The following is a 47043-nucleotide window of genomic DNA, read 5'->3' as shown; positions in this document are numbered from 1 at the left end:
GACACCGGCACCGACGGCATGGCCGGTGTGTTGGCCGCCATTGACTGTGCCGCCACCTCCATCGGCTTTCCCATTCGCAACATGCATACCATCTCGGAAACCGGCAACACCCAGGACGTGCTGGCCGCCGTACACGTGTTGACTCGTACCCTTCAGGCGCTGGATGCGCTGCCGGACCCGCACCGCGAGTTTCTCGACAACCACCCGCGGCTGGATCAGGCTCGGCCACTGTCGCACCAGGGCTCGGTAAAGCCCGACGAGGACAAGGAAGAGCGCGGTCAGGTCTCAAGTGGCCACCAGCAGAAACACCCCTCCTGAGGAGCGGGCGGCCAGTGTAACGGGTAGGCGGCTTACTCGTAGAGGAGCCGCCTAGCCAAGGCAGCGATCATCGAACAAGTGAGGATTGGATGGGCATTGAATCGAACGTTTTCCGGGCGGCGTTGCTGGCCGCGACAGTCAGCCTGCTGCTGGCAAGCTCGCCGCTGTGGGCGCATGCGCACGTCTCCACCACCCAGCCCGAGGCCGGGGCGATCCTGGAGCAGGCTCCGGAGCGGTTGGAGCTTCAGTTCGACTCTCCGATCCGTATCACCCAGTTCGATGTCACTGGACCGGAGGGTTTGGTGGAGCTGAGTGAAGACCCAATCGGCGCATCAGCGGAACGGCATGTGGCGGTGCCTGCCGACACCCTGGCCCCCGGTGATTACGAGGTCGTCTGGCGCGGGATCGCCGAGGACGGCCATGCCATGTCGGGGGGCTACCGCTTCGCCATCCAGGAATAGACAGCATGGCGTTGACCGCACTGGACCCCTGGACGGCCAGCCGCGTTCTGGCCTTGGCGGGGTTTTATACGGCGGCGCTGCTGGCAGTAGGCGGGGTACTGTTTCGCTTCGCCTTTGCCGCCCTGCCGTCTCGCGACACTCTCGTGATCAACCGCAGTATCTGCATTGCCGCCTGGTGCGCTGTCGGCATGTTGCTGTTGCTATGGCTATTGCAAGCCGCCTACCTGGGTGGCGGCAACTGGGCATCGGCCTTCAATCCGGTGCTGCTGGGCATCGTCGGAGAAAGCGCCCAGGGTGAACGGCTGCGCCTGGCACTGGTAGGGCTGGTGGTGCTGCCCATATTCGCATGGAGAGACGTGCCTCGTGTCATTCGCCATGGGTCCGGCTTGCTCGGCATCCTCCTGGTATTGGTGGCCTTTTCTCGAGTCGGTCATACCCGCGGGGCACCCTGGCAGAGCGCGTTGCTCATACTGCACCTGGGCCTTGCTGCCTTCTGGGCCGCGGCGCTGCTGCCTCTTTATCGTATGGCCAGGAATAGTGCTTCATGCGAAGCGCAGCAGCTCCTGCAGCGCTTCGGACGCTTCGGTCTGATGCTGGTGCCGCTGCTGCTCATTGCCGGGGGGAGCTTGGCCATGTGGCTAATGGGTGGCCGGCCGAGTGCGTTGCTGACCACCCCTTACGGTCAGCTGCTTTCGCTGAAACTGGCTCTGGTAGTGGGGCTGCTGCTGCTTGGTGCGGCCAATCGCTGGTGGCTGGTACCAGCCGTCGCCAGGGGGGAGGCGGAGGCTTCCCGGCGGCTGATGCGAAGCATCGCCGTTGAAGCCTGTCTGATGGTAATGATCGTGCTGGTCGCCGCCACTCTGCTGACCACGTCCTCGCCGGTGCGGTAGGCTATCGCTTCACGCGCCGAGTGTACCGATCCGCCATGACCCATGACGCCAGTTTGCCTGCCCGCTCCCGCCGCCTGCTCGAAGCCGCTCCGGAAGACGCGCTTCCGTTGACCTACCAGCAGCTTGCCGAGGCGCTGGGGCTCACACCGCCGCGCACCATCCAGCGCGTGGCTCAGGCGCTCGAAACGCTGATGCGTGAGGATGCCGAGCAGGATCGGCCCCTCATTGCCGCTCTGGTAGTCAGCCGACGCGATGGCCTGCCGGCACGGGGCTTCTTTGAACTGGCGGTGGGGCTGGGCCGTTTCCCTGACGACCCGGCCCGGCATGCCGAGGCGTACCGCCTGGAATTCGAGCGTGCGCTGGCCGAGCGGCGTCGTGCCGGTGAGTAGAGCGCGGGCCGGCCGGTCAGTGGGGTTACTGCTGCCGCCGTAGTGGGTCGAGCAAAGCGCTCAACCCGTTGTGGTCGATTTCGTGCATCAGGTGGAGCAACTCACCGATCTCGCCGGCCGGGAAGCCTTCACGGGCGAACCAGTTGAGGTAGGGCCCTGGCAGGTCGGCGATCAGCCAGCCTTCGTACTTGCCGAACGGCATCCGTCGACTTACCAACTTTTCCAGATCTTCTGGCTGCACGTCCGCTCTCCTCTCGTTGCGCTGCCGGCTATCCCACCAGCATTCCCGCTATCGGGCAAGTCGCTCCGCTCGTTCAGGGAACAACACACGGTTACCGACCCGGCATTGAATTGTCGAGCAGGCGGGCTAGTTTCAAAACAATCGGCTTGCCATTCACCCAAGGAAGGGAGACTCCGTATGAATCCGGATCGTCCTCACGACCCCACCCGCCGCAAGTTCGTCGGCGGCCTGGCCACCGGTGTGGCCGCCGCCGTTGCCGCACCCGCTTTCGCCCAGCAGAACGGCGGCCAGGCCTCGGCCCAAGGCAGCCCTGCAGATAGCCCTCTCACGCAGAAGCAGGACCCTCGGGAGCAATTTCCCAGGCCGCCGTTCCCCGAGCAGCCCCAGGAGTGGCCGGGTCTGGCCAGTGAGATGGACCCGCGGCCCGACCACGGCGAGGAGAGCTATCGCGGCAGCGGCCGCCTCGCGGGGCGCAAGGCGTTGATCACCGGCGGCGATTCAGGCATCGGCCGGGCCGCGGCCATTGCCTACGCCCGTGAAGGGGCCGATGTGGCCATCAACTACCTGGAAGTGGAGGAGCCCGACGCCCGCGAGGTGATCGAACTGATCGAGGCGGAAGGGCGCACCGCGGTTGCCATCCCCGGCGACATTCGCGACGAGGCGTTCTGCAGTGAGCTGGTGGAAACCGCGGTGGAGCGGCTCGGCGGGCTCGACATTCTGGTCAACAACGCCGCTCGTCAGCAGTGGGCGGAGTCGATCCTGGACGTCAGCACCGAGATCTTCGACGACACCATGAAGACCAACCTGTACGCGATGTTCTGGATCACCAAGGCGGCCCTGCCGCACATGGAGGAAGGGGCTTCGATCATCAACGTCGCTTCCATGGTGGCCGAAGATCCGCCCAAGATCCTGCTCGAGTACAACATGACCAAGGCTGCCATCGTCAACTTCTCGAAGACACTGTCCAAGCAGGTGGCCGACCGTGGCATTCGCGTCAATTCGATCTCGCCCGGCCCGTTCTGGACCCCGCTGCAGCCCAGCGGCGGCCAGCCACAGGAGGAGGTGGCCCGCTTTGGCGAGGACTCTCTGATGGGCCGCCCCGGACAACCGGTCGAGATCGCCGGAGTGTTCGTCCTGCTCGCCTCGCAGGAGTCCAGCTTTGCCACCGGCCAGGATTACGCCGCCACGGGGGGCGCATGACCGTATAACGAAAAGCGAAAGGCCCCGCTGCGCGGGGCCTTGAGTTTTGCCGTCATCGTGACGAGTGGTTCCAGTTCACATCTGAGAGAGCAGGTAGTTCGGCTTGCCCAGCATCTTGATCAGGCGCAGCTGCTGCTCAAGCCAGTAGGCATGGTCTTCTTCCGTGTCGGCCAGCAGTCCCAGCAGTACGTCACGGGTCTGGAAGTCGCGTTCCCGCTCGCACAGGGCAATGGCCTCCTTGAGCGCGTCGCCCACTTCGTATTCGAGCTGGAGATCGTTGGCGATCATTTCCTCGACATCGCTACCGATGCGCACCGGGGTGCGGGTATGGATGTCGGGCTTGCCTTCCAGGAACAGGATCCGCTCGATCAGCTGTTTGGCATGGCCCTTTTCGTCGTCGAATTCATGGGCTATGCGTTCGTAAAGCTTGGAGAGCCCCCAATCGGCGTACATCTCGGAATGGAGAAAATACTGGTCCATGGCGGCGAGCTCTGCCGCCAGCAGGCCGTTCAGGGCGTCGATGATGCTTTGGTTGCCTTTCATGCGTGTCCTTCCCTTGGCGCGAGTCGTACGAATGAGTCCATCCTAGGTTGAATCGCATGGACGGTCAAATTCCCTTACAATTCAGCAGTTTGATATTGCTTCCGTGTGCGATTCGCATTTGTCATTTGCTACCTTGTAATGAGTCGCCTCGAAGCAACACTGAGAATTGCCACCGGTAACGAACCGCGATGGGGACCTCCCATGCAAGCCAATCAACGCCCGATAGGCGTCATCAGCGATACGCATGGCCTGCTGCGCCCCGAGGCGCTGACCCTGCTTGAGGGTTGCGAACTCATTCTGCATCTTGGCGACGTGGGCGAGCGAGACGAGGACGTCTCCATCCTTGAGCGGCTGAGCGAACTGGCCCCCACCCTAACGGTGCGCGGCAACATAGATACCGCCCCTTGGGCCGAGCAGCTGCCGACAACCCGGGATATCGTCGTCAACGGGTGGCGCCTGCATCTCACTCACATCCTCAAGGAGTTCGACCCGGCCACACCCTGCGATGCGGTACTCCACGGCCACTCCCACAAGCCGCGAAACGAGTGGCAGGACGGCCGGCTGCTGTTCAACCCCGGTGCGGCCGGCAAGCGCCGCTTTCGATTGCCCATCACCCTGGGCAAGCTATGGGCCGACGAGCGCGGCCTGAGAGGCGCCATCCAGCATCTTCCGTTGTGAAGCCATCGCCATGAGGCCCGCTCAGTCGTTTGACTCGAACGTTACGGTGGACCGGCATCGAGGCTTACTCTCGCCTTGCCACCAGCAGGCCGATGCCGGCGCCCGCCAACAGGCTCGCGCAGGTGCGGTTGAAAAACCGGCGCATCGCGGGGCGCGAGAACCAGTGGCGCAGGAAGGCGCCGAAGCAGGCATAGCCGACGATGGCCACCCACTCGAGCACCAGAAACAGGGCGCCCAGAATCAGGAACTGGAAGGCCACGTTGCCGCTTGGCGTCACGAACTGAGGAAGGAACGCCGTGAAGATCAGAATGGCCTTGGGGTTGCCGGCGGCGAGCAGGAATTCCTGACGGCCCATACCCCAGAGGCCCATCGGGGCTGCTGCTACGCTCTCGTGGTCACTATCGACACCCCACAGTTGGTAGGCGAGCCAGAACAGGTAACCGGCACCCAGCACCTTGATGAGCAGGAACAGCTTCTCGGAGGTGTAGAGCACGGTAGCCAGGCCCGAGGCCGCGAGGACGATCATCACCACGAAAGCCGCCAGGCGACCGATACCGGCCAGGCAAGCCATGCGCACCCCATAACGTTTGGCGTTGCTCATGGAGAGCAGGTTATTGGGACCCGGTGCCATGTTCAAAGCGAAGCATGCCGGCACGAAGAACAGTAGGGTCAGTAAGTCCATCTGGGTTACCAGGGCGAAGTTATTCGGCTTTTCGTAGGCAGGATAGCGGATCTGCGGCCACATCTGACAGCACGCCTAAAAATGCAATGCGCGCTGGAATGAAAGATACTAAGCAGGATAACTATCGACAGGCATCGCGAGGCGATATGAATTCCACCATCGAACTGCTGAAATCCCATCGCTCGATTCGCAAATTCACCGACCGGAAGATCCCCCACGAACTGCTGGTCGAGCTGATTCGCGCCGGCCAGGCCGCGGCAACGTCCAACCACGTACAGGCCTACAGCGTCATTCACGTGAAGGACCCCGCCAATCGCGAACAGATCGCCGAGCTGGCAGGCGGACAGTCCTACGTGGCAACCGCCTCCGATTTTCTGGTGTTCTGTGCCGACATGAAGCGGGCCACCGAGGCGGCAGAACGCAGCGGTGCCGACGTCGTGCGCGGCATGACCGAACAGCTGGTGGTGGCCAGTGTGGACGCGGCCCTGATGGCCCAGAATGTCGTCATTGCCGCCGAGTCCGAAGGGCTGGGTATCTGCTACATCGGTGGAGTTCGCAATAACCCCCAGGAGATCAGCGACCTCTTGCGGCTGCCTGAACACGTCTACCCGGTGTTTGGCCTATGCCTCGGCTACCCGGCCCACGAGCCCGACGTCAAACCGCGCCTGCCGGTGGAAGCGATCCTCAAGGAGGACACCTACAGCGACGACAGTGAGTTGGTGGCCGCCTTCGACGACACCATGCAGGCCTACTATGGCCAGCGCAAAGGCGGCAATAAGGACACCAACTGGTCCAGAAACCTGACCCCGCTGTTTAGCACCAAGCTGCGTGCCCATATGCGCGAGTTTCTGACCAAGCGTGGCTTCGAGATGAAATGAGGTAGCCAAAGCCCAGCAGAGTGAAGCCGGTCAATCGACATCGGCCGAAAAGGCCACGTCGCGCTGTGCCTCGAGCATATGCAGCCGCTCTTCCAGTGCCTGCTTGACACCCGTATACGCCGAACTGCCGAGGGCCAGCCGCATGGGGGGCTGCGCCGCATCGGCGGCGGCGATCATGGCGTCCACCGTCCTGGCGGCATCGCCCTTTATCTCGAAGCTGCCTTCTGCCACGGCGCGCCTGACATCGCCCGCCGGCGTTGCGTCGTAGGCCTCCATCGGCGTCCCGCGCACGAGCCCGGTGGCGAAATCGGTCGCGGTGGGGCCCGGTTCGACAATGATGAAGTCGATCCCGAACGGAGCCACGTCCTGCGCCGTCGATTCGACGAAGCCCTCGATGCCCCACTTGGTGGCGTGATAGAGGGAAAAGTTGGGATAGGCCTTCTGGCCCCCTTCGGAGGAGACCTGCACGATTCGCCCGCCGCCTTGGTCGCGCAGGTAGGGCAGCGCCGTGCGAATCAGTTGAATCGAACCGGTGAGGTTGGTGGCAATCTGGTGATCGATCTGCTCATCGCTGAATTCTTCGGCGGCACCGAAGAGGCCATAGCCGGCATTGGATACCAGCACATCGATCTTGCCCATCTGGGCGAAAGCTTCCTTGACGACCGTGCGAATCCCCGGCACGTCGGTGAGGTCGAGTGACAGCACCAGGAGGCGCTTGCCATGGGCCTGCTGCAGGTCATTGAGCACGCCCTCCCTGCGCAGCGTGGCGACCACGCGGTCACCGCGTGACAACAGGCGCTCCGTCATCAGTCGGCCAAGGCCTGAGGAGGCTCCGGTAATCAACCATGTCTTGCTCATCGCTCTGTTCCTTCCTTCGGGTGGGTTGCCAGTGCATGTTGGTACTCCCGATTGGAAAGCAGAAGTCGTCTAGTATGGGATGAAGTCGTGAGAGGAATTCACCAATGACCAAGCCAACGCTGGCCGACCTGGAAGCCTTTGCGGTGGTGGCCGCCGAACGCAGCTTTCGGCGCGCAGCCGATGTGATCGGTGTCTCGCGCTCGGCGTTGAGCCATCGAATGCGGCATCTGGAAGAGCTGCTCGGCGTGCGGCTACTCCACCGCACCACTCGCAGCGTTTCTCTCACCGATGCCGGTGGCCGGTTTCTGGCACGTATCACACCGACCTTGAGTGAACTGAACGCCACGCTGGACACCCTCGCCGACGACCGCGGCGAACCCGGCGGCGTGTTGCGCATCAACGCGAGCAGGGCGGCGGCTCGCTTGCTGCTTGCCCATGTCGTGCCTGCTTATCTGCGCCGATATCCGGCGGTGGAGCTCGATATCGTCAGCGAAGGGCGTCTCGTCGATATCGTCGAGCAGGGTTTCGATGCTGGAGTACGGCTGGGTGAGATGGTGCCCCAAGACATGATTGCGGTGAAGTTGGGTGGTGCCATGCGCTTCCTGGCGGTGGCCTCGCCGGCTTACCTGCACCGCTTCGGCACCCCCGACGTACCCGACGACCTGCACAAGCACCGCTGCATACGTCAGCGTTTGCCCAGCGGCAAGCGCTACCGCTGGGAGTTTGAGCGGAGAGGGCAGGAAGTCGTCATTGAGGTTCCCGGCATGCTGACGCTGGATGATAACGATCTCATGGTCGAAGCGGCTGCCGACGGCCTCGGCATTGCCTACGTTCCCGAAATCGTGGCCAGCGACCGCCTCGCCTCGGGGCAGCTCGTGGCGCTGCTCGAAGCCTGGAGCCCGCCATACCCTGGCTTGATGCTCTATTACCCCGGGCATCGCCACGTGCCTGCAGCACTACGTGCCTTCATCGATCTGCTGAAGGCGTCAGATGTTCAGGCGGGCAAGCCCATGGCTCAGGTCACCGACAGCCGTTAGCCATCTCCGCAATAATGTCCAAGCTCCTCGCTTGGGCTGGGCCTAAGCTATGCCATAGTGGCGTTCAGGAGGTGTGGCATGGCCAAGCAATCGAGTCATTTCGACTACTACAAGAGCCGGCAGGTGCCCGGACTGACAGTGCTTCAGGCATCGCTGAGCGACTTCAGCTACGACCGCCATGCCCACGAGGAGTACGCCTTCGGCGTGACCCTCTCCGGACGGCAGGACTTCTTCAGCAGCGGGCAGTTCCACCGCAGCCCGCCCGGCAATGTCATTCAGTTCAACCCCGAGCAGGTGCACGATGGCCACCCAGGGGACGATAGCACGCTGGGTTACGTGATGATTTACGTGCCTTCCGCTCAGCTCGAGGCCTCGTTTGCCGATGCGGCAGGGTGCGAGCGTGCCGCTCAGTTCCAGGGTAGCGAGACTCTGCTGGCCGATCCTGAGCTGCGCCACGCCATTCTCGATCTTGCGCAGCTGTTGATCCACCAGCAGGGCACGCGCATCGATCAGGAGCACGCCCTGCACCGTATGGCGACGCGCCTGGTACAGCGCGCCGGCCAGTTCCAGCCCGGCGGAAGGGTGAGCCGTCCCGATGCGCTGCTGCTGCGCGCCAAGGAGTACGTCCTCGCGCACTTGGAGTCGGATCTCTCGCTGGATGAAATAAGCCAGGCCGCCCATCTCTCCAAGTACCACTTCCTGCGCCTTTTCCGGCAGCAGTTCGGCATCACGCCGCATCAGTACGTGCTGAGCTGCCGGATCAATGCCGCGCGCAGCGCCCTGGAGGCCGGCGTGGCGCCCACCGAGGTGGCCTTTCGCTACGGCTTTACCGATCTAAGCCATTTCAACCGCCGCTTCAAGCGCATCTACGGCAAGACGCCATACCAATACCAGCGCAGCATCACCTAGCGGCGCTGAACCCGGCCGCTCGGCCAAACACACTACGCACTACCTACCGGAGAATCTCCCATGGAGATCGTCGCCTATGCCCTGGGCGTCATGTACACGCCTGGGCCTGTGAATCTGCTCGGCCTGAACGCCGGACTCAACGGCCAGACCAAAACCTCGCTTGGCTTCTTCATCGGCGTGGGGCTAGCCATGCTCACGCTATTCCTCCTGTTCGGCTGGGCCGGGGCGGCCTGGGTGCGCGGCGACATGCTAGCCGTGGTGGGGGCGGTGGGCTGCGGGTACATCCTTTACCTGGCGATCAAGGTCGCCCGCTCGAGCATCGACCTGAGCAGAGTGCGCGAAGCGCCACGCGTGCTGCAGTTCCGCGACGGCCTGATCATGCAGCTATGCAACCCGAAAGCCATGCTTGCAACCCTGCCGATCGCCACCATCCAGTTCCCCGCGGCCGGCATTCACGGCGTGAGCCTGCTGTTCTGGTCGCTCGGGCTGGCAGTGCTGGCCTTCGGCGCCCCCGGCAGCTACGCCCTGATGGGCGCCGTGGTCGGCCATCGCCTCGAGAATCCGAGGCTACTGAAGGGCTTCAGCCTCGCCATGGCCACACTGCTGGTATGGGTAGCGATCACCATCGGCTACGAGCACGTCTGGCTGCCGCTGGTGTCGGGTGGGTTTTGAGGTTTGATGGACGTAAAGCAGGTCATGCACTAAGACTGAAACGAACCACCACATGGGGCTGGCCGCCAGACACCAAGGTATGGCTTGCCCTCCAGGCGCGCACGGGCTCCACCAAGGAGGCGCCATGACGCCAAAAAACATATGTCGCCGGATCGTGCGAAGCATCTCTTTCCTGCTTCTGACAAGCATGATGGTAATGGCATCGACGGTTTTTGCCGATACCGAAAAACCGGCTTTGGCCTTGGCTCAATTCGATTTTCAGGACACATCTGGCGAAGACGAAAATCTAAGCGCCGAGCATGCAGCAAGACTGAAATCGCTCAATGAGACGTTGCACAACGGCCTTGCCATGAACCGTGAGATCACGCTCGTCCGCCTGTCTTGCGAGGTGGAACCCTGTACGCACCGCGCCCCCGGCCTGGCCGTTCTATCAAGCCAGGCCATGGCTGCTGGTGCTCAATATCTGCTTATCGGTGAAGTTCACAAAGTGAGTACGCTGATTGGAAGGGTAAGGCTGGCGGTGCTGGATCTGAATGACAACAACGAGTTTGCCTGCGAGCAACTCTTGTCTTATCGCGGTGATAACGACGAAGCCTGGCAACGCATGGCTCAGTACACCTTGCGCCACATCGAAGAGAATTGCCTGCCTCTGCGCTGAGATCGCCATCGAACGCGACTAGGTACCCGCCCCATACTCATGGGTCGGCGTCAGGCATGTGAGTCCCGCACCCGCCTACGGCTGGGCATTGGCATCGTCATAGCTGGAGTTATTGCTGCTGCTCACGTCATAAATACATTTTCCCGCCACGAACGTCCGCTGCGGCTGTAGTTCGCTGTCGATGAGCGTCACATCGGCATCGAAGCCGATAGCTATACGTCCCTTGCAGGCGTGTAGGCCGAGTACCCGGGCCACGTTCGTGGTAATCAGACCCAAGGCCGATTCGAGAGGCAACACACTCTCATGAACGAGGCGCTGCCAATCCGCGATCAACGTCGTGTTCTTGGCTACCTTCATTCCCAGGTACGCCCCGTTGGCATCGAATTCCGGCAGACTGCCATTGCAATCGGAGCTCATGGTGATGCGCTCCGGTGGAACGCCGCGCTCCAGAAGCCGAGACACCGCATCGAAACTGGAAAGGCCGTCGCCGGCATCTTCGAAGGCGGTGACATCCACACTCGCCTCGAACGTCAACGCATAGTCCGCGGCTTCCTCGAGCAAGGCCGCATGGCGATTCACATGGGTGGGAATCACCTGGTCGGCGGGAATCTCGGTCTTGGATAGCAATCTGCGTAGCGGTTCCAGACCGCGTTTCCCATCACCCAGATGGAAATGGCAGATGCCTCGTTTGCCGGCCAGCATGGCGCCAACACGTGTATCGCTGACGATCCGTTCGATCTCATCCTGGCGTGGCTGGCTCGAGCGATGATCCGAAATGGCGATCTCCCCCAGGCCGATGACTTCGGGAATCCAGGCCAGGTCGCGCTGAATGTCGCCGGTCAGCGTGGGTGGCGGAACGCGATACGCACCGGTATACATGAAAGCGGATATGCCTTCGGTACGCAGTCCGCGTACCTTGGCCAGCAGGTCTGCCGGGGAGCGGCTGATACTGTCAGTGCCGAGCACCCCCACGATAGTGCCAATTCCCATCGCGGCGATTTCCCGGGCCGAAATTTCCGGGCAGCGGGTACCGCAACCGCCCTCGCCACCGCCCCCGGTGACATGCACGTGCTGGTCGATGAAGGCGGGCACGGCGGTAAGGCCATGGGCTTCAACCACCCGGATAGCCCAGCCCTTGGGGATGTCGAGGTCGTTTCCCAAGGCGATGATCTTTCCACCCGCCATCAGGATGTCAGTCGCCTCCAGGCGCTCGGGTGAAAAAATAGCGCCGACGCGCAGCAGGGTCATGAGCTCGGTATTACCGGCATCGCTTAGGGTCATGGTCGGGCACCCGCATCGCTATCCGCCATCGGGGTGTCCGGCAGGAACCGGCGCCCACGCAGCCGCTCGGTGGCACTTTCGATATCATCGATCAGTAGTACCAACAGGTCGCCCACCCTGGCTTCATCGAACGCTTTATCTACTGCGTGACGTTCATTCATGACCACCTCGACGCGGCAGGTGCCTGGCTCCGATTCCGCCCCAGCCCGCAGCAGGCTGACGGTTTCACCGTCGGGGCGGCCGCGGGGGGCTGTCTCGCAGAGCAGGACGAGGTCATGCATGCCGGCAAGTTGAGCTCCTAGGGCGTGCAGGTCCTCGTCGCGACGGTTACCCGGAGCGCTGGCCACGCAAATACGCCGCTGTGCGGGGATACGGCTTACGAGCTCGCTCAAGGCTTTGAGCGCCGGCACGTTATGGCCGTAGTCGATCAATACTTTTATATCGCCGGCGTCGATCAAGTTGGTGCGTCCCGGATTCTGTCCCGGGGTCGGGTGAAAGGTCTGCAGGCCCAATTGTATATCCGCAATGCTTAGCCCCAGGGCATAGGCCGCGGCGCTGGCCGCGAGGGCATTGGCAACATTGAAGCGGGCAAGGCCTTCGAAGGTAATAGGGGCGTCCACCACCGAAATGATGGAGGCTTCGACGTTTCCCTGGCGCATCACGATACACTCGTCATGAACCGTGAAGGCGACACCCTGAGCTTGCACATGCTGACGGAGAGGCTCTGAATCGGGCTCCAGAGAAAAGTAGATCACCTTCCCTCTAGCCCATTCCCTGCTCGCCAGCACGCGAGGGTCATCGGCATTGAGCACAGCCGTCCCTTCCTGGCGGACAGCGTCAATCACCACGGCCTTGCAGCGTGCCAGCTCATCCAGAGTATGGACGTCGTTTTCCCCGAGATGATCACTCTCAATATTCAGTAGCACGCCGACCTGGCATTCATCGAAACCCAGCCCGCGCCGCATGATGCCGCCGCGCGCGACCTCCAGCACGGCATATTCGACGGTAGGCTCGCGCAGTACGGTTGCTGCCGCCTGAGGCCCACTGTAATCACCCCGCATGATGATATGGTTGTCGATCTCGATGGCCCCTGTGCAGGCCATGCCGACACTGCGTCGCGCCTGGCGGAGCAAGTGCGAAATCAGGCGTACCGTGGTGGTTTTCCCGTTGGTACCGGTCACCGCAACGATGGGTATCCGGCCGGTGTCCTCGCTGTTCGGAAAAAGCATCTCGATGACGTGGTGACCCACATCCCGGCCCGTGCCATGGGTCGGTGAGATATGCATGCGAAACCCCGGCCCCGCGTTGACCTCAACCACCGCGGCAGACTGCTCCTCCAAGGGTATGGTCACCGTCTCGGCAAGCAGGTCGATGCCGATGATATCCAGTCCGACCAGGCGGGCGATGCGCTCTGCCGTGTACTTCACTTCAGGGTGCATATCCTCGGTGACATCCGTTGCAGTGCCCCCGGTGCTCAGGTTCGCCGTGGACTTCAGATAGATGACGACGTCTTTCGCGACGACGCTCTCCAAAGTGAGATTCTGCTGCGCTATCAGCCGATGCGACTGCTCGTCCAAGTTGATCTGTGTCAGGAGGTTTTCATGACCGATGCCGCGACGTGGGTCCTGGTTCTCCCTGTCGATCAGCGCCTGTAGCGTCGCCTCACCATCTCCCACCACATGGGCCGGGCGCCGCCTGGCGGCGGCGACAAGCTTGCCATCAATCACCAGCAGTCTGTGATCCTCGCCTTTGACGAAGCTCTCGACCAAGACCGTCGAGTTGTGGCGGGAGGCGATGGTGAACGCCTCACGCAGCGCCGGTTCGTCGCTGATATCCGTGCTGACACCGCGGCCGTGGTTGCCGATCAGCGGTTTGACGACAACCGGATAGCCGATATCGAGAGCGGCCTCGAGCGCTTCGTCTACCGAGTGACAAAGGCGCCCCTGCGGGACGGGAATGCCGGCCTCGCCGAGCACCTGCTTGGTCCAGTGCTTGTCATCGGCGATGCCGTGGCTGATCAGGCTCGTGCGGCAAGTCACCGTCGCCTGGATCCGTTGTTGACGGCAGCCGTGTCCCAATTGGACGTAACTGCTGTTCTCGTCGAGGCGCGCATAGGGAATTCCTCGGCGCTCGGCGGCATCCACTATCGACGCCGTGGATGGCCCCAGCATATGCGAGTCGCGTACGTTCTTGAGTCGGGTGACTACCGAGTCAATATCTATCTCGTCGCCATTGAAGAGTCGGACGACGATATCGACGGCTTCCACGCCGGCCGCCAGACCGCAGGCCTCATCCCGATAACGATAGATGACGTTATAGATACCGGTTTCGTAGGAGTCGACCGTCTTGCCGTAACCCACCGAAAAGCCGATCATATTCTGCAGTTCGATCGCGACATGTTCGACTACGTGGCCGGCCCAGGTGCCCCGTTCAAGGCGTTCCAGAAACCCCCCGGGCCGCCCGACCGAGCAGCGGTGCTCGTACAAGGTCGGCAGAAGTTCGGCGATGCGCTGTGTGATGCCGGGGACGGTATCGCTCGGCTTCGCTTCGAGCTCACCGATGTCCAGCCGCATGAAGATGGCCGGATAGCGGCTGTAGTAATTCGGCCCGCGCAGCGCTCGATGCTCGAGGATGTTCATTGCGCTTGGCTCTCCGCCAGGATTGCGTTGAGTTCGGCGGCGACGAGGTAGCGTCGTGCATCGATATCGTACCCATGGCCACTGACCATGGCATGCAGGATCATGTTCTCGACGGCAACCGGTTCGCCCATGGGGAGTTCCGCGATATTGGAGCTCGCCAGATCACGGCTATCGATGATGATGACGTGCCCCGGCCCGATGGTTTCCAGGATGCGGTTCGGGTGAACGATGACAGCGGTATCCTCACCGATGCCGACACCCAGTTGCTCCGGGTTGCTGGCACCCACTTCCATGAGGCGCGTGAATCGCCCCCGCTCGAGAAAGTGGCTATCGATGATGATGCCGCGAATGAAGCCCAGGCCGAAGGTCATGTTGACAGCCCCCTTGCGCAAGGCGTCTGCGGCCGCACCGTTGTAGATCATGGTGCTTGGCATGGCCGCAGCGCCGGCACTGGTTCCTGCCACGACGGCGCCGGCCCTAAAACGCTCGCGGATGGCTCGAAGGGCGGCCGAGCCACCAAACACATGGGTCAGGCGGAGCTGATCTCCGCCGGTGAAGAAAATCACGCCGCTTCGCTGAATAAGCCGGACATTGTCGGGATCGCAGGCTTGTCGGCGATCCTGTATGTCCAGCGCATGGACCTGGCTTGCGCCCAGGCGAGAAAAGGCCGCTTCGTAGCAAGGCAGGAGCTCTTCAGGAATGCGACTGGCCGTGGCGATGATGGCGACTTCGTCGCTGTCGTCGGGAGCAAGCTCGAAAACCCGTCGTAGGATAGAGAGTTCCGAGGTCTTGTCCTCGGCACCCCCGATAGCCACTAGGTGGCCCGAAACGATGGGGAGGTGTGACGCCATATGCCATTCGCCGCCCAGCGACGCTTTTGAGAAACGCTGAATCATTACCGATGCCGGCAATGGCGTAATGCTTAACCCGCATCTTCAGTTATAACAGTCGTAAACCACCCTAGCCAGTATTAAAGCGATCCCTCGTTATGACTAAAATCCTTCTGGCGAGCAGTTAATTTCGACTCTCTCGCGTATTGCCAAAGCGCGGCAACGATAAACCACTATGCTTCGATGATAGGCCTTCCCCAGCCCGGCCCCCTGGCCGGGACGGGCAAGCGCCATTTTCCTGCCTGCTACTCGTTAAGCGGCCAGGCCTGCGGCAGCCGAGCTTGCGCCAGGAGGCGATCATGAGCGTTCGGAATGTGTTTGTTGTCGGGCTGGATGAACCCAACCGTATACGGCTCGGGCATTTACGAGGGGCCAAGAATTATCGGTTTCATGGCGTGATCGACTCTGCGGAAGTCAATGATACCGAAATCTTTCCTATCGAAGACATGTTGTCCAGAGCCGAAACCCAGTTGAAAGAATTCAATGGGTCTATCGATGCTATCGTCGGGTACATGGATTTTCCCGTCTCGACCATGCTGCCGCTGCTCTGTCAGCGATTCGGTACGCGTTCCACCAGTCTCGAAAGTTTACTCAAATGTGAGCACAAGTATTGGAGTCGGCGCGTTCAGCAGGAGGTGATTGCCGATCATATTCCGCGCTTTACCGCCTTCGACCCCTTCGACGCCCAGGCATTGCAGCACATAGGGGAAGCGGGACTCTATTTTCCTTTCTTCGTCAAACCGATCAAGTCGTCCGGCTCGCGACTGGGCTTTCGCATAGAAAGCCCAGAAGACTTCGCCTATGCCGTGGCGCAGTTATGTGAAGGCATCGGGACGATTTCCGAGCCTTTCAATTACGTTCTTGAGCATGCCATTCTGCCTGACGACGTACGCGCGGTGGATGGCGGCCACTGCATGGCGGAAGAGATTATTGGTGGATGGCAATGTACGGTCGAGGGATATGTATTCCAAGGTGACGTCGTGCCTTATGCCATTGTCGATTCGATTCGCTACCCGCAAGTGCTGAGCTTTTTCTGTTATCGCTATCCGTCTCGTCTGCCTTCTTCCATTCAGACCAAGATGCACGAGCTGACTCGTCAAATCATGGCTCATATCGGCTACGACAATGCTGCCTTCAACGTCGAATACTTCTGGGACGAAGTGCAAGACCGCATCTGGCTGCTCGAGATCAATACGCGTATTGCGCAATCGCACTGCGACCTGTTCGAAAAGGTCGATGGGGTCAGCCATCAGCAAGTCACGGTCGACCTGGCCCTGGGGCGAGTGCCCGATATGCCTAGCCGCCAAGGGGCATTCAAGGTCGCAGGGAAATTCTTCTATCGGGTGTTCTTCGTCGACGCCACCGTCAGCCAAGTGCCCAGTGCCGCAGAGATCGAGGCATTGCATCAAGCCTTCCCCGGCACCTCGATCACGGTTCAGGTCGAGGTCGGTATGCGCTTGTCCTCCTTGCCAGAGCAAGACAGCTACAGCTACGCCCTGGCTTACGTGTGGATGGGCGCAGATGCCGAAGACGCGCTGGAAGAGAACTACCTACGTCTTGCCGAGCAGCTGCATTTCGCGTTCGAGGACATCGTCGGCTGACGGGCTCTTCGCGGCATGAATCGTGAGAAACCCCGTTACGGTAAAGGGAGCAGGTCATGCATATCGTCAGCGATTTTCCCCGCAACGTGCAGGAAGAGGAGGGCTGGATCACGCTGTCTGATGGCTGCCGGCTGGGCGTACGTATCTGGCGTCCGGTGGATGCCGAAAGCGATCCGGTGCCGGCTATCCTCGAGTACCTGCCATATCGCAAGCGAGACCTGACGGCGATACGCGATGCTCAGACCCATGCCTATTGGGCCGGCCACGGCTACGCCGGGGTGCGTGTGGACATCCGCGGCAGCGGCGAGTCGGAAGGGGTGCTGACCGACGAATACCTGCAACAGGAGCTCGACGATGGCGTCGAAATCCTTCACTGGCTGGGCCAGCAACCCTGGTGTACCGGCGCGGTAGGCATGATCGGCATCTCATGGGGCGGGTTCAACGGCCTGCAAATTGCGGCAATGCAGCCGCCCGAGCTGAAGGCCGTCATCACGATTTGCTCGACCGACGATCGCTACGCCGATGATGTCCATCACATGGGTGGCTGCCTGCTCGGCGACAACCTCTCGTGGGCCTCGACCATGTTCGATGCCAATACCTGCCCACCCGACCCGTTGCTGGTCGGCGAGCGCTGGCGGGAGATGTGGCAGGAGCGTCTCGAGGATAGCGGGCTGTGGCTGGCTACCTGGCTACAGCATCAGCGTCGCGACGACTATTGGAAGCATGGCTCGGTCTGCGAGGACTTCTCGCGCATTCGCTGTCCCGTCTATGCGGTTAGCGGCTGGGCAGACGGCTACTGCAACGCCGTGTTCCGCCTGCTCGCAGGACTCGAGGTGCCACGCAAGGGCCTGGTTGGCCCCTGGGCGCACAAGTATCCCCACCTTGGGGTTCCGGGCCCGGCCATCGGCTTCATGCAGGAATCCCTGCGCTGGTGGGACCAGTGGTTGAAGGGCAAGGATACGGGCATCATGGCCGAGCCGATGCTGCGCGTATGGATGCAGGAATCGGTTCCGCCGTCGGCCCGCTATGAGCTACGGCCGGGGCGCTGGGTTGCCGAACCGAGCTGGCCATCGCCGCGCATCGAACCGAAACACTTCCGCCTCACCAGCGGGCATGGCCTGCTGCCTGACCCGCAGGGCGGCGCAGCTTCCGTATCGGTAGAGGATTTTCCGCTTTCCGTGCGCTCGCCGCTGGCGGTAGGCCTGTATGCTGGCAAGTGGTGTTCCTACAATGCCCCGCCGGACCTGCCTCACGATCAGCGCGACGAGGACGGTGGCTCGTTGGTCTTCCAAACGGCACGCCTCGATCAAGAGATCGAGATTTGCGGACAACCCGTCGTCGAACTCGACATCCAAGCCGACCAACCGGTAGCGATGGTGGCGCTACGGCTCAGCGATATTGCCGATGACGACAAGGCGACGCGGATTACCTATGGCCTGCTGAACCTGACCCACCGTGACAGTGACGAATTTCCCGAGCCCCTGGAGCCCGGTAAGCGTTATCGGGTGCGGGTGCCGCTCAAACATATCGCGCAGAAGTTTCCCGTGGGCAACGCCATGCGGCTCTCGCTCTCCACCAGTTACTGGCCGTTGGCCTGGCCGTCGCCCGTTCCCGTCAAGCTGACAGTGCACCCTGCCGGCTGCCGGCTGATCTTGCCATGTCGCGAGCCCCAGCCTCAGGAAGAAGCGGCACTGAGCCCGTTCGAACTACCGGAGGGCGCGCCACCGCTGGCGGTTAGCGTGATACAGCCGAGCCACGAAGCGTGGTGCGTGATACGTGACCTGGCCAATGACAAGACCACACTCGAAGTCATCAATGACCAGGGCACCTTTCGTCTCGACGACATCGAGCTCGAGCTCTCGTCCCGGGTCGTCGAACGCTATACCTATTCCTACGGCAACTACGACAGCCTCAGCGGCTGGACCGAGTGGGAGCGCTGTTTCCGGCGTGGGGATTGGAAAGTACGCAGTGTCACCCGCACTTTGATGACCTCCGACGCATCAACCTTTCGTTTGCGAGCGACGCTGGATGCCTTTGAGGGCGCTACCCGGGTTTTTGCCAAGAGTTGGGACGAGGAGATCCCGCGCGACCTCGTGTGAGCGCAGCTGCCGCGCATACAAGGTGTATCGCTTGGCGCGTCAAGTGAGGGAACAGCGGCAGATACGGAACTGACCGGTTCCGATATAGGCCGAGGGCAGGGCATCGAACATGTCGCGGGCCGTGCGCACCAGGTGCGGTTGATCGTAGAAGCCCGCTTCCGCGGCCAGGGTTGAAAGGGTCATGCCTGGCTGCCAACGGGCCATGGCGCGGGTGATCTTCAGGTAGAGCAGGAAACGGCGCAGCGTCACCCCCGTTTGCTCGCGAAACAGGTGGGTGAGGCGCGACGTGGACAACCCGATACGTGCGGCCAGCGCCGCGGCATCCAGCTTTTCCGGTAGAGTTTCACGCAAATGGTGGCAGGTGTCCGCTATTCGCGGATCCAGCGGTAGCGGGGGCGCGCCGGTGGCGGCCAGCAACTGCGCCAGATTGCCTGAGAGCGCATGGCAATCGTCACTGCGGGCCAGCACCCGCGCCAGATCCTCGTCCAATGGCAGGTCCATCGAGGGGCGCCCCGCCAGGTTGCCTGCCAACCGCCGCCAGGCATCGCTGTCCGGGTCGAGTTGAGCCACCAGCATGGTGGTCTGGCCGGGATCCAGCGCCTGGGCCACATCCGGTGCCACTACTGCGGCCCGGGTGTGGCGGCGCTGGCCCTCCACCTCCAGCTCGAACGCTCCGTCCAGTCCCAGCAACAGCGATGCGCTGACGTGCCGGTGCGCCTTGTTGGCCGGCAGGCGGCCAAGCAGCATCCAGCGGTCATTCCACAGGTAGAGGGTTCCGCGCACCGGCAAGGTATCCGTCACAGACAATCCATGGCTATCGGGCAATAAACCCGAGGATAAGCCATTTCACCAACGGATACCGATACGGCAGGCTCAGTGCCCGGCCGGGCGCGGCACGCGCAGCCCGAGCTTGTGGGCCACTTCGAAGGTGACGAAGATCGGGCCGGTCAGCAGGAACACCAGGTCCTCGACGAAAGAAGGTTTCTTGCCCTCTACCTTGTGGCCCCACACCTGCACCGCCCACGACGCCACCCAGACGATCAGCGAGATCCAGAACAGCGACCATCCCGCATTCAAGATGGCGAGGATGCCCACTACGGAAAGGGCGAACCAGGCGACCATCATCAGGAAGACACCGAAGGAGAGACGCAGGTAGACCAACCCGGCAATCACCCCCAGCAGGGTAGCGCCGTTGACCCACTCCGCGGCCCCGCCCTCCAGTCCCAACCAACGGCCAATCGGCACCAGCCACAGCAGGCCCAGGGTGGAGAACAGGATGGCCGGCACACAGACGATATGCACCCACTGGTTCACCGGATGGCGATGGCTTTCGCCATAGTCGTCGAGAAATTTCTGCAGGCTACGCATGGTGGCGCCCTCGTTGTTATTGGGGGGTTCGGGGTCATGCCATGCTAGGCTCTTCAGAGGCACGCTGCCTTGTATGTAACCGCTACGAGTTCAAAGCGAGAAACTTCCTACATTCGAGTCGAAGTGATGACCGCCACCGAGCCCCGTATCACCCTTAACCCGCAAATTCACCGAGTGCAGGTAACGATCGGCGACACTCTGCTCGCCGACACCAGCCGCGCCCTGGAGTTACGCGAGCGCGGCCACCCGCCACGGCTCTATGTTCCCCGCGAAGACGTGCGAATGGAGCGGCTGACCCGCTCCGAGACCGTGACCCACTGCCCGTTCAAGGGCGATGCCGCCTACTTCTCGTTCGGTGGCCAGTCCGACGTTGCGTGGAGCTACGAAAGGCCGCTGGAAGGCATGGAGACGATTGCGGAATACCTGGCATTCGATGATGCCAAGGCCGTCGTGACCGAAAGCCGCTAGACGGTAGGCCGCGGCGGCCTGGGCTATGCTTCGACGACTCGCTACCCCGGCGCGCGCGAATCGGCGGCGACTCTCTCTTTCAGCAGCCACGAACCCAGCCCGGCGACGGCCAGCCCCAGGGCGGCGAACAGCAGGAAGGTGGTGCCATGGCCTTCGGCTCCGACCAGCCAGCCGGCCAGCGGGGAGCCGGCGACCTGGCCGACCGAGGTGGCGAGCAGTGGCAGTACCGGGCCGAAGGCGGGCGCTTCTTCCATGATCTCGATTCCCCTGACCAGATAAAACCCGGTCAGGGTCATGTACCCGGCGCCGAACAGGGCCGCAGACGCCAGAGCCAAAGGGAAATGACCGGGGGCGAGCGCCAGCAGAACCAGGCTGGCGGAGAGCACCACCAAGCCAGCGGCATGGCTCAACACCGACCCGAAGCGCGCAATGAGATCGCCGGCGCTGCCGCCTGTCAGCCCGCCGAGGCCGACCGCCAGCCACATCCAGGCGGTCTGGCTCGACGCCAATCCACCGGCGGCGATCGCCGCATCGGGAGCAAACACCCAGTAAGACGCACTCGCGCACCCCATGCCGGCGGCCAGGCCGCTCAACCGAGTGATGGCGTGCCACTGCTCACGGCTCACCGGCAGGGCCGCGAGGGAAGGCAGCGATGACTGGACAGGGCGGTCGTCCCGGGGCAGGAAAAGGAAGGCAGCCAGTGCGCCCAGGGCCGCCAAGGCGGCGAAGCCGGTATAGGCGCTGCGCCAGGCCTCCGCCCAGATCAGCACCGCGGGCATGGCCAGCGCGATGCCCACACTGGTGCCCGCATTGATGATGGCGTTGACCCGCCCACGCAGCCTGGATGGCACGACCCGAGACACCGCTTCCGCCATTGCCGGTGAGGAAAGGCCGGTACTGATACCGCAGATCAGCACGCCGACCGCAAGCAGCAGCGAGGAGGGTGCCAAGGCAATGGTGAGCAGCCCGAACCCGGCCAGGGCGGCCGCGGCAACGCCGGCACGGCGAACTCCGAGGCGCTGTGTCACCCAGGGGGCGGCGAGGATGGCAAAGACGAAGCTCAGGAACGGCAGGGCGCCGATCACGCCCGCCATGCTCGAAGAGATCGTTAGCTCGTCGCGCATTGAAGGCAGGAACAGGCCGAACACGAAGCGGGCCAGGCCGTAGGTGATGGCGATGACCCCGCTGCCGAGGGCGGCCATGCCAAGAGCGGAAAGGGGCCTCATGAGCTCACGCTCCGGGTCGCGGTGAGCAGGGCATCGACCACTGCTCGGGTGTCCGCCAGTGCCGTCTTCATGCCTAGCACGACTACCGTCGTATTGCTGCCCTCCAGCACCATGAAGAGGCGTCGCGCCAGCTCGGCGTGATGATCCAGGCCATCGCGTGCCACAGCGGCTTCGATGCGTGCCAGCAGGTCGCGCTTGGCGGAGATCGCCAGCGCATGGACTTCGGCGCTGTGCTCGGCAAACTCGCCCATCGCCTTGACCATGATGCAGCCATGCTGGCTGCTGTGCTCCAGCCAACGGCCATGGGCCTCGACCAGAGCGCGTGTCTCCTGGCCGGGCGGGGCGGCGGCGGTGGCCGCATCGAGACTGGCGACGAAGCGCTCATGGCGTGTCTGCAGCACCGCCGCGACCAGCGCCTCCTTGGAGGCGAAGTGGTTGTAGAGCGTCATGCGTACCACCCCGGCCGCCGCCACGATGCGGTCGATGCCGGTGGCATGAAAGCCCTGCTCATAGAAAAGGCGCTCGGCCGTGGCGAGCAGATGGTCGCGCTTGGAGGCGGGCATTCGACGGCGCTCCTGTATCTCGATATCTATATAGACCGATCTATCTAAACATGAATCTATCTAAGACCATGAAAGGGTGAGTGTCAAAAGCGTCATGAATAGGGCCGCCTGCGACGAGCAGCCGAACGATTTGGTCTTTTCCCCGGGTAGGTAGCCGCTAAACTGAGGCAAGCAGGGGACTGGCAGCGGCGTGGGCAGGATGGGGGCGAGCGATGAACTACGAGCAGGTGGTGAAGAACCTCTGGCGGCATGGCGATGGACGACGTACCGATCGAGCCGCGCGGCTGAACGAACTCATTCGCTATGCCACCCTGGCCCCTTCCGGGCACAACACCCAGTGCTGGCGCTTCAGCGTCTCGGATGATGCCATCGCCATCCTGCCGGATCTCACGCGACGCACTCCTTTCGTCGACCCGGACGACCACCACCTTTACGTCTCGCTGGGATGCGCCGCCGAAAACTTGAGCCTGGCCGCGCGGGCGTTCGGTATGTCAGGCGAGGTCAGGTTTCGCCCCGAAGGAGATGGGGAGGTACGGGTTACGCTGGCGCCCTGCCAGCCGGATGCCTCACCACTGTTCGAAGCCATCCCGTTGCGGCAATGCTCGCGAACCGACTATGACGGATCCCCCATTCCCGACGAGGCGTTGTACAGGCTGCAAGCCGCGGGGACCGGGCACGGAGTTTCCATCAGTCTCCTCACCGAGCGTGATGCGAGGGAGAAAGTGCTGGAGTTTGTGCTCGAGGCCAGTCGCCTGCAGATCGGCAACCGAGCCTTTCGCCAGGAGCTAGAGGCCTGGATACGCTTCGGTGAGCGAGAGGCCGTCGAAGCCGGGGATGGGCTTTTCGCTCGCTCCATGGGAAGCCCGGCGACCCCGCGCTGGCTGGGCCGATGGCTGTTCCGCGCCCTGTTTCGCCAAGGGGTCGAGAATGCCAAGCTGGCTCGCCAGGTGCGCAGTTCCTCCGGCATTGCCGTGTTCATCTCGGAGGCTGACGACAAGACTCACTGGGTCGAAGCCGGTCGCTGCTATCAGCGCTTTGCCCTTCAAGCGACGGTACTTGGCATCAGCAATGCCTTCATCAATCAACCGGTCGAGGAGGCTAGCGTGCGTCCAGCGTTCGCCAAGACCCTGGGCATCATCAGCGGGCGCCCCGACCTGGTGGTGCGGTTCGGGCGTGGTAAGGCGATGCCGCGCTCGTTGCGCCGCCCCATGGAGTCTGTGCTCGGCGCTCATGTTCCGTTAGGGTAGCCAAACAATTAAAGGGCCGTCTTCTTTCGAAAACGGCCCATCAGCGTGCGGCAACTTATCAATCAAGCCTTACTTATGCGATGCGCTAGCCGATGTCTTGCTCTTGTCGGCCTGCTGCTGGCTTTTCTGTTGAGTATCGTCAGCCTTTTCCTTACCTTTTTGCAAGCTGTCCGCTACTTGCTCCTTTCCCTTCTGCATGCTTTCTTCGAGCTGCTTGCGGCCCGACTGCATGCCCGCTGACGTTAGCTGCTGAGTTTCCTGTAAATATTCCTGACTCAAGGCGCGAATCTTTTCAGCGTCTTCCTTCATCTTCTCACTCAGCTCTCGAACGGCCTGCTGCTGCTGCTCGATCACCTGCCGAAAACTGTCGGAATCCTTGACTTCGAGCCAGGAGCGCGATTGCGCCAGGCTTGTGTCCGCAAAGGCGCGAACGGAGTCGAACTGAGCTGCGAACAGCTTTTCAAAGTAATCCGTGGTCAGGGCGCCATAGGCACGTACCGGCTCGACGATGGCTTCGTCGATTTTCTGGTTACCCTGTGCATTACTCTGGTTACTATTCGAATTGGAATTACTATCCGAATTAGCGTTGCTGTCCGATTTGGGGTTGCTGTCCGACTTGGTTTTTTCAGTGCTCATATGTTCTCTCCTTGTTTCCAATAAGCAAGAAAAATCGTCCAGGTGAAATACGTAATTCAGAAGGTGATTTCTCAACAAGCTGTTGTTAATTTCACCTGCCACGACATAATTAAAGAATAAACTCATCAGGAAATTATTTCCGTGCGGTAGCACACCCGCAGCCAACTTATTTGTCATGGAGGCTTAAATAAGCAATGGCAAGTCGTCCTGTCAGGTCGAACCGAAGGGCAGGCGATGCCGCGCTTGTTCGGACAAGCGCGGCATGACGCTGCAACGTTAGAATAGATTCACCCGCCGAACTTTTCGTTCTCGCCCAGGTTCGGTTTCGCGTCTTTCATGACGTTGGCCTTGGCGAATTCATACAGCTGGAACACCTTGCTCTCCTTGGCCTTCCAGTGCTCGCCCATGGTCACCTTGACCTCCAGCAGGGCGAGATCCGGGTCGTCCTTGCCTTCGGTGAACCAGGCCGCGACGAACGGGTTCCAGTACTTCTCGATCAGCTCACGGTCATCCGTCAGGTTGGCCTTGCCCGACAGCGACACGTACACGCCATTATCCTGATCGGAAAAGCTGAGGCAGACATCGTGGTCGCGGTTGGTTTCAGACACCTTTTCGGCACTGCGCCGCGTGTAGAACCACAGCGTACCGTCGTACTCCTTCTGCACCAGATGCATCGGCCGGGCGCGGGGCATCTCGTCGTCCAGCGTGACCAACATGCCGACTTGAATGTCCTTGATCATCTTCCATATCTTCTGCTTGTGCTCGGGGCTGGACATGGTTTCGACCTCCTGTCGAATCGTGGGGTTAGGGGTTCAGCCTAGCTACCCGAGGCAAGCCCGGCAAACAGCCTCGCTGGAGCAATGGGCCGAAGCGGCTGACAATATGGCTCAATAGGGCAAGCCGGCTCACATCGTTCTGGCTTTACTTCCAGCCCGGTCGCCTCCATATCCTCGTCAATGCCACCCACCCCGGAGCCCAGTCATGTCCGACTCCCTGCATCTGGCCTGCCCCCACTGCCTGGCTATCAACCGCGTTGCCACGGCCCGCCTGGCCGCCTCGCGCTGCGGCAAGTGCAAGCAGCCGATGTTCACCGGGGCGCCTTTGGAGCTTACCAGCGCCAACTACTCGGCCTTGGTCGAGCGCAGCGAGCTTCCGGTAGTGGTGGACTTCTGGGCCGGCTGGTGCGGACCCTGCAAGATGATGGCGCCGGTCTTCGCTCAGGCCGCCGCCGAGCTGGAGCCGCGCATCCGCTTCGCCAAGCTCGACACCGAGGCGGAGCCGGCCCTGGCCGGGCGCTTCGGCATTCGCAGCATTCCCACGCTGATCGTATTCAAGCAGGGGCGTGAGATCGCTCGCCAGGCCGGGCTGTTGCAGGCGGGGCAGCTCAAGCGCTGGCTCGAACCGCATCTCATCTAAGCCAGGCCAGTGCGGGGCCTTGGTTGACCCGTGAGCCGAATGAGATGACAATTCGGCTCATGTGGTGAGCCGAATAATTGGGTTGTTCGGCTCACCAGTCATGCAGGGTACCGCCATGAACGCTTCAACCACGACGCCAATCTGGATCTGGCAGCAGCCCGACTGGCCCGCTTTCCACTGGCGGGCCGCCGTGATCCAGCCTCGTCTTCAGGAAGCTTGGCGGTCTCTCGGCATGCTGCTGGGCAGGGTAGGTTCCCTCCCGGGCGACAACGATCCAGCAGTCATGCTGGATACGCTGCTGCAGAACATCATTACCTCCTCGGCCATCGAAGGAGAGCGCCTTAATGCCGCCTCGGTACGCTCCTCCCTGGCGCGACGCCTGGGTGTGGAGGGCGTGGCGACGGCTGTGTCATCGCGTTCGGAAGGCCTGGCCGACATGATGATGGATGCCATTGGCTCGCCGGATACGGCGCTGACCCGCGAGCGGCTCTTCCAGTGGCATCGCTGGCTTTTTCCCGATGCCGAGACATCGCTGGTCAAGCTGCGGGTAGGGGAGTGGCGGGGCGAGGAGCCGATGCAGGTCGTCTCCGGCCGTCTCGACAAGCCCAAGGTGCATTTCGAAGCCCCACCTCGCCAAGTGCTGGAGAACGAAATGGCTGCCTTCCTGGCGTGGTTCGACACGAGCCGCCACGACCCGACCCTGGACCCTCTACTGCGTGCCGGTATTGCCCACTTCTGGTTCATTACCCTGCACCCCTTCGAGGACGGTAACGGTCGCCTGGCCCGCGCCATTGCCGACCGGGCCTTGGCCCAGGCCGACCGACAAAGCATTCGACTCTATACCATGTCCGCCGCGATCCTGGCCGAGCGGCATGACTATTACCACGTGCTCGAAAACAGCCAGCGTGGCAAGACGGATCTCAGCGACTGGCTGGCCTGGTTTCTCGATATCCTGCTGCAAACCCTGGAAGACGCTCTCGCCGGCATCGAGCGTACCTTGGCCAAGACACGCTTCTGGCAGCGATTCTCCGCAGCCGGCCTGTTGCCGGAGCAGATCAAGGTACTCAATCGGTTGCTGGATCGGGGAGAGCGGGGCTTCGAGGGTGGCATCAGTGCTGCCCAGTATCAGAAGGTCGCCAAGGTCAGCAAGGCTACGGCGACCCGCCATCTTTCCGACCTGCTGGCCAAGGGTTGCCTGGAGAAACTGCCGGGGGGCGGGCGAAGCACGCGCTACCGGGTGGTGGGTTACGGCCCGCCGCCTGTCCCGTGAGCGGGCATAGACCTTTCAACCTACCGGAGAAAAACCATGATGGAGCGACTGACCCCATCGGCTGTATTGAAGAAGCTGCAGGACAACAACGGTGTGCCCTTTGCTGAGGTATTCCGACACGGCTCGCTCCAGGTCGAGATCTACAAGCCGGAAGACGTGGATCGCCAAATGCCGCATACCCGAGACGAGGTGTACGTCGTCATCTCCGGCTCGGGTCATTTTGTCAACGGAGACACCCGACAGCCCTTCGAGGCCGGTGAGGTGCTGTTCGTGCCGGCGGGCGTCGTCCACCGGTTCGAAGACTTCACCGATGACTTTGCCACCTGGGTGTTCTTCTATGGCCCGGAAGGTGGCGAAGCCGCCTCGGACACTCCCTGACCAGGCCGCCCATGAGTGTCAGTGATCCAACAGCCCCTCGGTGAGCGCCTCGCCAAGCCGGTCCACGGCGGCGGCCAGCTTCTCGTCGATGACGTGCAGGTATTCCGTCCAGTCGTCGACGTGGTTCAGCTCCGCTTTGCCGTCCGAAATGCCGCGCAGCACGATCAGCGGCACCTTGAAGCGCATGCAGGCGCGCAGGCAGGCGTAGCTCTCCATGTCCACCATTTCGGCGGCGATGGCGGCATAGGCTTCGCCCGAAACGATATTGGCGCCGGTGGAGAGCGTGGCCTCACGAACGCCGGGAATGCGCAGCGGTAGCGGAAGGATCGCCGGCAGGTCGAGAAAGGGCGTGGCGCCCTTCTCGAAGCCCAGCGGCGAGGCGTCCATGTCGCGGTAGGCGATGGAGCTCGCCTGATAGATCTCAGTCTGCTCGAACGAGCGGCTGCCGGCCGAACCCAGCGATACCACCAGATCCGGAAGGCGCCCCTGCTGGGCGAGTGCGGCAAGGGCGGCGGTGAGTTCCACCGCTGCCTCGACGGGGCCGACGCCGGTCATGAACGGTGCGAAACGCTGCTTGAGATGGGGGCCGTATTCGGCCTCGGCCGCCATCGCGAACAGCACCTTGCGGCCGCCCATTTCCGTCAGCGGCGGCGTACCCTGTACCGCGCTCATGTTTCGCTCGTGTTGCCGACCGTCTGGATGACCTCGAACCCTTCGAAGTTCGGCGGGCCCAGGTAGAGCCCCTCGCGCTTGCTCTGGCCGGCGTTGGCGTGCGCCTTGCGGAACGCCTCGGAGTGCGTCCAGGCCTCGAAGTCCTCGCGCGAGCGCCAGATGGTGTGCGAGGCGTAGAGCACGTGATCCTCCTTCTCGGGGCCGCGCAGCATGTGAAACTCGACGAAGCCGGTCAGTCCCTGCAGGTGGGTCTCCCGCTCTAGCCAGATCTGTTCGAACTCTTCCACTCGCTCGGGATTGACCCGAAAACGGTTCATGGCGATGAACACGATAATGCTCCTTGTGGTCGGCGGCTGATGGTCACCGAAAGACGATGACACCGACGCCGATAGGGGGCAAGCGTATGGATGAACCCGCGACCATCGGCTGACTCTGCGCTCACCCTGTGCCGGCCTTGTGCCGATCTTGTGCCGATCCTGTGAAAGTGGCGCGGAATCGCGAAACGGGTATGGTAAGCGAAAGCCACCGGGAGAAGAGGCCGATGCACAAGGGAAGCTGCCTATGTGGCAAGGTGGAATACGAGTACCGCGGCGAGATCGACGAAGTCTCCATGTGCCACTGCCAGCAGTGCCAAAAAGCCCAAGGTTCCGCCTTCGTCGCCGTATCGCCCATCCGCTCCGCCGACTTTCATATCACCCAGGGCGCGGAGTACCTGAAGGAGTACCGCGCCACGCCGGGCAAGGTACGCGTGTTCTGCGCCGAGTGCGGCAGCCCGCTCTACAGCGCCCGCGACGACCTGCCCGACGCCAAGCGGCTGCGGCTGGGCACCCTGGATACGCCGATAGCGCCCAGCAAGCGCTACCATGCCTGGGTGTCGTCCAAGGCCGCGTGGTTCGATCTTGCCGATGAGTTGCCCAAGTTTTCCGAAGCCGCGCCGAAGCGCTAGGGCATAGGGCATGGCTTTGGAGTACAGCGAAAACTCATGCTTGTGTTGAAGTAGCGAGCGTATGACCTGTGCTGCTGGGTGGCCGGGACGGGAGTAGTAGCCATGGGGTATCTTGCGTATGGCGCCGGAGGGATTTAGTTATTGTATTAAATGATAAATTATTTTCCTGAAGAAATCGTACTCATTAATTAAACTATGGGAATGCCTCATTCAAGGTGTCAATCAAGATTCGTTGGCATCACTTTACCGATGCCATTACAAGTCCTGCCAGTGGACCCGGTTACGTCCCGCCTCCTTGGCCGCGTAGAGCCCCAGATCGGCGCGCTTGATGGCGGGCTTCAGCGAGGGCTCCTCGGCGAGGACCTGGGTCACGCCCAGTGAGGCGGTATAAGACAACCAGCCGCCCTCGATGACGTCGCGACCGACGTTCACCGGTGTGGCTGCCAGCATCTGGCGCAGTCGTTCTGCCACTTGCATTGCCTGGGACCTGGAGGTGGCGGGAAGCAGAATGGCAAACTCCTCGCCGCCCATCCGACACAGCACGTCGCCCTCCCTCAGCGACTCCTTGGCTGTATTGGCAAAGGCCTGAAGGGTGCTATCCCCCACATCATGGCCATATTCGTCGTTGATCCGCTTGAAGTGGTCCAGGTCGATGGCGATCAGGCTGAGCGGCTCGCCGCTGCGCTTGGCGCGCGCCATTTCTATCACCGCCTGGTCGTACAGGTAGCGTCGGTTGCCGAGCCCAGTGAGCGGATCGGTGCATGCACGTTTGGCCAATTCTTGCCGTGTTGCCTTCAGCTCGCGTATCAATTCGGCCTGTGCACGGTGAGCCTGCATCAGTTCCATGTGCGCCATTACCTGATTGGCGAGGGCCTGCAGGGCGAAAAGTTGGCGCTCCGTCAACACACGGGGCCGATAGTCGAGTACGCACAGTGTCCCAAGCGGATAGCCTTCTCCGCTTTCCAAGAGTGCGCCAGCATAGAAGCGCAGATGCGGCTCGCCGATCACCAAGGGGTTATTGGCGAAACGCGGATCCTGGATAGTGTCGTGCACAATGAATAGTCCCCGCTGCAGGATGGCATGCGCACAGAGAGAAATATCCAGTGGGGTTTCGCGCACACCAAGCCCCTTCTCCGACTTGAACCACTGCCGATCGGAGTCAATGAAATTGATGACGGCGATGGGGGTTTCGCAGATGAGTGATATCACCTCGACGATATCATCAAACGCCGACTCCTTTGGCGTATCGAGGATCTGGTACTCGGCCAGCGCCCGCAAACGCTTCGCTTCATATTCGGCTGAGCAAAAATTGGTATCGTCAGTCATTGGCGGGAAGTCGTTCCGGTAAGGCCATTAGGTCCTCCAGTGGCATGGGTCGGGCGAATAGAAAGCCCTGCAGCAGATTGCAGTCGCGACGGATCAGGTCCTGCTGCTGTTCTCGCTCCTCAACGCCTTCGGCGACCACCACCAGATCCATGTGATGGGCCATGGTGATGATACCCTGGACTATGGCGGCATTACTGCGGCTGGTAAGGATATTCTGGATAAAGGCGCGGTCCAGTTTGATTTTATGGATGGGCAGATCGCGCAGGTAGCTGAGGCTAGAGAAGCCGGTGCCAAAATCGTCGATGGCGACCGTGATACGCATCCCGCGCAATTTACGGATCATCTCGATAGCCAGTTCAGCGCCCACCATCAAGATGCTCTCGGTCATCTCCAGCTCGAGGAGTTCAGGCGGAAGGCCCGTTTCGTCCAGGATGTCTTGTACTTCATCGAGGAAACCATCGCGGTGGAACTGCAGCGACGAGATGTTGATTGCCACCGGAAATACACGCTCGCCCTTGGCGTGCCGTTCAGCCAGGCTCTGGCACGCCTGTCTCAGTACCCAGCGGCCCAGGGGAATGATCTGGCCGGTTTGTTCGGCGATGGGAATGAAGATTCCAGGCGATACCATACCATGTGTTGGATGGTGCCACCGGAGCAAGGCTTCGACGCTGCGAATCTGGCCACTGACGGCATCAACCACTGGCTGGTAGTAGAGTTCGAACTGGTTTTCACGCAGCGCGGTGTGGAGGTCATGGCGCAGCATTATGTGCTCGCTGGTGTGCCCCACTCCCTCTCCCTGGTACCACTGCCAAGTGTTGCGTCCCTGCTTTTTTGCCACCTCTACAGCCAGGTCGGCATGCTGCAACAATTCTTGAGCTTGGTGAACGTCCTCGTCGCTGCAAGCGACGCCAATGCTGGTACTGATGTGTAACGCGCGGCCATCGATCTCGAACGGGTGTTCCAAAGCACTGAGAATGCGCTCAGCGGCGTCTACCACTTCTTCCCGGGCCCTAAAGCCAGGCATTAAAAAGACAAACTCATCTCCGGTGAGGCGGGCCAGGGTGTCAGTGTGGCGAAGCAGCTGCCGTAGGCGGTCGGCGACGGCCATTAACAGTTGATTGCCGACGGTGTAACCCAGCCCATCATTGATAGCCTTGAATCCATCGAGATCAAGGTGCATCACCGCTAGCAGTTTCTGGTTCTGCTGACTCAGCCGGAAAACATGCTCGAGGCGACTCTCAAGCGCGGCTCGGTTGGGCAAGTCAGTGAGCAGGTCGTGGGTGGTCTGATGAGCAATCTTGGCTTCTTGGTTCTTCTGCTCGGTGATGTCCTCCAGGATGCCGATGAAGTGAGTGCAGCGGCCAGCTTCGTCAAAGACGGGATTAATGGCCAGTCTATTCCAGAAGGGCGTGCCGTCCTTGCGGTAATTCAGCAGCGTGACCTGCACCTCGGTACGATCCACCACGCTCTGGCGGATCTTGCCGATAGTCGCGGGGTCGGTTTCATCACCTTGCAGGAAACGACAATTTCTGCCCAGCACATCGTCCGGGGTATAGCCCGTAATACGGTAGAAAGCCTCATTGGCATAGACGAGCGGCAGGTCGTGCCGGGTGGCATCGGCCATGAGGATCCCGTTGGGACTGGACTGGATGCCCCGCTGTAACAGCCTCAGCTCGGCTACCTGACGCTTGCGCGACGTGATGTCATGACAGATGCCGTAGACGCCGACGATGTCCTCTTCGATAGTCACTGGAAAATTGGTGACTTCTACGTGGTAGGTATGGCCGTCGGCATGGACGCCCATGGTCTCGTACTGACGTGAGGCGCCTGCCTTGGCGGCATCAAAGGCCGCCTGGGTCAGCTTGCGATAGTCGGGTGCGACGAACTCGTTGAAATGGCGGCCGATCAGGGCCCCCTCCGGGTAACCCGTGATCCGTTCCAGGGCGGCGTTGCCGCGCTGGAATCGGCCCTCGAGATCGAACTCATAGACCCCGTCTGGATGGTTCACGAACAAAGAGCGGTGCCATTCGGCCAGGGTACGATGGTGGCGGCTGTCACGGTCCCTGATAACTGCCAGGGCGATCAGGGCAGCGGCCTGGCTGAGTCGTCGTTTGCTGAGTTCGCTGGGAGCCCTGGCCTCTGGGTAATAGGTGCCGAATGTCCCCAGCAACTCGCCCTGTGTGGTAATCACTGGGCTTGACCAGCAGGAGCGAAATCCTTCGGCAATGGCGGCATCGCGGAAGGCCTCCCAGCGTGAGTCCGCCTGGATGTCGTCGGTGATGACCTGCCGACGCAGGTAGGCAGCCGCACCGAACGAGGCATTCGAGGTGTCGACGGGAACATTCTGGAGCCGTTCCCAATAGTCTCGTGAGAAGCGCTGGCTGGAAACCAGACTGAGCGAGCAACGCGCCGGATCGAAGCGCATGAAGGCCACAACGGCACCGGGAAGCTGGATGCCGATCCAGTGGGCGATCGCATCCAGCGTCGTATCCAGCGGTGCCTGCTGGGCAATCAATTCATGTATATCTTGCTGAACCTCCAGCAGGGCGAGTTCGTCCGTCACGCGTATGTCTCCATGTACCTCGCTCCCTAGCTTCAAGAGGCTGCTATTCAAGAGTAGCGAATACTGTAGGAGGTGGTTAGGCTAGGCAAAGTCACTGTCGGAGCACAAGTAGAAAATGCCCGCCGTGGGGAACTGGCTTGTGCCGATGAATTGGGCGCTGAGCAAGAAGCGGTTTCTCGACGCTACCTTGCTACCTTAGAGGTCGGCAGCAGGCAGAAATACTTTAAAAAAAATTACGCTGCACAGAGACGAATTCTGTTCACTCTGGCCACTTTGCCCGGCTTTGGTCCATAGACGTCTTGCAAGCGCAGCCATCAGCTCTCTCCGATCCCAAGACGCGAGACAGCCGAAAAACGCTATTGGCAGTCATGGAGCGCGCTCCGTGCAGCTGGCAACACTTGCCAGGCCAGGAGGTTACTGTAAAGGTAGTGTAAACCTCGTCGTGGGTGATCGCATGACAGTCGAACCTCCTCAGCAGGCGCAGCAATCCTTCCACGAGGCCCTCATGGGGCATCCGCTGATTCGTGAGCTCTGGATTCACTTCCCCGAGAACATGTTCCTGGTAAGTGTGGAAGACGACGGCCACTTCACGGTCGAGGCAGCCAACCCGGCACAGCTCGACACCATCGGCCGTGAGTGCCTGGGCCAGCCGCTTCCGGCGTTCATGCCGGCTCCTACGGCTGAGGCGATCTATGCGCGCTACCGCGAATGCGTGGCGCGCAACAAGCCGATGCGCTATCAAGAGCATGCCGCGTTCTTCGACGAGCATGGCAACGAGCAGTACGGCTACTGGCTGACGCTGATCGTGCCGCTGCACAATGCTGCCGACGACCCGCAGCGCGTGACCCACCTGTTCGGTATCGCTCAGGACGTGACCGAACTGCACCAGGCCCGAGATGCGCTGGAACGCCACAATCAGGTGCTGGAAGCTTGCGTGGAGCAGCGTACCGCTGAATTGCAGCACGCCAACCGCGAGCTCAGGCTGCTCAACGACCAGCTCAAGGAGATGGCGACCCGCGATTTCCTGACCGGCTGCTACAACCGCCGCCATATCGAGACCCTGGGCCAGCGCGAAATCGAACGGGCAAGACGCTATGACACTTCGCTCAGCGTGTTGATGATCGACCTGGACGCCTTCAAGCAGGTCAACGACACCCAAGGCCATGCCGAAGGGGATGCCGCGCTCAAGCGCGTTGCCGAGAGCCTGCAGGGCGCCCTGCGCGCAAACGATCTGCTGGGCCGCTTCGGCGGTGATGAATTTCTGATCCTGCTACCCGAGAGCAGTAACGAAGACGCCCGCGCCACCGCCAAGCGACTGCAGCAGCAGACGCATGAACTGACTGCCATCTCGATCAGCGTGGGGGTTGCCACCCTGCGCCGCGAAGACAGTCTGGAAGGCATGGCCGCCCGCGCTGACCAGCAGCTACTTGCCGCCAAGCGCGAGTATCATCGAAAGGCGTCCGGTTAAACACATTCCACGAGAAGGTGGTCGTCTAAACGGGAACGTTAGCAGAGCGAAGGAGCAGGCGAATGGCATACCTGGCAATGGCCGTAACCCTGCTGCTGGCGCTGGTACTCACCGGCGTACTGGCCATGCAGGCCTGGCGCCTGGCCGATAACCGCGCGATGGAGGATGCCTGGGCCTGGCTGCGATCCCAGGCGCCCGCCACCGTCGAAACGTTCGACCCCGCCATGGTGGAAGGCCTGCCCGACGCCGCTCGGCGCTACTTCCTATACACCATCGCCCCGGGCACACCGCTTCATATAGTCAGTGAAGTTCATATGAGCGGCGAGATCGGCCTCGGCACCAAGGGAAACACTCCACAAAAGCCTGTGCGAGCGAATCGCTGCGTTGCGCGGTGCTCGGAATCCTCATATATATCCCCATATGCTCCGGTTCCTGCGCACCGTGCGCCTTGCGCTTCATCTCGCTCGTCAATTTGTGCAGAGCTTCCCACGGAAGCCCCCGGCTACCGTCCCATGCGGGCACGCCAGATACTCGCTCCACCGCACGGCTTTATCTGGTGCCTCGAGCGAGCCGGCGCCGGCCTCATGCAGATGAGCGGCTCGGACGGCATGGCGGAAGGCCGCTCCTGGACGCGCTTCTGGCTCGACGGCACGCTACCCGTCGCCAGGGTAGGAGGCGATGACAACCACCTGCGCGCCTCGTTCGGCCGAGCCGTGGCGGAAGCCGCCTTCTGGGCTCCGGCAGCGCTGCTGCCCCAGCACGGAGTGCGTTGGGAAGAGACCGGCGAGCCCAACCTGGCACGAGCGATCATCACCCACGGCACGCTGGAACAAGCCATAGAGATTGCCGTGGCCGAGAACGGCCAACCGCGCTGGGTGCAGTTCCAACGCTGGAGCAACGCCAACCCCGAGAAGGAGTGGCGGCTCCAGCCCTTCGGCGGCTACCTGGATGGCTTCCAAGACTTCGAAGGCTTCACCCTGCCCACCAGAGTCGATGGTGGCAATCACTTCGGCACAGAGGCGTACTTTCCGTTCTTTCGGGCAAGGGTGGGGGAGGTGCGGTTTCCAGCGCCTTAGCGCCCAGCCTTTCGTTGGGCTGCGTTGATTCCTGTCATGGGACAAATCATGCTCCGATGCTAGGCTGAAACGCAAAGATACATAACGTCACATGCGTTACGCACAGGGGCAGCCCGGATGGATAAGGAACTTCCGTACCGCGATCGCGCTTTTCGTACTTGACAGTCGAGTGCAGGTTACACCGGCGAGTGCAGCTTGCTGATTCCAAAGACGTCATCGAACTACGCGAACGCGGCTACCAACCACACTGACCGGTATCGACCCAAAGCGGACATGGATGAAAAGGCAGCGAACGCGTAGTGTAATAATTTTGATCGCGCAGGTAGTTTTCATTGGGGTGCCAAGCGGTCGGCCTAATTCTTTTGGGCCCCAAAAATAGAGGATCGCTACAAGTCAGATGTATTCGGCAAAATATTTTTGCATGATTTACGAATCTGGCGCAGTGCTTTACCCGATCCTTATCAAGAACAAGAGACTGCCACGGTAACCTTCAAAAATGGATAACAGAATTTTTGAGTTGAGAAATACGTGGTTCACAATTATAGGCAGTTTGCGACCATGTTCGTCCATTTATATTTCGACCAGCATGAATGTTAAAGTCTAAGAAGGTGCCTCATGTCACATCTGTATTTTTTATGGAATTTTAGTCGCACTTTATAGGAGAAAAGCGATGGAGCTTATCGGCCGTACTATCATGTCTGAGTTTTCGGATTTTAACGATTTGGGTGAATTTATTATTGTAGTCATTAGATTGCTATTCGCCGCTATCTTGGGTGGCCTGCTTGGGCTGGAACGAGAAAAGCGGGGCAAGGCTGCTGGGGTACGTACACATATGTTAGTTTGTATGGGGGCTGCTCTATTTATATTTATCCCACAGCAAGCAGGTATTTCGGATCCTGAGATGAGCCGTGTCATTCAAGGGGTGATTGCCGGCATCGGCTTTCTGTGTGCCGGAACCATCATCACCCGCAAAGATGAACAAAGCGCTTCTGGGCTTACCACTGCTGCTGGTATTTGGTTCACGGCAGCCATAGGAATAGCCGTTGGTCTGGGGCGCGAGCAGACTGCGGTGCTGTGCACGGTTCTGGCTTGGGTGGTACTTTATGTGATGCCTTTCATTATTCGCTCAAACCGCAATAAAATCCCATGATGCTGTACATTCAAAAATTAAATTTTTTCAGAAAATCAGCATTGCACCTGACCATTTAATTGAATGCATTCCCCACACTTACAGTCACAGGGTGTTCATACCTCGCGCCGGCAAGCATACAAAAATATCGACTTTTCTGAACGTCCGCTTGTGGCCGAAAGAGGAAGGTTCGCCTATGCTTGATGTGAGGCAGATTGCTGCTTACAAAGCTATAACGACATTCAGGCAAAGGCAGCAGGCGCGCTCATTGCTATTAGTTATTCCATCCTGAGGCAGAAATTTCTTATGAAGTTAGCAACTGGAAGCTCACAGTTTTGTTGAACCTGCTGCTTGTCGCGATCGGGGTTTTTCTTCTGACAGGTGGCGGTGAGGCACTTATCAGAGGTTCTCTGGCTGCTGCAAGTCGACTGGGGATTTCACCTTTGCTCAGCGGGTTGCTGATTGTGGGTTTCGGTACGTCTGCTCCAGAGTTGGTTGTTTCAATCGATGCGGCTTTGAGTGAGCGGCCAGACATCGCAATCGGTAACGTTGTAGGGAGCAATATTGGCAATATATTGCTAATTCTAGGTTTGTGCGCGCTGATAACACCGCTTGCTGTTAAGCCGCTGGTGTTGCGGCGTGATGGCGTCACTGTTGTCGCGGCTAGCATTTTGTTTCTTGTTCTTGTCGGTGGGGATGCCTTGGAAAGGTCTGACGCTGCCATATTCCTGTTGGCGCTAGCCGCTTATCTGATATGGGCTTATGTGTCTGAACGGTCCGGTAAAGTTCCTTCCGCAGAGTTGCACAGAGCTGAAGGGAAGGAGATGACTTCGTTACCAAAAAATACGCTATGGATAGTCATGTCGATTGTGTTGGGTTTGGGGCTTTTGATCGCGGGCTCGCAAGTCTTGCTAAAGGGAGCTGTGGGAATAGCCGAGTCATTTCGTGTCTCAGAGGCTGTAATAGGCCTGACCCTTGTGGCGGTTGGTACGTCTCTGCCCGAGCTTTCCATCTCAGTAATTGCGGCATTACGGCGGCATGCCGATGTTGCTATTGGAAATATTCTGGGAAGCAATACTTTCAATCTCCTGGGAATACTCGGAATTTCCGCGTTCCTGCAGCCTCTTCCAGTCCATGAGCGAATCTTGCAGTTTGATCAGTGGGTCATGCTGGGAACGTCGCTAATTCTGTTGCTTTTTCTATACACTGGGAGTCGCCTTAGCAGGCTCGAAGGCGGGTTGCTCATGCTCGGTTACGTAGCGTATGTCGGTCTGAGTTTTACGATATTCCGTTCATAAGCTCCTGGCGTAAAAAATTATTCATGTCAAGTTCAGCGTAACTTTTCTGGTTTTGGATACGGCTAAATTACTAAGCTGCGTGTGTTGGCGACGATATATGAGGTGTAGCCGAACGTCCGCTCTTGGCCGAAAGCCGACATCAACAACAGTGTTGATATCGGCTTCTCTACTACCTCCCAAGCACATTCGCCGCTGCCGTAGCTGCCAGAAGGCGACGCGTCATCTTTCAAGCCTCTTCTCTGCCTTCATCACTCATCACGACCCGATTCCTTCCGTCGTGCTTGCCAGCGTACAGGGCTTGGTCGGCCTGGTTGATCAAGGCGTCCAGGTCGGTGCTCTCGTCAAGAACCCCAGCAATACCGATGGTGACGGTCAGGCGGCAACTGGAGTCTTTCTCCATTACCGGCAGCTCGGCGACCTCCTTCTGTAGCCGCTCCGCCACCAACCTAGCGTCTTCAAGATGCGTGTTCGGTAAGGCCACGATGAACTCTTCGCCTCCGAAACGACCTATTACATCCCCGGGTCTGAGGGATCGCCTGCAGGTGGCGGCAATCGCGCTTAGTACACGATCCCCCTGGCTGTGCCCCCAGGTATCGTTGATGGCCTTGAAATGATCGACGTCGATCATGAAAAGACTGAAGGGCGCCTTTTCGAGCTGCGAGCGTTGCAGCAGCTTCTGGGCTTGCGTCATGAAATGACTCCGGCTATCCAGCCCCGTCAGCGCATCGCGCTCGGCGACCCTGCGCAGCTGCGCTTCCAGCGATTTTCGGTGAGTTATTTCCTCGACCAGCTGTTGGTTGTGAACTCGCTCTTCCTGCAATAGCGCGAACTGGCGTCGCTGTAGTCTTTCCAACCGCAACAAGGCGAAGAAGCCTACGACGTTTGTCATGATGAGCAGGAGCAAAATCCGCAGTGTGGCCACGGCGGGAATATCGGCCGCCATCACCGCTGCGGCCAGGAAGCCGACGCTCAAGTAGAGGCTGGCGATGGCCACGACGGGCAACAGGTTGGGGATCAGCAGGTAGAACGCCATGGTGGCTACTACCACTGCGGTGACCTGAGTGGCGAGGCTGTCGGGGCGCAGGGGAACGATCAGGATAATGCCTGTTGCCAGTATCCAGAGTGGCAGGGCATGCAGCCAAAGGTTGTTGGAATAGTTACCCCTGCGTGCGAGCACGAAGGCGAGAGTCAGGCAGGAGCCGATCACCACGGCGCGCATGGCTAGCAGCAGGTAGAGCTCCGTGCTCACGCCGGTGTAGTAGTAGTCCGAAATGGAAAACATGCCAAAGATCAGGGCCGACACGATCAGTGTCAGGCAGGCCTCGAGTCTCACTCTGGGCTCGATGTCCCTGCGGTACGTGGCCTCCCTGTTCGGCTCAAGAAATTGACCGGTCAGGCGGTGCAGCGGGTATTGTGTTGTTGGTGACGACAAAGGCCGACTCTCCCCGTTCTTGTGATAATCGGATACTTCACCGCCGTAGAGTTCGAGGTGAGCGCCCTTACTGCCAGCCTGATGCAATATAAGGGTTACAAGAGGTCTGGAACACAAGCGGATTTAACGATTCCCCCTGTTTACAACCCACTCACTCTGACCACCTCCCTTGTCACCGCCTCATCCAGCATTCCGCGTCCGCTCTCCACCAGCGTGAGCCAGTCCCGCGCGCGGGTGATGCCGGTGTAGACCAGCTCCCGGGTAAGGATGGGGTTGGGGGCGTCGGGGAGCAGCAGGGCAGTGTGGGTGAATTCCGAGCCCTGGGATTTGTGTACCGTCATGGCGAACACGGTTTCCACCGCCTGCAGGCGGCTGGGCAGCACCCACTTGATGTCGCCGCTGCCGTCGCTGGCGGGAAAGGCGACGCGCAATAAGGTGCGGCCGGGCGATTCGCTTGCGCTGCGAGCTTCGGGCACGGCGAGGGTTATGCCGATATCGCCGTTCATCAGCCCCAGGCCGTAGTCGTTGCGGGTGACGAGCACCGGGCGGCCATCGAACCAGCCCTGTTCCAGTTCCAGGTCGCTGGCCTTGAGCCAGCCGGCGCGGCGCAGTGCACGGCCGATGCGCGGGTTCAGGCCGTCGATGCCCCAGGGGCCTTTTCTCAGTGCGCACAGCAACTGGAACTGGCCGTGGGCGGAGAGTACTTGGCGGGCCCAGTCGTCATAGGGCTGGCGCGCTTCGCCTTCTCCGAAGTAGGGCTGGGTGGGGCGCGCCGCCTGCATCACGTCCAGGTAGTGGGCGTAGCCTCGCGGCGGGGCGATGGGTTCGCCGCGTCGGTCGTGGCGACCTTCGCCGCTGTTGGTGAAGCCGGCGGGGTTGCCGTTTACCACCAGGCGATCCAGCGCCGGGTCGTCGGCGTCCGCCAGGGCGAGGCGGGCGATATCGGCGTAACCCTGTTGGAAGATCTCCCGTACCGCGCGTTTCTTCTCTTTCTGGCCCTCTTTCTCATTCTGACCGGAACCGAGCGGGCGATTGACCGCTTCGGCAAGCTGGCCGATGCCGCTTTTCGCATCGAAGCGGTGGCTCACCCGCAGCATGGCGATGGCCTGGTCCAGCGGCTGGCCCGGTTCGTTGTAGAAAGTGTCCTTGTACTGCTCGGGAATCGGCGTGCCGGTCACCCGTTGCAGCCAGTCGCAGGTAGCCGGGGTGTAGTGTCCGCCTTCGGCGCGCTGGCACAGGTCGCCGAGCACGGCGCCGGCTTCCACCGAGGCGAGCTGGTCCTTGTCGCCGAGCAGAATCAGCCGCGCCTTGGGCGGCAGGGCGGTGAGCACGGCGGCCATCATCTCGATATCCACCATCGAGGCTTCGTCGATCACCAGGGCGTCCAGCGCCAGCGGGTTGCCGGCGTGGTGGCGGAAGTGGCGGGTATCTGGTCGCGAACCCAGCAGGCGATGCAAGGTGGTGACCTCGGTGGGAATGCTGTCGCGCAGAGTTGAGATATCCACACCCTGTTGGCCCACGGCGGCGGCCAGTTCCACCAGCGAAAGCCCCTGCACCTGCTTGGCGATGGATTCGTTGAGCCGTGCGGCGGCCTTGCCCGTGGGGGCGGCAAGGCGAATGCGCAGTGGGCGCGGGGCGGCGGAACCCGTTGGTGTGGTGTCGCCCAGGGCCAGGGCCTGCAGCAAAGCGAGCAGCTTGACCACGGTGGTGGTCTTGCCGGTACCGGGGCCGCCGGTGATCACGGCGAAGCGCGAGCGGCTGGCCAGCGCACAGGCGACCTGCTGCCAGTCGAGCTCATGCCCCGGGGTGAAGAGTGCGGCCAGCGCCCGGGCCAGGGTGGCGGTGTCGGCTTCTGCGTCGGTGGCGGCAGTAAGTCGGCTGCCGATCAGGCCGCGAATGTCCTGCTCGTACTGCCAGTAGCGGCGCAGGTAGAGGCGCACGTTGCCGTCGCGTTCGCTGCGCACCAATGGCGTGTTTCCGGGCTGGGGAGTGTTGCCATCTGCCACCAGGGCAGGGTGGTTCAGGGCATCGCGCCAGGTGGCGAGATCCAGCCCTGCCATCAGCTCGCTCGGCAGCGGCGGTGGGTCGCTAAGGTCGTCGCCTTCCGGCGGCAGCGAGAGCGCCAGGTCGGGGGCGGCCAGGGTCTGGGCGAGGTCGAGACACACGTGGCCGCGGCCGAGCTGATGGCTGGCAAGGGCAGCGGCGAGCAACAGCAGGGGCGGGGCGTCGTTCACCTCGCGCTGGAAGAAGCTGGCCAGCGCCCGATCCAGTGCGCGCAGCCAGCCGCGTTCCACCCAGCGGTCGAGCAGGGCGAACAGCGCCTGGGTGTCGTGGAGTGCCGCCTGTATGTTGACCTGTGCAGCCTGGGGCGCTTCGGCGTCGCCGGATTCGTTCAGGTCGGCGAACAGGTCCAGGGTGGCGTCGTCGTGGTGCTTGCTGCGCTTGCTCATGCCGGCGCCTCCGTTGCCTGGGTGGCGGCGCCTGCCGCTTGGGTGTCGCCCTGGAACAGCGCATCCATCGCTTCGATCAGCTGGCGTGGGGGGCGCTCGGCGTGTACGCCGCGGCTCTCTGCATTCGCGCCCCTGAGAAAGACCGTGAGCGAGCCGCCGATGTGGCGGTCGTAGTCGTAGTCCGGCAGGCGTGCCTTGAGCAGCCGGTGCAGGGCCAGCAGGTAGAGCGCGTACTGCAGGTCGTAGCGTTTCTCGGCCACCGCCTGGCGCATCGCCTCGGGGCGGTAGGCGCTGTCGTCCGGCCCCAGGTGGTTCGATTTCCAGTCGGCCACGTAGTAGCGCCCTTCATGCTCGAACACCAGATCGATGAAGCCCTTGAGCATGCCGTTGAGGGTATCGGTATCCAGCGCGGGGCGGGGCGTGCCCGGGAGTGTGTAAGTACTTACGAGGGCATCCAGCCGGCGGGTGTCGACCTTGCTGGCGGCGAACCAGAATTCCATCTCCACCTGATAGCTGGTCAGCGCTTCGAGCCTGAGGTTGCCGGCGTTGTCGGGCAGCGGCAGCGGGGCGGCGAGCAGGGTGCCGAACCAGGCGTGCAGGGTGTTCAGCCACGGCTGCCAGCCGCGCACCTGGCAGCGCCGCGCCAGGGTCTCTTCGCGCAGGGCCGGGTCGCGGGCCACGCGGGTGAAGCCCAGTTCCCCGGCCCATTCGAGAATGCCGTGCAAGAATATCCCAGGCCCGGGGCCTCGGGGGAACCGATGTAAGGAAGGCAACGGTTCGCTCTGGCCGCTGTCGCGGGGTTCCTCCAGTACCTCCAGCGCGGTGGCTTCCATGGCGGTGGCCGGTTCCGGCATGCTGCCGTTTCGCTTCGCTTCGCTGTCATGCAGGGTGGGGGGTAAGTCAGTCCTTACTGGGGCGCTTGCCATTTCTCCCGAGAGACGCAGCGCCGAGTAGCTGGCGATCCACCAGTGCTCGCGGGCGGGGCGCGTGGGCGTGCGCGCTTCGCCAAGGACATCGTCGCGCTCTGTTTGGGTGACGATCTGGGCGTGGGCCGGCGGCGCCGAGGCGATCTCGATGGCTGCGCAGGCGCCCTTGAGTCGTGCGAGCGCTTCGCTGAATCCAGTCGGGCCGAGCAGGTCGCCGTTGGCCAGCAACTGGCCGATGGCGCTGCCCTCGCCGCCCTTGAGCGGCGCCATGCCGAGCCAGGTGGCGTGGCGCGCACGGGTCAGCGCCACGTAGAGCTTGCGCAGGTCTTCGCCCAGGCGCTCGCGGTCGACGGTGGCCAGCGTTTCCTCATCGGCTTCCAGGCTGATGCGCAGGCGGCCTTCGGCGTCGTGCCAGCGCAGCGGCGAGTCGTCCTTCTTCGTCGGGCGATGACTGCAGATGAAAGGCAGGAACACCAGCGGGTACTCCAGCCCCTTGGACTTGTGAATGGTGATGACCTGCACCAGGTCGGCGTCGCTCTCCAGGCGCAGTTTGTGGGTGTCGCCCTGGCCTTCCGGGTGGGCGATGGATTCGGCAAGGAAGCGGATCAGCGCGTGTTCGCCGTCGAGCTCCTGGCTGGCGTGCTGGAGCAGTTCGCCGAGATGAAGGAGGTCGGTAAGCGCTCTCTCACCGTCGCTGGCAGGTCCCCAGGCGAGTAGCCGGGTGGCGACGTCGAAGTCGTGAATGATCTTGCGCACCAGCGGCAGCACACCCTGGCGCTGCCACAGCCGATGGTAGTCGCGGAACTGCAGCACGCGCTCTTCCCAGGCGAGCTCATCCTCGTTCAAACGATCCAGCGTGACGATATCCAGCCCCAGCACGGAAGTGGCCAGGGCGGTACGCAGCAGGCGGTCGTCTTCAGGCGCCGCGCAGGCGCGCAGCCAGGCGTCGAGCTGGGTCGCGACCGGCGAGGCGAACACCTTGTCCTTGTCGGAGAGGTAGACGCTCTTCACCCCGCGCCTGGCCAGCGCCTGGCGGATCGCCCGCGCCTCACCCAGTCCGTTGACCAGCACCGCCATATCGGAAGGCTTGAGCGGCTTGAGTGCGCCGCCTTCTTGAAAACCGGCGCTGCCGCGCTGGCCCTCGTTGAGTAGCTCGACCATATAGGAGGCGCAGCGCTCGGCCATTACGCCGTGGTAGGCGGTCTTGGAGAGCGGCTCGTCGCTTTCCAGCTGCCACAGGGTCATGGCCGGCAGCGGCTGGCCCTGGCGGGTGAGTGAGTCCTTGCGCCCTTTGGCGCCAACCGCATTGAAAGGAACGGGGTTCCCCTCGGGGGAATTGAACAGGAAGGCGCCGGGCGGATGCGCCTCGGCGAATTCGAAGCAGCGGTTCACGGCTTCGACCATCTCGCTGCTGGAGCGGAAGTTGGTGCCTAGGGTGACGTGGCGGCCTTGGGTATCGCGGCGGGCGCGCAGGTAGGTATGAATGTCGGCGCCGCGGAAGGCGTAGATCGCCTGCTTGGGATCGCCAATCAGAAATACTCCGCACTCCGGCCGGTTCTCGCGGATGCGGTACACGCAGTCGAAGATGCGGTACTGCACCGGGTCGGTGTCCTGGAACTCATCGACCAGGGCGACCGGAAACTGACGGCGGATCTGTGCGCCCAGTGCCTCGCAGTTGGGGCCGGTGAGCGCCCGGTCGAGATGCGTGAGCAGCTCGTTGGGACCCATCTCGGCGCGGCGCTCCTGCTCGCGGTCGAGCCGCGCCCGGCACCAGTGCACGGCGTGGGTGAGCAGATCGGCGTAAGGATCGGGCAGGGCGTGAAGCTCATCCTGCAGGGCTTCCAGCGCGGCCAGGGCCGGATGATTCGGCGGCTCGCCCTTGAGCCAGATATCGGCCATGCCCTGGGGCGTGAGGCGCTTCCAGGCGGCATCGGTCAGGCCGGGCCAGGTGGCATCCCCTTGGCACCATTCGCGCAGGGCGCCGAGCCAGTTGCTGCGGCTTCGGGCATTGAAGCTCTGGCCCTTGAAGGCCTTTTGCTGGGCGGCCTCTTCGAACAGCACCTCGCATTCGTCCACCCATTGGGTCCAGGGGGCCTTGAGCTGAGCCAGGCGCTCGGCGGTCTCGCGCTGGGCGTTGGCCACCGTTTCGGCCGGGGGCGGGGCGCCCTTGTCGAGCGCTTCCGCTTCGGGCATCAGCCCGCGCACCGCCTGGTGCAGCTGCTCAGGGGTGCTCCAGTGGCGCACCACGGTGGCCAGCTCATCGAGGTTGAGCGGGTAGTAGAAGCTGCGCCAGTAGTCGCGCACCACCTCCAGTTCCAGCTCGGTCTGGTCGTTTTCCAGGTTCAGCGAGAACAGGCTGCCGCTGTCGAAGGCGTGCTCGCGCAGCATGCGGTAGCACCAGCTGTGGATGGTGGAGACGGCGGCTTCGTCCATCCATTCGGCGGCGAGCTGCAGGCGCCGGGCGCAGGCGGACCAGGTGGCAGGATCGTATTGGTCGCGGAGGGCCAGAAGCAGTGGATCGGCTTTGGTTGGTGGTACTTCGTCAGCAGGTCTCCGCGGAGGCGCTGTGAACCCGTCCCTGGGCGCTACCGATTCCTTCCCTGGAATCGGACCTCCGCTACGACCTGCTCCCGAAGTCTCGGCGAGGTTCAGGTTCGATTCATGCCCTTCAAGAAAGACATTGGCTGCCTCGACGAGCCGCGCACGAATCCGCTCGCGTAGTTCCTGGGTAGCGGCGTTGGTGAAGGTCACCACCAGGATCTCCGGCGGCGTCAGCGGGCGCTCGAAGGCAGCCTCGTCGGATTCCGAGCGGGCGCCGAGCACCAGGCGCACGTAGAGCAGGGCGATGGTGAAGGTCTTGCCCGTTCCCGCACTCGCCTCGATCAGACGGCTGCCGTGAAGCGGGAACTCAAGCGGCTTTAATTGAGAGACGTCGCTCATGCCTGGCTCCCCGCTTTCTTCGTTTCCTTCTTCCCGCTCTCTTTCTTGTCGCCCTCTTTCTTGTCGCCTTTCACGGCAAGATGCACCGGGGCGAGCAGGCGTTCGGTGAGTTCGGCGAAGCCGAGCCTGTCCTGGCGGGCTTCATATAGCGCGGTGAAGCTGGGCCAGCGGTGGGCGAGGTAGGCGTTGCGGCCCGCCTCGCCGGCGTTGAAGTCGTCGCCGTTGTAGGCGCTGGCGGCGGCGCGCCAGGCATCGCTGTCGCGCTCGGTGTCGGGGGTGCCTAATTTGCTCAGCCAGACGAAGGCGGTATCGCAGGCCAGCGGCAGCGGCATCTGCATGCCGGCCTGCCAGGTGCGGACGATTTCGCGCAGCTGCAGGCGGGCGGCTTCCGGGTCGAGGGGCGGCAGGGTAACGTGGCCGGCCTTGGAAAGCAGCAGGCTGGTCATGGGCCTGTCGTTCAGGTGCCCGGCCAGGTGCGCGACCCAGTGGCGCAGGATGTGCGACCAGCGGTACTTGCCCTTCTTCACCAGGCTGCTGCTGGCGAGCACCAGGCGGCAGCGCTCGCCCGATTCGCTCTCGCGCAGCTCGTCGAGCCAGTCTTCCAACGGCGGGGCGCCGGGTACGTTGAGCTGCACCGGCTCGGGCTCATCGATGGCCCGGGGCCACGCTTCCAGGGCTTCCTCGTAGGCTTCGAACAGCGCATCCATCGGTTCGGTGAGCTGTTCGCGCATGCGCTCGCCGAAGGCGCCCATGGCCAGCACGCCTTGGCCCTGCAGGCGGTCGAGGGTATCGAGCATGGCGGGCAGGCGCTCGCGGCCTTCATCCACGGCGCGGCGCTGCTCGCAGATCAGCAGGTCCTGCAGCTGCCAGTTGGCAAGGCCGTCCAGGTCGAAGGGCTCGTGGTCGAGGCTGACGATGTCCTCGCGTTCGAGAAAGACCTTGAGCCGGGTGGTGAAGAAGGCGCGGGCCGGGTCTCTCAAGAAGCTTCCTAGCTGCGTGATAGTCAGCGGGGCGTCCTGCGTGTATGGCGTCAGGTCGAGGGGCGCCGCTGCCGGGGCCGCTTCACCATGCACCTCGCGCCACTCGTGGGCGAAGGTGAACAGCCGCTGGGCCGATACGCTGCGTTCGGCCTGTTGCGCCTCGGTAGGGAAGTAGGTGCGGCTGAACGGTTGCAGCGGATGTTCGGTAGTGAGGGCGGCGAGTAGGTCGCTGCCGTCGGCTGTTTTCCATCCCGCTTCGAGATGATCGCGCAGCTGACCGACCAGCACCGAGGGCGGCTTCTCGCCGTTGTCGACGATGCTGCGACCCACCCAACTGACGT

42 protein-coding genes and 2 pseudogenes are annotated in these 47043 nt (G+C 61.8%); 23 read left to right on the top strand and 21 right to left on the bottom strand.

Going from position 1 to position 47043, the window contains the following annotated elements; translation table 11 throughout:
• The 4 genes and pseudogenes from AC2VNO_RS09245 to AC2VNO_RS09230 all read left to right on the top strand — a co-directional run.
• Positions 1 to 318: pseudogene (locus tag AC2VNO_RS09245) on the top strand (peptidase M42); the annotation flags it as partial.
• Positions 319 to 407: 89 nt separating this feature from the next.
• Positions 408 to 779 (top strand): copper resistance CopC family protein, encoded by a 372-nt coding sequence (locus AC2VNO_RS09240; RefSeq protein ID WP_486933863.1) that lies wholly within the window; start codon positions 408 to 410, stop codon positions 777 to 779.
• Positions 780 to 784: 5 nt separating this feature from the next.
• Positions 785 to 1669, top strand: coding sequence for a CopD family protein (locus AC2VNO_RS09235; protein WP_486933862.1), 885 nt, complete (start codon positions 785 to 787; stop codon positions 1667 to 1669).
• 35 nt (positions 1670 to 1704) lie between these two features.
• Complete coding sequence (locus AC2VNO_RS09230) at positions 1705 to 2058, top strand: hypothetical protein (RefSeq protein WP_486933861.1); 354 nt, start codon at positions 1705 to 1707, stop codon at positions 2056 to 2058.
• Positions 2059 to 2083: 25 nt separating this feature from the next.
• Here the strand turns inward: AC2VNO_RS09230 and AC2VNO_RS09225 are convergent, their stop codons facing one another.
• Positions 2084 to 2299, bottom strand: a complete 216-nt coding sequence (locus tag AC2VNO_RS09225; protein WP_486933860.1) for a DUF3820 family protein — start codon at positions 2297 to 2299, stop codon at positions 2084 to 2086.
• A gap of 177 nt (positions 2300 to 2476) precedes the next feature.
• Here AC2VNO_RS09225 and AC2VNO_RS09220 point away from each other — a divergent pair, with 177 nt between their 5' ends.
• On the top strand, positions 2477 to 3499 hold the full coding sequence (locus AC2VNO_RS09220; protein WP_486933859.1) for an SDR family oxidoreductase: 1023 nt from the start codon (positions 2477 to 2479) through the stop codon (positions 3497 to 3499).
• Between the two features lie 75 nt (positions 3500 to 3574).
• Here the strand turns inward: AC2VNO_RS09220 and bfr are convergent, their stop codons facing one another.
• Positions 3575 to 4042 (bottom strand): bacterioferritin, encoded by a 468-nt coding sequence (gene bfr / locus AC2VNO_RS09215; protein ID WP_486933858.1) that lies wholly within the window; start codon positions 4040 to 4042, stop codon positions 3575 to 3577.
• A gap of 201 nt (positions 4043 to 4243) precedes the next feature.
• Between bfr and AC2VNO_RS09210 the strand changes: the two genes are divergently transcribed.
• Positions 4244 to 4720: a metallophosphoesterase family protein gene (locus tag AC2VNO_RS09210; RefSeq protein ID WP_486933857.1), complete on the top strand. Its 477-nt coding sequence runs from the start codon at positions 4244 to 4246 to the stop codon at positions 4718 to 4720.
• Positions 4721 to 4784: 64 nt separating this feature from the next.
• Here AC2VNO_RS09210 and AC2VNO_RS09205 read toward each other — a convergent pair whose 3' ends face one another.
• A complete protein-coding gene (locus tag AC2VNO_RS09205) occupies positions 4785 to 5402 on the bottom strand; it encodes a LysE family translocator (protein WP_486933864.1) in 618 nt (205 codons plus the stop codon).
• 146 nt (positions 5403 to 5548) lie between these two features.
• Between AC2VNO_RS09205 and nfsA the strand changes: the two genes are divergently transcribed.
• Entirely contained in the window at positions 5549 to 6280 is a 732-nt protein-coding gene (nfsA, locus tag AC2VNO_RS09200; protein ID WP_486933856.1) for an oxygen-insensitive NADPH nitroreductase, read from the top strand.
• A gap of 30 nt (positions 6281 to 6310) precedes the next feature.
• On the opposite strand, the gene AC2VNO_RS09195 is transcribed toward nfsA, so the two are convergent.
• A complete protein-coding gene (locus AC2VNO_RS09195) occupies positions 6311 to 7138 on the bottom strand; it encodes an SDR family oxidoreductase (protein ID WP_486933855.1) in 828 nt (275 codons plus the stop codon).
• 104 nt (positions 7139 to 7242) lie between these two features.
• On the opposite strand from AC2VNO_RS09195, the gene AC2VNO_RS09190 reads away from it, so the two are divergent.
• The 4 genes from AC2VNO_RS09190 (at position 7243) to AC2VNO_RS09175 (ending at position 10414) form a co-directional block, all read left to right on the top strand.
• Positions 7243 to 8175 carry a LysR family transcriptional regulator gene (locus AC2VNO_RS09190; RefSeq protein ID WP_486933854.1) on the top strand — a complete coding sequence of 311 codons (933 nt, stop codon included), beginning with the start codon at positions 7243 to 7245 and terminating at the stop codon, positions 8173 to 8175.
• A 78-nt stretch (positions 8176 to 8253) separates the two neighbouring features.
• Positions 8254 to 9084, top strand: coding sequence for an AraC family transcriptional regulator (locus tag AC2VNO_RS09185; RefSeq protein ID WP_486933853.1), 831 nt, complete (start codon positions 8254 to 8256; stop codon positions 9082 to 9084).
• A gap of 60 nt (positions 9085 to 9144) precedes the next feature.
• A complete protein-coding gene (locus tag AC2VNO_RS09180; RefSeq protein WP_486933852.1) occupies positions 9145 to 9756 on the top strand; it encodes a LysE family translocator in 612 nt (203 codons plus the stop codon).
• Between the two features lie 124 nt (positions 9757 to 9880).
• Positions 9881 to 10414, top strand: coding sequence for a DUF2380 domain-containing protein (locus AC2VNO_RS09175; protein ID WP_486933851.1), 534 nt, complete (start codon positions 9881 to 9883; stop codon positions 10412 to 10414).
• A gap of 75 nt (positions 10415 to 10489) precedes the next feature.
• On the opposite strand, the gene iadA is transcribed toward AC2VNO_RS09175, so the two are convergent.
• The 3 genes from iadA to AC2VNO_RS09160 are packed head-to-tail and all read right to left on the bottom strand — an operon-like array spanning position 10490 to position 15185.
• On the bottom strand, positions 10490 to 11695 hold the full coding sequence (gene iadA / locus AC2VNO_RS09170) for a beta-aspartyl-peptidase (RefSeq protein WP_486933850.1): 1206 nt from the start codon (positions 11693 to 11695) through the stop codon (positions 10490 to 10492).
• Positions 11692 to 14334, bottom strand: coding sequence for a cyanophycin synthetase (cphA, locus tag AC2VNO_RS09165; RefSeq protein ID WP_486933849.1), 2643 nt, complete (start codon positions 14332 to 14334; stop codon positions 11692 to 11694). Before cphA ends, iadA begins: the two co-directional genes overlap by 4 nt.
• A complete protein-coding gene (locus AC2VNO_RS09160; protein WP_486933848.1) occupies positions 14331 to 15185 on the bottom strand; it encodes a cyanophycinase in 855 nt (284 codons plus the stop codon). The genes cphA and AC2VNO_RS09160 overlap by 4 nt, the downstream gene beginning before the upstream one ends.
• A gap of 338 nt (positions 15186 to 15523) precedes the next feature.
• Here AC2VNO_RS09160 and AC2VNO_RS09155 point away from each other — a divergent pair, with 338 nt between their 5' ends.
• Both AC2VNO_RS09155 and AC2VNO_RS09150 read left to right on the top strand, forming a co-directional pair.
• A complete protein-coding gene (locus tag AC2VNO_RS09155; RefSeq protein WP_486933847.1) occupies positions 15524 to 16825 on the top strand; it encodes an ATP-grasp domain-containing protein in 1302 nt (433 codons plus the stop codon).
• 56 nt (positions 16826 to 16881) lie between these two features.
• A complete protein-coding gene (locus tag AC2VNO_RS09150) occupies positions 16882 to 18924 on the top strand; it encodes a CocE/NonD family hydrolase (RefSeq protein WP_486933846.1) in 2043 nt (680 codons plus the stop codon).
• A gap of 39 nt (positions 18925 to 18963) precedes the next feature.
• On the opposite strand, the gene AC2VNO_RS09145 is transcribed toward AC2VNO_RS09150, so the two are convergent.
• Together AC2VNO_RS09145 and AC2VNO_RS09140 are read right to left on the bottom strand one after the other, a co-directional pair.
• A complete protein-coding gene (locus AC2VNO_RS09145; protein ID WP_486933845.1) occupies positions 18964 to 19725 on the bottom strand; it encodes a helix-turn-helix domain-containing protein in 762 nt (253 codons plus the stop codon).
• A gap of 72 nt (positions 19726 to 19797) precedes the next feature.
• Entirely contained in the window at positions 19798 to 20292 is a 495-nt protein-coding gene (locus tag AC2VNO_RS09140) for an Mpo1 family 2-hydroxy fatty acid dioxygenase (RefSeq protein ID WP_486933844.1), read from the bottom strand.
• Between the two features lie 126 nt (positions 20293 to 20418).
• On the opposite strand from AC2VNO_RS09140, the gene AC2VNO_RS09135 reads away from it, so the two are divergent.
• A complete protein-coding gene (locus tag AC2VNO_RS09135) occupies positions 20419 to 20760 on the top strand; it encodes a DUF427 domain-containing protein (RefSeq protein ID WP_486933843.1) in 342 nt (113 codons plus the stop codon).
• A 41-nt stretch (positions 20761 to 20801) separates the two neighbouring features.
• On the opposite strand, the gene AC2VNO_RS09130 is transcribed toward AC2VNO_RS09135, so the two are convergent.
• Both AC2VNO_RS09130 and AC2VNO_RS09125 read right to left on the bottom strand, forming a co-directional pair.
• Positions 20802 to 21986 carry an MFS transporter gene (locus AC2VNO_RS09130; protein WP_486933842.1) on the bottom strand — a complete coding sequence of 395 codons (1185 nt, stop codon included), beginning with the start codon at positions 21984 to 21986 and terminating at the stop codon, positions 20802 to 20804.
• Positions 21983 to 22549, bottom strand: a complete 567-nt coding sequence (locus AC2VNO_RS09125) for a TetR/AcrR family transcriptional regulator (RefSeq protein WP_486933841.1) — start codon at positions 22547 to 22549, stop codon at positions 21983 to 21985. Before AC2VNO_RS09125 ends, AC2VNO_RS09130 begins: the two co-directional genes overlap by 4 nt.
• 212 nt (positions 22550 to 22761) lie before the next feature.
• Between AC2VNO_RS09125 and AC2VNO_RS09120 the strand changes: the two genes are divergently transcribed.
• Entirely contained in the window at positions 22762 to 23796 is a 1035-nt protein-coding gene (locus AC2VNO_RS09120; RefSeq protein ID WP_486933840.1) for an Acg family FMN-binding oxidoreductase, read from the top strand.
• A 69-nt stretch (positions 23797 to 23865) separates the two neighbouring features.
• Here the strand turns inward: AC2VNO_RS09120 and AC2VNO_RS09115 are convergent, their stop codons facing one another.
• Both AC2VNO_RS09115 and AC2VNO_RS09110 read right to left on the bottom strand, forming a co-directional pair.
• Positions 23866 to 24432 carry a phasin family protein gene (locus AC2VNO_RS09115; protein WP_486933839.1) on the bottom strand — a complete coding sequence of 189 codons (567 nt, stop codon included), beginning with the start codon at positions 24430 to 24432 and terminating at the stop codon, positions 23866 to 23868.
• A gap of 287 nt (positions 24433 to 24719) precedes the next feature.
• Positions 24720 to 25208, bottom strand: coding sequence for a pyridoxamine 5'-phosphate oxidase family protein (locus tag AC2VNO_RS09110; protein ID WP_486933838.1), 489 nt, complete (start codon positions 25206 to 25208; stop codon positions 24720 to 24722).
• Positions 25209 to 25413: 205 nt separating this feature from the next.
• Here AC2VNO_RS09110 and trxC point away from each other — a divergent pair, with 205 nt between their 5' ends.
• The 3 genes from trxC (at position 25414) to AC2VNO_RS09095 (ending at position 27496) form a co-directional block, all read left to right on the top strand.
• Positions 25414 to 25848: a thioredoxin TrxC gene (trxC, locus tag AC2VNO_RS09105; protein WP_486933837.1), complete on the top strand. Its 435-nt coding sequence runs from the start codon at positions 25414 to 25416 to the stop codon at positions 25846 to 25848.
• Between the two features lie 115 nt (positions 25849 to 25963).
• A complete protein-coding gene (locus AC2VNO_RS09100) occupies positions 25964 to 27118 on the top strand; it encodes a Fic family protein (RefSeq protein WP_486933836.1) in 1155 nt (384 codons plus the stop codon).
• 36 nt (positions 27119 to 27154) lie between these two features.
• The gene (locus AC2VNO_RS09095; protein WP_486933835.1) at positions 27155 to 27496 is read left to right on the top strand and encodes a cupin domain-containing protein; all 342 of its coding nucleotides are present in this window, start codon (positions 27155 to 27157) and stop codon (positions 27494 to 27496) included.
• Positions 27497 to 27514: 18 nt separating this feature from the next.
• Here the strand turns inward: AC2VNO_RS09095 and AC2VNO_RS09090 are convergent, their stop codons facing one another.
• The gene (locus AC2VNO_RS09090; protein ID WP_486933834.1) at positions 27515 to 28168 is read right to left on the bottom strand and encodes a 5'-methylthioadenosine/S-adenosylhomocysteine nucleosidase; all 654 of its coding nucleotides are present in this window, start codon (positions 28166 to 28168) and stop codon (positions 27515 to 27517) included.
• Positions 28165 to 28497, bottom strand: coding sequence for a heme-degrading protein HmuQ (gene hmuQ / locus AC2VNO_RS09085; RefSeq protein ID WP_486933833.1), 333 nt, complete (start codon positions 28495 to 28497; stop codon positions 28165 to 28167). Before hmuQ ends, AC2VNO_RS09090 begins: the two co-directional genes overlap by 4 nt.
• A 212-nt stretch (positions 28498 to 28709) precedes the next feature.
• On the opposite strand from hmuQ, the gene AC2VNO_RS09080 reads away from it, so the two are divergent.
• Positions 28710 to 29114: a GFA family protein gene (locus AC2VNO_RS09080; RefSeq protein WP_486933832.1), complete on the top strand. Its 405-nt coding sequence runs from the start codon at positions 28710 to 28712 to the stop codon at positions 29112 to 29114.
• Between the two features lie 255 nt (positions 29115 to 29369).
• Here AC2VNO_RS09080 and AC2VNO_RS09075 read toward each other — a convergent pair whose 3' ends face one another.
• The gene (locus AC2VNO_RS09075) at positions 29370 to 30440 is read right to left on the bottom strand and encodes a GGDEF domain-containing protein (protein ID WP_486933831.1); all 1071 of its coding nucleotides are present in this window, start codon (positions 30438 to 30440) and stop codon (positions 29370 to 29372) included.
• A complete protein-coding gene (locus AC2VNO_RS09070) occupies positions 30433 to 33003 on the bottom strand; it encodes a sensor domain-containing phosphodiesterase (protein ID WP_486933830.1) in 2571 nt (856 codons plus the stop codon). The genes AC2VNO_RS09075 and AC2VNO_RS09070 overlap by 8 nt, the downstream gene beginning before the upstream one ends.
• Before the next feature lie 454 nt (positions 33004 to 33457).
• On the opposite strand from AC2VNO_RS09070, the gene AC2VNO_RS09065 reads away from it, so the two are divergent.
• The 4 genes from AC2VNO_RS09065 (at position 33458) to AC2VNO_RS09050 (ending at position 37974) form a co-directional block, all read left to right on the top strand.
• Positions 33458 to 34471: a GGDEF domain-containing protein gene (locus tag AC2VNO_RS09065; RefSeq protein WP_486933829.1), complete on the top strand. Its 1014-nt coding sequence runs from the start codon at positions 33458 to 33460 to the stop codon at positions 34469 to 34471.
• Positions 34472 to 34533: 62 nt separating this feature from the next.
• On the top strand, positions 34534 to 35547 hold the full coding sequence (locus AC2VNO_RS09060; RefSeq protein WP_486933828.1) for a DUF6544 family protein: 1014 nt from the start codon (positions 34534 to 34536) through the stop codon (positions 35545 to 35547).
• Positions 35548 to 36217: 670 nt separating this feature from the next.
• Positions 36218 to 36697, top strand: coding sequence for an MgtC/SapB family protein (locus AC2VNO_RS09055; RefSeq protein WP_486933827.1), 480 nt, complete (start codon positions 36218 to 36220; stop codon positions 36695 to 36697).
• Between the two features lie 314 nt (positions 36698 to 37011).
• Entirely contained in the window at positions 37012 to 37974 is a 963-nt protein-coding gene (locus tag AC2VNO_RS09050) for a calcium/sodium antiporter (RefSeq protein WP_486933826.1), read from the top strand.
• Positions 37975 to 38200: 226 nt separating this feature from the next.
• On the opposite strand, the gene AC2VNO_RS09045 is transcribed toward AC2VNO_RS09050, so the two are convergent.
• The 4 genes and pseudogenes from AC2VNO_RS09045 to AC2VNO_RS09030 form a co-directional block, all read right to left on the bottom strand.
• Entirely contained in the window at positions 38201 to 39307 is a 1107-nt protein-coding gene (locus tag AC2VNO_RS09045) for a GGDEF domain-containing protein (protein ID WP_486933825.1), read from the bottom strand.
• A 239-nt stretch (positions 39308 to 39546) separates the two neighbouring features.
• Positions 39547 to 41856: an exodeoxyribonuclease V subunit alpha gene (gene recD / locus AC2VNO_RS09040; RefSeq protein ID WP_486933824.1), complete on the bottom strand. Its 2310-nt coding sequence runs from the start codon at positions 41854 to 41856 to the stop codon at positions 39547 to 39549.
• Positions 41853 to 45722 carry an exodeoxyribonuclease V subunit beta gene (recB, locus tag AC2VNO_RS09035; RefSeq protein WP_486933823.1) on the bottom strand — a complete coding sequence of 1290 codons (3870 nt, stop codon included), beginning with the start codon at positions 45720 to 45722 and terminating at the stop codon, positions 41853 to 41855. The genes recD and recB overlap by 4 nt, the downstream gene beginning before the upstream one ends.
• Positions 45719 to 47043, bottom strand: a pseudogene (locus AC2VNO_RS09030) (exodeoxyribonuclease V subunit gamma); the annotation flags it as partial. The pseudogene AC2VNO_RS09030 and the gene recB, both read right to left, overlap by 4 nt.

This window comes from Halomonas sp. TH-94 (assembly GCF_057473365.1).
Note: the sequence above shows the minus strand (reverse complement) of the source record. Positions and strands in the feature narration are given on the sequence as shown.

What these genes read in the sequence shown, in the direction of transcription:
- AC2VNO_RS09240 (WP_486933863.1), top strand. Translation starts at nt 408, where the DNA reads ATGGGCATTGAATCGAACGTTTTCCGGGCGGCGTTGCTGGCCGCGACA.
- AC2VNO_RS09235 (WP_486933862.1), top strand. Translation starts at nt 785, where the DNA reads ATGGCGTTGACCGCACTGGACCCCTGGACGGCCAGCCGCGTTCTGGCC.
- AC2VNO_RS09230 (WP_486933861.1), top strand. Translation starts at nt 1,705, where the DNA reads ATGACCCATGACGCCAGTTTGCCTGCCCGCTCCCGCCGCCTGCTCGAA.
- AC2VNO_RS09220 (WP_486933859.1), top strand. Translation starts at nt 2,477, where the DNA reads ATGAATCCGGATCGTCCTCACGACCCCACCCGCCGCAAGTTCGTCGGC.
- bfr (WP_486933858.1), bottom strand. Translation starts at nt 4,042, where the DNA reads ATGAAAGGCAACCAAAGCATCATCGACGCCCTGAACGGCCTGCTGGCG.
- AC2VNO_RS09210 (WP_486933857.1), top strand. Translation starts at nt 4,244, where the DNA reads ATGCAAGCCAATCAACGCCCGATAGGCGTCATCAGCGATACGCATGGC.
- AC2VNO_RS09205 (WP_486933864.1), bottom strand. Translation starts at nt 5,402, where the DNA reads ATGGACTTACTGACCCTACTGTTCTTCGTGCCGGCATGCTTCGCTTTG.
- nfsA (WP_486933856.1), top strand. Translation starts at nt 5,549, where the DNA reads ATGAATTCCACCATCGAACTGCTGAAATCCCATCGCTCGATTCGCAAA.
- AC2VNO_RS09195 (WP_486933855.1), bottom strand. Translation starts at nt 7,138, where the DNA reads ATGAGCAAGACATGGTTGATTACCGGAGCCTCCTCAGGCCTTGGCCGA.
- AC2VNO_RS09190 (WP_486933854.1), top strand. Translation starts at nt 7,243, where the DNA reads ATGACCAAGCCAACGCTGGCCGACCTGGAAGCCTTTGCGGTGGTGGCC.
- AC2VNO_RS09185 (WP_486933853.1), top strand. Translation starts at nt 8,254, where the DNA reads ATGGCCAAGCAATCGAGTCATTTCGACTACTACAAGAGCCGGCAGGTG.
- AC2VNO_RS09180 (WP_486933852.1), top strand. Translation starts at nt 9,145, where the DNA reads ATGGAGATCGTCGCCTATGCCCTGGGCGTCATGTACACGCCTGGGCCT.
- AC2VNO_RS09175 (WP_486933851.1), top strand. Translation starts at nt 9,881, where the DNA reads ATGACGCCAAAAAACATATGTCGCCGGATCGTGCGAAGCATCTCTTTC.
- iadA (WP_486933850.1), bottom strand. Translation starts at nt 11,695, where the DNA reads ATGACCCTAAGCGATGCCGGTAATACCGAGCTCATGACCCTGCTGCGC.
- cphA (WP_486933849.1), bottom strand. Translation starts at nt 14,334, where the DNA reads ATGAACATCCTCGAGCATCGAGCGCTGCGCGGGCCGAATTACTACAGC.
- AC2VNO_RS09160 (WP_486933848.1), bottom strand. Translation starts at nt 15,185, where the DNA reads ATGGCGTCACACCTCCCCATCGTTTCGGGCCACCTAGTGGCTATCGGG.
- AC2VNO_RS09155 (WP_486933847.1), top strand. Translation starts at nt 15,524, where the DNA reads ATGAGCGTTCGGAATGTGTTTGTTGTCGGGCTGGATGAACCCAACCGT.
- AC2VNO_RS09150 (WP_486933846.1), top strand. Translation starts at nt 16,882, where the DNA reads ATGCATATCGTCAGCGATTTTCCCCGCAACGTGCAGGAAGAGGAGGGC.
- AC2VNO_RS09140 (WP_486933844.1), bottom strand. Translation starts at nt 20,292, where the DNA reads ATGCGTAGCCTGCAGAAATTTCTCGACGACTATGGCGAAAGCCATCGC.
- AC2VNO_RS09135 (WP_486933843.1), top strand. Translation starts at nt 20,419, where the DNA reads ATGACCGCCACCGAGCCCCGTATCACCCTTAACCCGCAAATTCACCGA.
- AC2VNO_RS09130 (WP_486933842.1), bottom strand. Translation starts at nt 21,986, where the DNA reads ATGAGGCCCCTTTCCGCTCTTGGCATGGCCGCCCTCGGCAGCGGGGTC.
- AC2VNO_RS09125 (WP_486933841.1), bottom strand. Translation starts at nt 22,549, where the DNA reads ATGCCCGCCTCCAAGCGCGACCATCTGCTCGCCACGGCCGAGCGCCTT.
- AC2VNO_RS09120 (WP_486933840.1), top strand. Translation starts at nt 22,762, where the DNA reads ATGAACTACGAGCAGGTGGTGAAGAACCTCTGGCGGCATGGCGATGGA.
- AC2VNO_RS09115 (WP_486933839.1), bottom strand. Translation starts at nt 24,432, where the DNA reads ATGAGCACTGAAAAAACCAAGTCGGACAGCAACCCCAAATCGGACAGC.
- AC2VNO_RS09110 (WP_486933838.1), bottom strand. Translation starts at nt 25,208, where the DNA reads ATGTCCAGCCCCGAGCACAAGCAGAAGATATGGAAGATGATCAAGGAC.
- trxC (WP_486933837.1), top strand. Translation starts at nt 25,414, where the DNA reads ATGTCCGACTCCCTGCATCTGGCCTGCCCCCACTGCCTGGCTATCAAC.
- AC2VNO_RS09100 (WP_486933836.1), top strand. Translation starts at nt 25,964, where the DNA reads ATGAACGCTTCAACCACGACGCCAATCTGGATCTGGCAGCAGCCCGAC.
- AC2VNO_RS09095 (WP_486933835.1), top strand. Translation starts at nt 27,155, where the DNA reads ATGATGGAGCGACTGACCCCATCGGCTGTATTGAAGAAGCTGCAGGAC.
- AC2VNO_RS09090 (WP_486933834.1), bottom strand. Translation starts at nt 28,168, where the DNA reads ATGAGCGCGGTACAGGGTACGCCGCCGCTGACGGAAATGGGCGGCCGC.
- AC2VNO_RS09080 (WP_486933832.1), top strand. Translation starts at nt 28,710, where the DNA reads ATGCACAAGGGAAGCTGCCTATGTGGCAAGGTGGAATACGAGTACCGC.
- AC2VNO_RS09075 (WP_486933831.1), bottom strand. Translation starts at nt 30,440, where the DNA reads ATGACTGACGATACCAATTTTTGCTCAGCCGAATATGAAGCGAAGCGT.
- AC2VNO_RS09065 (WP_486933829.1), top strand. Translation starts at nt 33,458, where the DNA reads ATGACAGTCGAACCTCCTCAGCAGGCGCAGCAATCCTTCCACGAGGCC.
- AC2VNO_RS09060 (WP_486933828.1), top strand. Translation starts at nt 34,534, where the DNA reads ATGGCATACCTGGCAATGGCCGTAACCCTGCTGCTGGCGCTGGTACTC.
- AC2VNO_RS09055 (WP_486933827.1), top strand. Translation starts at nt 36,218, where the DNA reads ATGGAGCTTATCGGCCGTACTATCATGTCTGAGTTTTCGGATTTTAAC.
- recD (WP_486933824.1), bottom strand. Translation starts at nt 41,856, where the DNA reads ATGAGCAAGCGCAGCAAGCACCACGACGACGCCACCCTGGACCTGTTC.
- recB (WP_486933823.1), bottom strand. Translation starts at nt 45,722, where the DNA reads ATGAGCGACGTCTCTCAATTAAAGCCGCTTGAGTTCCCGCTTCACGGC.